Here is a 57,671-nt window from a genome sequence, read left to right as displayed (position 1 = left end):
TTGCTGACCTTCGGCATTCCCGAATTCAAGCTGGAGAAGCTGGTGATGTCCCGTCGTCGGGAGATCTTTGAAGGCATGGGCATCGAGTTTCGTCTGAATACGGAGATCGGCAAGGACGTCAGCATTGACGAGCTGATGGCCGATTACGATGCGGTGTTCATGGGCATGGGTACCTACACCTACATGAAGGGCGGTTTCCCCGGCGAAGATTTGCCGGGCGTTTACGACGCGCTGGATTTCCTTGTGGCCAACGTCAATCGCAACCTGGGCTTCGAGAAGTCGGCTGACGATTTTATCGATCTGAAGGGTAAGCGGGTGGTGGTGCTGGGTGGTGGTGATACCGCCATGGACTGCAACCGTACATCGATTCGCCAGGGCGCCAAGTCGGTACATTGTGCTTACCGCCGTGATGAAGAAAACATGCCGGGCTCGCGCAAGGAAGTGAAAAACGCCAAGGATGAGGGCGTGAAGTTTCTGTTCAATCGTCAGCCGATTGCGATCGTCGGTGAGGACCGGGTTGAAGGCGTCAAGGTGGTTGAAACACGTCTGGGTGAGCCGGATGCCCGTGGGCGCCGCAGCCCAGAGCCGATCCCCGGTTCCGAGGAAGTGGTTCCGGCTGATGCGGTGATCATTGCCTTTGGTTTCCGCCCCAGCCCGGCTGATTGGTTTGAGGGCAGCAAGGTGGATATCGATAGCCAGGGCCGCGTAGTGGCCGCAGAGCAGGCGCGCTATCGCTTCCAGACCAGCAACCCGAAGATCTTTGCCGGCGGTGACATGGTACGTGGCTCGGATCTGGTGGTGACGGCGATCTGGGAAGGTCGTCAAGCTGCGGAAGGTATTATCGAGTATCTGGAGCTGTAGATCGACTTTGTGTATTAGCAGAGGGCGCCTTAGGGCGCCCTTTTGCGTTTCTGATATCTGGTGCGTGGATTGGCGGCGTGGTCGGGCCTGGTCGGGACACGCTACCAGCCATCCCTGGGGCTCGTCGGCGCACGTCCCTGTGCGCCGACGGTCCCGACCAGGCCCGACCCCGCCGCCAATCTGATGGTACTGAGCTGTCAGTGTGAAACCTGTGTTGCTAGCCTGATCTTCCTTCCTTTTCCCGGTACAATGCCCGCTGATCCCGCAACTGGATACCTACTCCATGTCCGAATTGAAGAACGATCGCTTTCTCCGTGCCCTGATGCGCCAGCCCGTGGATGTTACCCCGGTGTGGATGATGCGCCAGGCCGGGCGCTACCTGCCTGAGTACCGCGAAGCACGTAGCCGGGCCGGTGATTTCATGGGGCTGTGTACCAATCCTGAGATGGCCTGCGAAGTGACGCTGCAGCCGCTGGAGCGTTACCCGCTGGACGCGGCGATTCTGTTTTCCGACATTCTGACCATCCCGGATGCGATGGGCCTGGGTCTGTATTTTGAAACCGGTGAAGGCCCGCGCTTTCGCAAGCGTATCGATACCGCCGCTGATATCGAGGCGCTCAAGGTGCCGGATCCGGAGCAGGATCTGGGTTATGTCATGAACGCCGTGCGCACTATCCGCAGCGAGCTGAATGGTCGGGTGCCACTGATCGGTTTTTCCGGCAGCCCCTGGACGCTGGCGACCTATATGGTCGAAGGCAGTTCTTCTAAGGACTTCCGCAAGACCAAGGCGATGCTTTATGACCAGCCTGAAGCCATGCATATGCTGCTCGACAAACTGGCCGACTCGGTCACTTCCTACCTGAATGGTCAGATTCTGGCAGGTGCCCAGGCGGTACAGATTTTTGATACCTGGGGCGGCAATCTGTCTTCCGATGCTTACCAGAAGTTTTCCCTCGCTTATATGCGCAAGATCGTGTCGGGGCTGATCCGCGAACATCAGGGTCGTCGCGTACCGGTCATTCTGTTCACCAAGAACGGTGGGCTATGGCTTGAAAGTATTGCCGACGCCGGTGCAGATGCATTGGGTCTGGATTGGACCATGGATATGGGTGTGGCGCGTTCGCGTGTTGGCTCCAAGGTCGCCTTGCAGGGCAATATGGACCCCACTGTGCTCTACGCCAAACCTGCGGCGATTCGTGAAGAAGTCGCGCGTATTCTCAAGAGTTACGGCAAGGGTAACGGCCACGTTTTCAATCTGGGCCATGGCATTACCCCGGAAGTCGATCCGGCGCATGCTGGCGCCTTTATCGAAGCGGTACATGAAATGTCCGCGATCTATCATGATCCCTCTGCTATCGTAGTCTGAGTTGCTTTCAGACAGATTCGGGGGAGGGTGTCATGCGTCGGGTGATCTTCAATCAGAAGGGTGGTGTGGGTAAATCCAGCATCGCCTGCAATCTGGCAGCGGTAAGCGCCGCTGCCGGTTACAAGACGCTGGTGGTGGATCTGGATCCGCAGGCCAACTCCAGCCACTACTTGCTGGGTGAAGGCTTGCAGGATGTCGACCTGACCATTGCCGACTTTTTCGCCCAGACGCTTTCCACCAGCCTGTTCAACAAGAAGGCCGAGCAGTTCGTCACCGAGACGCCCTTTGAGAATCTCTGGGTCATGCCCGCAGCTCCTGAACTCGCGGAGCTGCAGCACAAGCTTGAGTCGCGCTACAAGATTCAAAAGCTGCGCAAGCTGCTCAAGGATCTGGATGGCAATTACGAGCGGATCTATATCGATACCGCTCCCAGTTTCAATTTCTACACCATCTCTGCGTTGATCGCTGCGGACCGCTGCCTGATCCCCTTCGACTGTGACAGCTTCTCGCGGCAGGCCTTGTACGGCCTGCTCAAGGAGCTGGAAGATATTCGCGAGGAGCATAACGAGGATCTGGAGGTGGAGGGCATCGTCGTCAACCAGTTCCAGTCCCGCGCCAGCTTGCCGCAGCAGATGCTGGACGAACTGGTGGCAGAGGGTTTGCCGGTGCTGCCTGCGTATCTGTCCAGCTCGGTGCGCATGCGCGAATCACACCAGGTGAATACCCCGCTGATATTCCTCGATGGCCGGCACAAGCTGACTCAACAGTTCATTGCCCTGCACGACCATATTGAAGGTCGCGCCTGAGCCCTGCCTTCAGGCCGGGAACAGCGGCCATATCCACGGAATAACCAGTGTTGCTGTTGCCCACATGATCAGGTTCATGGGCACACCTATGCGCATGAAGTCAGTGAATTTATAGCCCCCGGCGCTGTAGACGAAGGTGTTGGTCTGATAGCCAATGGGGGTGGCAAAGCTGGCGCTTGCGGCGAACATCACCGCGATCACGAACGGCCGCGGGTCGGCTCCGAGCTGCTGCGCCACGCCAATCGCGATGGGTGTCAGCAATACTGCGACCGCATTGTTACTGACTACCTCGGTCAGAATCGACGTCAGCAGGTAGATAAACGAGAGCATGAACAGTGGCCCTAATAGCGGCGACAGGCTCATGACCTGGGCTACCACGGTATCCACCAGCCCGACCTTGTTCATGGCGATGCTGATCGCCAGCATGCCGAAAATAATAGTCAGAATTCGCCAGTCAATCGCCTTGTAGGCATCTTCGGTGTCCAGGCAGCCGGTTGCTAACACCACGGCAGTGGCGATCATGGCCAAGCCTTCAATGGGCATGATGCTGAACGCGGCCAGTAGCATCACTGCCAGTACGGCTGCTATCGCGATAGGCGCTTTGTCCCGCCGGTAGGCGCGCTCATGTACGGTATTCAAACTGATCAGATCGCCATTGTCGGCAAACTTGCGAATCTGTGTTGGCGAGCCTTCCACCAACATGACGTCACCAAATTGCAGCTGAAAGTCGTCCAGGTTGTCCTGAATATTTTCGTTATGCCGATGGATCGCCAGCACGTGCATGCCGTAACGTGCGGTCAGGTTCAGGTCGCGCATGGGGCGGTGGCTGTAGCGCGAGTTGCGTCCGACTATCGCTTCGGCCAGCACTACGTCGCGGGTCGAGATAGTTTCGAAGTTGGCGGCCTGGTCGCGATTGAAGGTCAGCAGTCCGTTCTGCCGCAGCTCCATGAAGTTCTGCATATTGGCGTGCAGCACCAGTCGGTCACCGGCACTCAGCAGTGTGGTGTTGACCGGAGTAGACAACTCTTCGTCGCCACGAAATATTTTCAGCACCTGAATGCCGCTGTCGCCATTGAGCTTCGCGTCAGCAATCGTTTGATTGATGATTGGCGAGTCATGCGGAACCAGCAGTTCGGTCATAAACGGCCGGCTCTGGTCCGGGCGCAGTTGTTTGGACAGGCTTTCCCGGTCCGGTAAGAGTCGGTGGCCAACCAGCATGATAAAGCCGATACCGATAACCGCCATGATCAACCCCGGCAGGAAGATATCGAACATGCCAAACGGCTCCATTCCGGCTTCCCTGGCCACACCGTCGACCAGGATATTGGTCGAAGTGCCGATCATGGTCATGGTACCGCCCAGAATAGTGGCGTAGGACAGCGGAATGAGTAGCTTCGAGGCTTTGCTGCCAACCTGGGCAGCCAGAGTAACGGCTACCGGCGTGAGGATAGCGACCACCGGGGTATTATTGATAAAGGTCGAGAGCACCAGAGCCGTGATCATCAGGCTGAACAGCGTGCGTAATGGGCTGCCGCCGCCGAGCTTTGCCAGCCATTTGCCCAGCGCATCCACACAGCCGGTGCGCTCGAGCGCGGCGGACAGAATGAACATGCAGGCAATGGTGATCGGAGCACTGTTGGACAGAACGCTGAGCACATCGCCGGGAGTCAGCAGGCTGCTAACCAGTAGCACCGCTACAGCTATGCCGACCACTATGTCCGGGCTGAACTTTTCGCGGGCAAAAGCATAAAACACCCAGCACAGCAGGGCGGCTACGCCAATCATTGGCAGGGAATCCCAGTTCATTGGTACCTGAATCTCGTATGAGGTATCGGCTCCGTGAACCGGAGGCCATCAGGTCGCCACAATAGAAGGGATTGTTAAGGCTGTCCAAGCACGAAAACTGATTTTGATATTCGCTTATGGAATAAGACGTCCGGGCCTGACAGCCCACTCTGCCATAGATTTGGGCTGTATCCGGCGGTCAAATGCGGACTCGCTACGAGCTGTCTCGGAAGCGATACACCCCAGGCAGCGACTGGCTGCCGGATACCTTATGACTTTGTATCAATCAGTGTAATGCGCCAGGCAATTGCTTGACCGTGCCGGTCGGCTGGCCGTATGTTCAAACAACTGTATGAATTCGCATTGGCCGGTATGGTCCGGCCGATCTCTGGAGACAAATAGCATGCCGACTTACAAAGCCCCCCTCCGTGACATGCGCTTCGTCATGGACGAAGTGTTCGATTTCGCCACGGGTTATGAAACTCATGGTCTCACCGATGCCACCCCGGATATGGTCAGCGCAATTCTGGAAGAAAGTGCCAAGTTCGCAGGTGAAGTACTGGCGCCGTTGAACCGTAGCGGTGATGAGGAAGGCTGTCATATCGATGATGGCGTCGTTACCACGCCCAAGGGTTTCAAAGAAGCCTATCAGCAATATGTAGACAATGGCTGGGGCTCGATGACCGGTCCGGTTGAATACGGTGGGCAGGGTCTGCCCGCGTCACTGGGTCTGGTAGTGGCGGAAATGACCGCCTCGGCAAACTATGCCTGGAGTATGTACCCAGGCTTGAGCCAAGGGTGTTCCGCGGCTATTCGTGCGCACGGCAGTCCAGAACAGAAAGAACTGTATCTGAACAAGCTGGTACCCGGAACCTGGACTGGTTCGATGTGCCTGACCGAACCGCATTGCGGTACCGACTTGGGTCTGACCAAAACGCGCGCGGTACCGCGCGAGGACGGCAGCTACGAAATCACCGGCACCAAGATCTTTATCTCCTGTGGGGAGCATGATTTTGCCGAAAACATCGTGCACCTGGTGTTAGCCAAGCTGCCTGACGCCCCGGCCGGAACCAAGGGCATCTCGCTGTTTATCGTGCCGAAGTTCCTGCCTGACGCCAATGGTGAAGTCGGCGAGCGCAATGGTGTGAAGTGTGGATCTCTGGAACACAAGATGGGCATCAAGGCGTCCGCCACTTGCGTGCTGAACTTTGACGGTGCAACGGGCTTTCTGATCGGTGAGATCAACAAGGGCCTGAATTGCATGTTCACCATGATGAACCACGCACGTTTGGGTACCGGTATGCAGGGTCTATGTCATGGCGAAGCGTCTTATCAGAGCGCTATCGACTACGCGAAGGACCGCCTGCAGATGCGCGCCCTTTCAGGTCCTGCTGCGCCGGATAAGCCTGCCGATCCAATCATCGTGCATCCTGATGTACGTCGAATGCTGCTGACCATGAAGGCGTTCAACGAGGGTAATCGTGCGCTGTCCTATTACACTGCGCAGTTGCTGGACAAGGCTCACTACTCCAAGGATGAGGCCGTGCGTGCGAATGCCGATGATCAGTTGGCGTTCCTGACGCCAATCTGCAAAGCGTTCATGACCGAGACGGGTCTGGAAGTAACCAACCACGGTATGCAGATCTTTGGTGGCCACGGCTACATTCGTGAGTGGGGCCAGGAGCAACAGATGCGTGATTGCCGTATCGGTCTGATTTACGAAGGCACCAATGGTATTCAAGCGCTGGATTTGTTGGGCCGTAAAGTGTTGATGAGCCAGGGCAAGATGCAGCGCGCCTTTACCAAGGAAGTGCATCAGTTCTGCCAGGCCAACGAGGGCCATGCCACCTTGGGTGAGTACGTTGCCAAGCTGAACAAGCTGAATGCCGAGTGGGGTGAGCTGACGCAGAAAATCGCCATGCGCTCGATGCAGAACCGTGAGGAAGTCGGCGCGGCGGCCATGGACTTCCTGATGTACTCAGGCTATGTGACGCTGGCGTTCTTCTGGCTGAAGATGGCGGTCGCTGCTCAGGCAACATTGGATGCAGGTACCTCCGAAGAAGACTTCTACAAGGCCAAGTTGGCGACTCAGGAGTTCTACTTCAAGCGCCTGTTGCCACGTGCCCGCGCACACGTCGAGGCCCTGGAGGCTGGTGCTAATTCGTTGATGCAGATGACGGCTGAGCAGTTCTAAGCGTTAGCTACAAGCTACAAGCTACAAGCTACAAGCAAAGCCCCGACTGGTTCGGGGCTTTGTTGTTTTTGTTGTTTTTGTTGTTTTTGTTGTTTGGTGTTTGTTGTGGGAGGGGTGTGTGCCGCAACACCGACTGGCCTGCAGATGACACGCTCCGGGGCCGTCCCTGGGGCTCGTCATCGCACATCCCTGTGCTCTGACGGTCATCTGCAGGCCAGTCGGCGTTGCGGCAGCGGAGCTTCGTGCTGCCAGCTAAAAGCCTATCTCTCCGGGGCGGCGAATTGACGGGAGGATCCGGTTGAGGATGCTACGGTCTGTGACCGGATTTTACAAAGTAGTCATTTAAAGACGCTGTAACCAAAATCGTTGCGGCGTTACAATCGTCTCATGTTCCGGACTGTCCCGGGCGCAATGACTGCAAGAGGAGTTTCCATGGCTGACTACAAAGCACCCCTGCGTGATATTCGTTTCGTATTGAATGAAGTATTTGAAGCCGACAAGTTGTGGCAGAGTCTGCCAGGGCTGGACGGCGCGATCGATGCGGAAACCGCAGACGCGATGCTGGAAGAAGCTGGCAAGATCACCTCGCAGACCATTGCGCCGCTGAATCGTAGCGGTGATGAAGAGGGTGCCAAGTGGGATAACGGCGTGGTTACCACGCCCGCTGGCTTCAAGCAGGCTTACAGTACCTATGCCGAGGGTGGCTGGGTCGGTCTGGGTGGCAACCCTGAGTTTGGTGGTTTGGGCATGCCCAAGACCCTGGGCGTGCAGGTCGAGGAAATGGTCTACGGCGCGAACAACAGCTTTGCGCTTTATCCTGCCTTGACGGCTGGCTGCTGTCTGGCGCTTGACGCCCATGGTAGTGAAGAGCTCAAGCAGGCTTATTTGCCCAATCTGTACGCGGGTACCTGGGCGGGCACCATGTGTCTGACTGAGCCGCATTGCGGCACCGATCTGGGCATTATACGTACCAAGGCAGTGCCGCAGGCAGATGGTAGCTACGCGGTGACCGGTACCAAGATCTTCATTACCGGCGGCGAGCATGATCTCACCGAGAACATCATTCACCTGGTACTGGCCAAGTTGCCCGACGCACCGGCTGGTCCCAAGGGTATTTCGCTGTTTTTGGTACCCAAGTTTCTGGTTAATGCAGACGGCAGTCTTGGCGAGCGCAATCCGGTCAGCTGCGGGTCGATCGAGCACAAGATGGGCATCAAGGCCTCTGCTACCTGCGTGATGAACTTCGATGGCGCCGAGGGTTATCTGATCGGTGAAGTGAACAAGGGCCTGAATGCCATGTTCACCATGATGAACTATGAGCGTTTGTCGATCGGCATTCAGGGCATTGGTTGCTCCGAGGCTTCCTACCAGAGCGCCGTGGCCTATGCCCGTGATCGTATTCAGAGCCGCGCGCCGACCGGTGCTCAGCAGCCAGAGAAAGCGGCCGACCCGATCATCGTGCACCCGGATGTACGCCGCATGCTGCTGACCATCAAGGCGATGACCGAAGGCAGTCGCGCGTTTTCTACTTATGTGGGCTCGCAGCTGGATATCAGCAAGTATGCTGATGATGCCGAGATCAAGAAGAAGGGTGAAGACCTGGTTGCGCTGCTGACGCCGGTAGCCAAGGCGTTCTTTACCGATGTAGGCCTGGAAAACTGCGTGCACGGCCAGCAGGTATTTGGTGGCCATGGCTATGTGCGCGAGTGGGGTCAGGAGCAACTGGTACGCGACGTGCGCATTGCGCAGATCTATGAGGGTACCAACGGCATTCAGGCGCTGGATCTGATGGGTCGCAAGACCGTGGCTAACAACGGCGCCTTTGTGAATGTGTTTATCCAGGAGGTGCGCGACTTTATCAGCGAGAATTCAGATCAAGCGCTTGCCGAGTTCGTGGAGCCATTGGCCAAGGCTATTGATAATCTGGAAGAGCTGACGGGCGTGGTGATTGACCGCAGCAAGACTAACGCTAATGAAATTGGCGCCGCCTCGGTCGAGTATCTGCATGTGTTCGGTTATACCGCCTACGCCTACATGTGGGCCAGGATGGCCAAAGCCGCCAATGCACGTCTGAACGACGACAGCGACGGTTTCTACCAGGCCAAGATCGGCACAGGGCGGTTCTTCGTTAAGCGTCTGCTGCCACGGATTCATTCGCTGAGCGAATCGGTGCGGGCTGGCAGTGAATCACTGTATGAGTTGGATGCGGCGCAGTTCTGATCCCGCAAATTGGCATACTTGCGCAGCAGATGGCGCAAGTATGTCAAATTGTAAGTATTGGCTTACAGGCTGTGGTGGTAATCGACTATGGGCGCATCCGGCCTTTCTGCGTAACATTGTATTCGCTAGGAGCAACGCAGGAAGCGCCAAAAAAATAACACGGAGCAGGGACAGTGCCTGGAGGCACCACGATTTAAGGATGATCAGGAACAAAGTTCTGCAAAGCCCCGCCTAGGCGGGGTTTTCTTTTATCTGGCGGTCCTGTTTTAATCCCTTCGCTTATATCCAGTTTCGTCATACGTCCATTTGGCTCGCTTTAGCTGAAACGACACTCGAGATTGCCCAACTCGCCTATTTCCAGCCGTATTTTGTCACCCGCCTTGGTTTCTACCATCGGCCCCAGTGAGCCGGACAGAATCAATTCGCCAGCACGAATCGGCGTCCCTCTGCGTGCGAGCTCGCGCACCAGCCACAAACAGGCGGTTAGTGGATTGCCCATGCACTGGCGAGAATGGCCGGTCACCACCGGATCATTGTTGCGGTATAGCTTCATTTCCAGATTGGCCAGATCCAGCTCCCGCGGGTCCTTCAACTCGCTACCCAAAACGTAAAGGCCGGAGGAAAGGTTGTCGGCCGCAGCGTCAAACAGGCTTTTCGGCCAGCCAGCAAAGGCCGAATCGCAAATTTCCAGCGCCGGTAATACGCCTTTCAGTCCATCGAGTAGTGCTTCTTCGGTTAGCTCCGGGTCGTCCAGCGTGGCTCTGAACAGGAATGCCACTTCCCCTTCCAGCTTGGGTGTAATCAGGCGTGAGGCGGGGATGGTATCGCCGTCCAGATAATCCCAGCCCGACAGCAGGTAGCCAAACAGCGGATGATCCAGCGCCATGGCCTCCTGCACGCGGGTATCGGTCACGCCGAGTTTATAGCCGGCCTGGGTCTGGTCGTTATAGCCCCATTGGCTGACCAGCTCCGCTTGTACTGCATAAGCCTGCTCCAGTGTCTCAATGCCGAAAGGACCGGCCACCGGATCGCACGGCGCACTGTCCTGCCGCGCCGTGAATAATACCTCTGCCGCTCCCTTGGCGTTGAACAGATCTGCCTTCATTCCTCACTCCCGCGTTGTGGTTTGTCGCCCACTACGGTAGTACGGAACATCTCCCGGCGGTTACCAAAATAATCGGATACCGGCTGATGCCATACACAGCGGTTATCCCAGATCGCCAGCGTGCCGGGGGTCCAGCGCATGCGCACAGTGAAGGCCGGGGCGGTGGCGATGCTGAACAGGTAGTCGAGTATCGGCCGTGCTTCCTCGGCCTTCATGCCTTCGATACCCAGGGTGTAGGCCGGGTTGGCGAAGAGTACGTTGCGACCAGTCTCAGGATGCCGGGTGATCAGTGGGTGACTGCGCACATCATGGTCGACATTTTCCCCGTAGAGGATCTGCATACTCTCCAGGCCGGCGTTGTGCTTGGCATTCGGGCCATAGCCGAATTCCGGACTGTTGACGCCGTTCAGCCCAAGCAGCATTTTGCGCAGCGCCGGTGACAGCCATTCGCAGGCCAGGTACATGTTGTTGAACAGGGTGTCGCCGCCAACCTCAGGCACATCATGGCCATAGAGCAAGGTGAATGCGGGTGGACGTTCCTGGAAGGTCCAGTCCGAATGCCAGGCACCGCCAAAGACGAAGGGTGTGCCTTCGCCGGCTTCCTTGACTACATGCACCACATGCGGATGGTCGGCCATGGGTTTGACGTAGGGCTCGACGCCAAATTCGCCGAAGCGCAGGGAAACAGCCTCTAGCTGCTCCACGCTCAGCGATTGATCGCGGATAAACAGCACCTGATGATCCATCAGCGCCTGACGCAGATCGGCCTGGCCCGCGTCGGACAGGTCGTTCAGGTCAATATCATGAACATCCGCGCCCAGCGAGCCGGCGACCGGCGTGACACGGAAGTGCTGACTTGGCCGGGCTTGGTTGTTACGCGCGGTAGTATAGAAAAACTCGGGCATGGTGGTTACCTCTTGTTATAGGTTTTTTGCCAGATCAGCATGCGCCAACACCTATACTGCGGCCATGATTACTACTGCCATGCTATGACATTTACTGCCATATTCTTTCTTGACGACGAAACGGAATACTCGGATGGACTGGCGACAGCGTCGTGACAATACCAACGTGAGGTTGCTGCTGGAGCTGGCAGCGGAATTAGGCGTACCTGCCCGGCATTGCCTGGCCAATACCGGCTTGCAGGATCGCCCGTTTGAGGAACTCAGCTCTCTTCAGCTGTGGCAGGAGCTGGCGGTGATTCGCAATCTGGTCGCGCAGCATAGTCAGCCGGGTACGGGTCTGCGGCTCGGCCAACGCTATCATTTGACCAGTCTGGGCTTGCTCGGTTACACCATGTTGGCCAGCCGCAGCTTGATGGATGCTATCGAAATCACCAGCCAGTTTCGGCCGCTGGCGATGTCGATCTGCCCAGTCAATCTGCATCCGGATAAGTCCGGGCTATGGATGGTGCTGGACGCCAGTGTGTTACCCGAAGATGCCCGATGCCTGGTGGTCGAGCGTGGTATGGCGGCATGGAAGTGCGTGTACAGTGAGCTGTTACAGCGGCCGTTTGTGCCCCTGGCCATAGAAATCTGTGTTCCTTCTGCCGGGCCGGCCGAGCTGTATAACGCGCACTTCGAATGTGCGGCAGATATGAACGCCGCACGCAATGCGATGCTGATAGCTTGGGAGGATCTGCATAGCGCCCTGCCGCTGGCCAATGCCATGACCCAGCGCACTTGCGCCAATCTGTGCCAGCATTTATGTGACAGCCTGGATGATATACAGGCGCCGCTGGCGCGACAGGTACTGCAGAGTCTGATGAGTCACTCCGGGCGAATTCATCCGGCACGAGACGTGGCCGGTTGGCTGGGGTTGTCCGAACGCACGTTGCACCGGCGTCTGGCGCTCGAAGGCCATCCATTCCGTCAATTGGACGAGCGGGTAAGGCGCAATCTGGCGGAACGGCTACTGGGCGATACCACCCTGGGGCTGGACAGCATCGCTCAGCAATTAGGCTATGCCGAGGCCGCCAGTTTCTCTCGAGCGTTCAAACGCTGGGCTGGATGCTCCCCTGATCAATGGCGGCGCCAACGCAGCACCCGGCCTTTAAGTGCATTGGCCGGCGCGCTGGCAGACATGTCTTACGAGAACCGCTTATGAATCCCACCGGTATGCTTGAGATTACAGGATTGCGTAAAAGCTACAGCGGTCCCCAGGGCCGGTTGCAGATTCTTGATGGAGTTGATCTGCAGCTGCCGCACGGACAGACCCTGGCGCTGATGGGCGAATCCGGCAGCGGCAAAAGTACGCTACTGCACCTGGTGGCCGCGCTGGATCAGGCTGATAGTGGCGAGGTTCGGGTCGGAGAGCAGCGCCTCGACGCACTGAACGAGGCGGCCCGTGCGGCTTATCGGCGTGACAGCGTGGCGGTGATTTTTCAGCAGTTCAATCTGATTCCCTCGCTAACGGTTGCCGACAATCTGGCCTTTCAGGCGCGCCTGGCCGGCCGGCTGGATGCCGAATGGCAGGCCTCGCTGACGGCAGAGCTCGGCCTGGAGGTGTTGCTGCAGCGCTACCCGGAACAACTCTCCGGAGGCCAGCAGCAACGGGTCGCGGTGGGCCGCGCACTGGCCCTGCGCCCAGCTTTGATCCTGGCAGATGAACCCACCGGCAACCTGGATGAGCGCACCGCCGATGAGGTAATGGCCCTGCTGCTGGCGCTGGTCGACAAGGTCGGCTCCAGCCTGTTGATGGTCACCCACAGCTCGCGGTTGGCGAGCCGACTCGATCAACAGATCTTGCTCAGCAACGGCCGTGTGCAGGGAGCTGGTCGTTGAGCGGCGGTGTGCTCGGACGTCTGGGCTGGACGCTGCACGGTCTGCTCAGTCACTGGCGTCGGCATCCGCTGCAGGCGGCGTGCCTGTTGGTCGGGTTGTGGTTAGCGACCGCGCTCTGGACCGGTGTGCAGGCGCTCAACAGCCAGGCGCGTGACAGCTATGATCGTGCTGCGCAGCTATTCGGCGGCAGCGGCCAGTCCGTGCTGGTCAGCCCGGGTGGGCAGTTGATCCCGCAGCAGCGTTTTGCCGAACTGCGACGCGCTGGGTGGCCGGTGTCGCCAGTGTTGCAGGGCAGTGTCAGCGTGGCTACGCCAGGGGGCGAACGGCGGCTGCAACTTACCGGTATCGACCCTCTGAGTTTGCCGAGCGGTGGGGCGCTGGCGACTGGTATGCAGAGTACCGACGCCCTGGCGGAATTTATTCGCGCTCCCGGCCGATCCTGGGTCGCAGCCGATACCTTGGCTGATCTGGGCGTGAACGCCGCCACGCCGCTGACGCTCGCTGATGGCCAGGTATTGCCACCTTTGCAGGTGGTTGCCGATATGCCGCCCGGCATGCTGGTCGTGGACATAGGCCGCGCGCAACAGTTGCTGAACCAGCCGGGTTTGCTCAGCGAGCTAATGGTCGACAATCAGTTCGCTGCCGGGCAGCCGGCCATTGCCAATAACCTGCCGCTGATCTGGGAGTCCCGGGACGAGGCGGATCTGCAGCGGCTGACCGAGAGTTTTCATCTCAATCTGACAGCATTGGGGCTGTTGGCGTTTGTTGTCGGGCTGTTTATCGTACATGCGGCCGCCGGGCTGGCGATGGAACAGCGCCGTGGCGTGATGCAGACCTTGCGTGCCTGCGGCACCAGTCTGCGCATGCTGGTGGCGGCGCTCTTGGTTGAGCTGGTGCTGCTGGCGCTAATCGGCGGCAGTCTGGGAGTGCTTAGCGGTTTTGCGCTGGCGGGGTTGCTGATGGGGGATGTGGCGGCCAGTCTGCGTGGCCTTTACGGTGCACAGGTGGCCGGGCAGTTGTCACTGGGTGCGGGTTGGTGGTTGGCCGGCTTGGGTATGAGTCTGCTCGGCACCTTGCTGGCCGGCGGCAGTAGTGTGCTGACCGCCTTGCGCATGCCGGTACTGGCCTGGGCGCGGCCGCAGGCCTGGCGCGAAGCCCAAGGTCGCGTGGTGGCGCGCTTGAGCGCTTTGGGTGTGCTGCTGCTGAGTGCTGCGCTGCTGCTGATAGAGTTTGGTAGCGGCTTGCTGGCCGGGTTTGCGCTGCTGGCCTGCCTGCTGCTGGGAGCGGCCTGGCTCCTGCCGGTGTTTCTCCAAGGGATGTTGCGCCTTGGCGCGCGTTCGGCGCGGGGACCGATTGGGCAATGGTTCTGGGCCGACAGTCAGCAGCAGTTGTCCGGTCTGAGCATGGCGTTAATGGCTCTGCTGTTGGCGTTGGCCGCCAACGTCGGCGTCGGCAGCATGACCGAAGGCTTTCGCCAGACCTTTACCGGCTGGCTGGATCAGCGTCTGGCTGCGGATATCTATATTCGCCCGGAAAGCGCAAAGCAGGCGGCCGAGATCTCGACCTGGTTACAGGCACGCCCGGAGGTGCGCGCGCAGCTGCCCAGTTGGCAGCTGGATACGCGCATCGCGGGCTGGCCGGCCGAACTCAGCGGCGTGATTGACCACCCGCTGTATGCCCAGACCTGGCCGCTGCTTGAGTCCGTGCCTGGCGCCTGGACGGCCCTTGCTGCCGGGCAGGGCGCTATGGTCAGCGAACAGCTGGGCTATCGCCTGGGGCTGGCGCTGGGGGATCAGTTGGTGGTGACTACGCCCGCCGGTGAATGGCGCTTGAAGGTGCTGGGTCGCTACGCCGATTATGGCAATCCGCGCGGGCAACTGTTGGTCTCGGCTACGGCGCTGACCCAGCGCTGGATTGATCAGCCGATTACCAGTCTTGGCGTGCTAAGCGCACCGGGCCGGGCTGCCGAGCTGGCGAGCGAGCTGCAAACCCATTTTGCCCTGGCGGGTAATCGGGTCATCGATCAGGCCTCGCTGAAACGCTACTCGCGTGACGTTTTCGAGCAGACCTTCGCCGCGACCGCCGCACTCAATACGCTGACGCTGGGCGTCGCCGCCATCGCCCTGTTGACCAGTCTGCTCAGTTTGGCCGATAGCCGCTTGAGCCAATTGGCGCCGCTATGGGCCATGGGCTTGCGGCCGTCGCAATTGGCCGGCCTGAGTCTGTTGCAAATGCTGGTGCTGGCGGCGTTCACCTGCTTGATGGCGATTCCGTTAGGGCTGCTACTGGCCTGGTGTCTGATTGATGTGGTCAATGTGCAGGCGTTTGGCTGGCGGTTGCCTTGGCACTGGTTCCCGGCGCAGTGGGCAATCCTGGTCGGGCTCGCGCTGGCGGCCGTGCTGTTGGCCAGTCTGGGGCCGGTATGGCGTATCGCACGTGCGCAGCCAGGCAGCCTGCTCAGGAGTTTTGCCAATGAAAGCTGAGCTGAGAGGCGTGACGCTGGTGGGATTCGCTGTGCTGCTGCTTGTCTTGGCCGGCTGCGAAGAAACGCCACCGCCGCCAAGCTCCGGCTTTGCCGGTCTGGGGCAGGCATCCCACGGCTTTACTCCGGTCGTGCCAGGCGCGCCGATCGTGCTGCCGCGCGATCACGCCGCGCACCCGGATTACCGCATCGAGTGGTGGTACGTCACTGCCAACCTTACCGATGAGCAAGGCAAGCCTTGGGGCGCACAATGGACGTTGTTTCGCCAGGCATTGAGCGCACAGACTGCGGAGCAGGCAGAGGCCGGTTGGCAGAGCGAACAGATCTGGCTCGGGCATGCAGCCCTGACCCATGCCGATGGCCATTTGCATGCTGATCGCCTGGCCCGGGGCGGCGTCGGTCAGGCGGGGGTCAAGCTGAAGCCCTTTGAAGCCTGGATCGACGATTGGTCTCTACAAGGCCAGGCCAATCAGCGTTTAAGCCCCCTGCGGGTTAGGGCCAGCGGCGAGGGTTTCAGTTATCAGCTGCAGCTGACCTCCGACCTGCCCTTGGTACTGCAGGGCGAGGAGGGCTATAGCCGCAAGTCTGAAAGTGACCAGGCCTCCTGGTATATGAGTCAGCCGTTTTATCAGGTCCAAGGCGAGATTCTATGGCAGGGGCAGACCCATAAAGTCAGCGGCCAGGCGTGGCTGGACCGGGAATGGAGCAGCCAACCGCTGGCCGCAGATCAGCAGGGCTGGGACTGGTTTTCACTGCACATGGACGCTGGCAACAAGTTGATGTTGTTCCGTCTGCGCAGTGATGCAGGCGACCACTACTACTCTGGCACCTGGATCACCGCCGCAGGTGAGACCACGCCGCTGCGCCGTGAGCAGATCAGCATGCAGCCGCTCAATAGCGTCACCGTGGCCGAGCGCGAGGTGCCTACGCGCTGGCGCCTTCAGGTACCTTCGCGGGGAGTGGATGTCACCACCGAAGCGCTGAACGATCAGGCCTGGATGGGCACCGGCATTCCCTACTGGGAGGGGCCAGTGCGGTTTGCCGGCTCCCATCAGGGCGAGGGTTATCTGGAGATGACCGGGTACTGATCAAAAGCTAGCAGAGTTGATCGGCATCTTGACTCTCTTCCCAGAGCGCTATAGATTCACCCCATGACTTACACAAATGCATTTTTCAGCCGAATGATTATGACCGCCATTCCAGTACTGGCGGGCTGACTTTCGGCCACTGAAAAACCCGCCTTCGAGGCGGGTTTTTTGTTTCTGTCTCCTGGGCTAAAGATCGATTAGGGAGACAGCATGTCACTTTCCTCTTTCCAACTGAGTTCCGCTCGAGCCTGGCCTGCGGGCGCGAGTTCGCTTTCCGATCCGGATACGGTCGGCGACGACCCGGGGCTACGCCAGCAACTGCTGCGCGATACGGTCACGCAAATCCTGTCCGCGCCGGTGTACGACGTTGCGATCGAAACGCCGTTGCAGCCGGCGGCACGGCTCACGGCGGCGCTCGGTAATCAGGTATTGCTCAAGCGTGAAGACCTGCAGCCGGTGTTCTCGTTCAAGATCCGTGGAGCCTATACCAAGGTCTCGCGATTGAGTGCAGAGGCGCGCGCCAGGGGCGTTGTCACTGCTTCTGCCGGTAATCATGCTCAGGGTCTGGCATTGGCAGCGCAGAAACTGGGGATCGTCGCCGTCATCGTCATGCCTGTCAGCACCCCAGCGATCAAGGTTCACGGCGTACGCTCCCGGGGCGCTCAGGTACTGCTGCACGGTGATGCTTTTCCCGAGGCGCTGGCCTTTGCGCTGGCTTTGGCCGAAGAGCGCGGGCTGACCTTCGTCCCGCCCTATGACGACCCGGCAGTGATTGCCGGTCAGGGCACCGTTGGTGTTGAAGTCTTGCGGCAGCATAGCGGCCAGTTGGACGCGATATTTGTCCCGGTGGGCGGCGGTGGCCTGATCGCCGGTATTGCGGCCTATGTGAAGTACTTGCGCCCGGATATCCGGGTGATTGGTGTGGAGCCCGAGGATTCAAACTGCCTGCAGCAAGCGTTGGCGGCGGGTAAACGGGTGGTATTGCCCAAGGTGGGCACTTTTGCCGATGGTGTGGCCGTGGCCCAGATCGGCGCGCACAATTTCGCCCTGTGCCGGCACTGGGTTGATGAAGTGATTACCGTCAGCACCGATGAAACCTGCGCGGCGCTGCGGGATATTTTCAATGATACGCGCTCTATCACGGAGCCTTCTGGCGCACTGGCAGTGGCCGGATTGAAAAAATATGTGGCTCGCGAGCAATGCCGTGATCAGGTGCTGGTTGCTATCAATTCCGGCGCCAATATCAACTTCGATAGCCTCGGCTATGTGATCGAGCGGGCCGGGTTACAGGGACTGAGCGAGTGATCAGCTGTGCCGCTAGAGAGCGAAGTGGGTGAGGACACCCGGAGCCGGAAAAATAGCCGGGCGTGCGTTTGGAGAAAGACGGCAATTTGCACTTGTCGGCGAAACTCGATCCCCAATTGGAGCTCAGAGGTTAATTGTGACCACAGCAGCTGTCCACCAGTCACAGTTTGAGCACCCCAATGAATAGGTGATGTATGAGTGAAGAGCTTGAAGTAACCGATATCCTGGTTGGTGAGGGTAAGGAAGTAGTCAAGGGCGCATTGATCACGACCCAATACACAGGCATGTTGGAAGACGGGACGGTGTTCGACTCCTCCTATGATCGTGGCAAGGCCTTCCAGTGTGTGATAGGTACCGGGCGGGTAATCAAAGGCTGGGATCTAGGCATGATGGGCATGAAGGTTGGCGGTAAGCGCAAACTTTTTGTCCCGGCGCATCTGGGCTACGGTGCCAGCCAGTTCGGCCCCCATATCAAACCGAACTCAAACCTGGTATTTGAAGTCGAGCTTCTGGAAGTGTTGACCCGCGAGGATTGACTGTCGCTAGCGGCCGATTGACGCAGAGAGGGACTTGGCCAGCTAAACTGCTTATCATGCGCGGCTCGCCAGCCGCATGCTGGCTTACTGGCTGTCATCAAGGACGTGAAGTGATTTTCCATCGCATATTATCGGCCGCCAGCTCCTGGCTAGCGCTGTTATCTGTAGCAGCATTCGCCCACGCTGCCTCAGCCGGTACAGACTTGAGTGGTTCCGCAGCGCCGCTGCGCTCGGCCGACGCGTCAGCCAAGGAGGTGGTGCTTCATCTTGGCGGCACGCCGGCAGCCTTTGCCTATATTTCCAGCTTACTGACCCGCACACTTGAACAGCAAGGCCACAGCGTGCGCGTTCACAATGTGGGCAATTTTCCAACCACGCGTCTGGAGGTCATGCTCGAACACGGCGAGATCAGCGCATTTATTCTGGGGCGAACGCCGCAGCGTGATGGAAGGTTCCTGCCGGTCAATGTGGGCATGACTGACGATCTGGTCAATCAGCGTATTTTGTTCATTCCCAAGGGCGCTCAGGTCATCTATGACAAGGTTCAGACGCTTGAGGATTTCAGACAGTTGGGCTTAGTCGCCGCCTTGGGTGTCGCCTGGGCTGATAACGATATCTGGGTAGCGAATGATTTGCCGTTACGGACCCTGGGCGGAGATTGGAAACGACTGTATGAAATGGTCGCCTCGCAGGATCGGGGGATGGATTATCTGCCACGCGGGGCCCACGAAATGGCGGAGGAATGGCGCCTTCATCCGGACCTGGACGTAGAGCGCAATCTGGTGCTGGTTTACGACCAGGACCACATCATGTACGTGTCACCGACTGATCTCGAGCTGCATACCCTGTTTCAGGGCTTGCTGGTTCAGGCGCGCGATTCGGGGTTGATAGCCGAGTTGGCGGCCGAATTTTTTGCCGATGTAAAGAAACCGCCGGTAAGCCTGGAGGAACGACGGGTAATTGATCTGCGCCTGCCGCGATCACCTCAGTATCCGCAAAGTTGGGCTATCGAACCGGGCAGGTGATGAGTTGTCCAACCCATGACGGGATCGTGACCGTTCAACGGACGAGTCTGTAACAGCCTTCCCATTGGCTGAACCAGATTCATGAAAACGGCATTGGGAAGGAGAATCACCCATGGTTACTCATTACAAAACGGCTGGGCACCTCGCCTGTGGAAGTGAAGGTTCGCATCTGGAGTCCACCAATAAGGTCAGTCGCGTCAAATGTCGCAACTGCCGCCGGACTGAAGCATTCCAGGAAGCGCAGCGCCGCTCGCGCAACGCTAAACGCCGCGCTGCCAGCAAGACCAAGGCAGTCAAGAAAACCGAGACCCAGCAGCCAACATTTGATTGGCGTGGCTTCTGGACCGACAAACTGACAGCCATGCCGGGTACTCAGCGCTTGCCTCGAGGCTTTGGTGATCAGGCTTACGTCTGAGCTCAGTCGGCCTGCGGCACCTGCCGCAGGTTTCATATTTGCCCCTGGCAAAGCGCCGAATCGGCGCGGCTTGAAGCAGCAACGAAGCTGAAGCAGTGATAGCGCGGGCGAAATGCTCGGTGCTATATTTCGAGCATGACAATTACCCGATCCCAACGCGCCCATGTTGCCCTGATGCTGTATTTTTGCATCATGCTCAGCGCATTCCATTGCAGTATGGGGCACGGACAGATGTCTGCGTTACAGCTCAATGGTTCTGGAATCCTGTTTTGTAATACCGATAACCCCGGCTTGTCGGGCGTAGACCTTTTACTCGATCCCTCCGCGGTTGGCGCCACTGCCAGCGTCGACTGCTCCCTGGTGTCCTCCTTCGTAGCGCTGGCGCTCGCCGCTTTTTTTGGTCTGCTGGGCTGGTTGGCACTACGCCATAGTCCACCTGCGTTGTATCTGTTTCTGGCGAACAAGCCCCACCGTGTCGCCTGGCCTCCAGCCAATCCTCGAGCTCCTCCGCTGTTCGCCTGAATCCTATACCGCTGTCTGGCGCTTTGCCCGGCAGCTGCTGATAACGGTTTAAGCGAATCAACGCCTGGCTAGATTGCGCGACTGAGCGCGGGTACAGGCGTATGGAGGATTTACCATGGATTGTCTTTCAAGGTCAGGCCTGATGGCCTGCAGCATTTGCGTTGCCATTCACCCTGTTGCTTACGCCGAGGCGCAAAGTGACATCTTGCGTTTACCCGATCAGACGGTCTCGGTCAGCCGCCAGAGCGATCCGACCGCACCCACGCTCAGAGACAAGCGGGCCACCTTCGCGGCTATTCCGGGCGGTGCCTCGATCGTCGATGCCGAGACCTACAAAACCGGGCGCAGCAGCACTCTGCAGGATGCGCTGGGATTGACTACTGGTGTTTTCGTGCAGCCGCGCTTCGGTGCTGAGGAGGCGCGGCTTTCGATCCGTGGTTCAGGCCTGCAGCGCACCTTCCACGGCCGCGGCCTGTTGTTGATGCAGGACGGTGTGCCAGTAAATCTGGCCGATGGCAGTTTCGACTTCCAGAGTATCGAGCCGTTGGCCAGTGACCACATTGAGGTGATGCGCGGCGCCAACGCCTGGCGCTATGGCGCGACCAACCTCGGCGGGGCGATCAATTTCGTCAGCCCGACGGGCAAGACCGCTGCGCCCGTAGACTTGCGCTACGAAGGTGGCAGCTTTGGCTACCGTCGATTGTATGGCGCCTTCGCCCAGGACTTTGGCAACTGGGACGGGTTCGTCAGCCTGTCGCATTCTGAGCAGGACGGCTATCGCGAGCACGCGCAGCAGGAAAACCAGCGGTTATTTGCCAATCTGGGCGGGCGCATTAACCGGCGCATTTCCACGCGCTTCTATCTCACCCATGTGGATACCGATTCGGCCTTGCCCGGTAGCCTGACCCGAGCGCAACTGCGTGACGACCCGCGCCAGGCAAACCCAGGCAGTGTGGCGGGCGACAATCGCCGCGATTTCATCCTTAACCGCTTGGGCAATATGACGGTCCTGGCCCTCGACGGCGGGCACAGCCTTGAGCTAAGCAGTTTTTACAGCGAAAAATCCCTGTTTCATCCGATCTTTCAGGTTCTGGACGTGGACACGGAAGATATGGGCGTTCGGCTGACGCATCGTTGGGCTAATGATGCGGGCTGGCGTTGGAGCATGGGCGCCGAGGTGGTGGAAGGGCGCAATACCGATCAGCGTTATATCAACCTGGGTGGGCAGAAAGGCCCGCGTGTTAACGCGTTACGCCAGACCGCCAGCAACCTGAATGCCTTTGCCGAGTTGGAAGTGTCGGTAGCCGAGCGCTGGGCGGTAATCGGCGGGCTGGCCTGGATGCGTCAGGAGCGTGATGTCGATGATCGGCTGCAGTGTAACGCCTTCGTCACCGCGGTGTGTGTGCCGCAGGATGAGTCCTTCAACAACACCTACCGCGGCGAGCTGGGTCGGCTGGGGGTACGGCATGATCTGGCCGAAGGCGTGCAGCTGTTCGCCAATATCAGCCAGAGTGTCGAACCACCGACCTTCAGCGAGTTGACCGGCGGGCAGTTGATCAGCGCCAACGACGAGCAGCGGGCTAATACGCTGGAAGTCGGCCTGCGCTGGAGCCGTGCCAACCTGGAGCTTGATCTGGCCGCTTACCGTAGCGAGATCCGTGATGAGTTATTGGCGCTGAACGATGCCGCCGGCGACCCTGAGGGTACCGTGAACGCCGATCGCACGCTGCATCAGGGGCTCGAGCTGGGCGGCGCGCTGACGCTTGGCAAGGTGGTCGTACGTGGGCAGTACTTGTTCAACGACTTCCGTTTTGACGATGATCCGGTGTATGGCAGCAACCGCCTGGCTGGCGTTCCGCGTCAGTTCATCAAAGGCGAGGCGCTGTGGCAGCAACGCGGCTGGTATGCCGGTCCGACCTTCGAGTGGGTGCCAAGTCACTACGCAGTGGATCATGCCGAGACGTTATACGCCGAAGGGTATGCGACCTGGGGTCTGAAAGCGGGTTATCGGCAGAGGCAGGGGTTGGGCTTCTTTGTTGAGGGGCGCAACCTGTCAGATCGCAACTACGTCGCTACGACTGGCGTGGTGGCCGATGCTGACGGCGCTGACAGCGCGCAGTTCATGCCCGGCGACGGTCGCGGTCTGTTCGCCGGCCTGGAGTGGCGGCTATGAACAACGCTGCCGTCAGCGGGGCGCGCGCTCCGCGCTGGCGGCAATGGTTACTTCGGTTGATGCCCTGGCATCGGCGGCTGGCGATACTCGCCTGCGTCGGCATATTCAGTTGGGCGGGTAGCGGCATGCTCCATCCATTGATGAGCTTTATGCAGGCGCGTCCCGCGACTATGTCGCCACCGCAACAGGCCCTGCCGCTGGATAAGCTGCTCGCGCCAGCGGCGGTGCTGGGAGCGGCGGGTATAGACAAGGTGCAGGGCCTGCGATTGGTGCAGATCGAGGGCGAGCCTTACTATCAGGCGCGTCTGCCCAGCGCCGACGAGCCACGCTACTGGCATGCCCGCAACGGCAACAACGCTGACGTGTTGGCCCGGCACGCCGAAGCCCTGGCCAGGCATTATCTGGCATCAGACGAACCCTTGGCCTATGCCGGCACGCTAACCGGTTACGACGGGGAATATGCCTTTATCAATCGGCTGCTGCCGGTGGCGCGGGTGGATACCGGCCGGGAAAACCGGCTGCGACTGTACCTTGATCTCTACCATGATCGGCTTGGCACACTGGTGGATCAGCGCAAGGCCTGGTTCAGTGGTTTTTTTCAGACGCTGCACAGTTTCGGTTGGTTGGAAGCGGCTGGTCCGTTGCGGCCGCTGTTGATGTTTGTGTTGTTGGCCTGCGTTATGTCAGCAACCCTGCTGGGGCTGGGTATATTCGTCGCGCGCAAGCGTGCGGCAAGCGGAATACGCCGTTGGCATGGTTGGGCCGGGCTCGGTCTGGCGCTGGCAACGCTGAGCTTTGCCAGCAGCGGCGCCTATCACCTGCTGCATAAGCAGCGTGCCGAACCTATGCCCAGGCCTTTTCACGCCAGCTTTGCTGTTGCTGACCTGGCTGCGGCGCCCGAGCAGGCATGGCTGCTGCCCGGCGAAAGCCTCTACCAACTCAGCCTGATCGCGCTTGACGGCCAGCCGGTGTGGCGCGCGCAGGGTAATCAGTACGGCGTCATGGACAGCCTGCATTACCTGAACGCAACTGGCGATGAAATGACCGACGACACCCCGCGCCGCTACGCTAGCGAGCGACTGGACCATTACGCCCAGGTGCTGGGATTGGGCGAGGGCGGCGAGCCGGCGATGCAGCACGGCTTCGATCATGAGTACGGCTTTGTGTTCAAGCGTCTGCCAGTGTTCAAGCGGGAATACACCGACGCTGCCCATACCACGCTGTTTATCGACCCGTTGGACGGCGCTCTGGCAGCCCGCGTGCAGGATGCTGATCGGCTTGAAGGCTGGGTCTTCGGTTATCTGCATAAATGGGAACTGCTTGGATTGTTCGGCAACGATGTCAAGCACGCTGTGGTGGCGCTGCTGGGACTGTTGCACGTGATCTTGGCGTTAATTGGTTTGAGTCTTTTACGCAGGTCGTTGAGAAGGGCGCCACGATAGACTTCGTCAGCGCAAGCAGACACGCCTTGTAGCAACTCAGTCGGGTCTGGAGATAAAACTAGAGTTGATTGTCTAGTTCTGCTTGGCGTGCCAATGGCATAATTGCAGCGGCTGCATTTGCTGACCAAGTTGGGCTTTGTAGGGCCAGCACGCTGTAGAGCTCTGCCACCTTATTATCAAAAGGATTACTCAATGCGCGATCGAACCGCCTCCAGGGCCTTGCTCCTTCTCTCGGCTTTGTTACTGGGCGCTTGTGATAGCGAAGAGGCTGGACCGGCAGCTGCTCAGGCGCCACCGGCGCCGGAGGTCCAGGTTCAGGTGATGCGTACTGAGGCGGTGGACAACATCATTGAAGTGCCAGGCCGCGTACAGGCGGTGCGCACAGCGGAAATTCGCGCGCGGGTCGACGGGATTATTCAGCAACGGCTGTATCGTGAAGGCAGTGATGTGGAGGCTGGCGCAGAGTTGTTCGCCGTCGACCCGCGTGAGATGCAGGCCAGCCTCAGCGCAGTCAAGGCAACACTGGATCGTGCCCAGGCTACCGCAGCCAACGCGGCTCAGGACGTGGAGCGCTACAAAGGCTTGGTAGAAGAGCAGGCGATCAGCCAACAGGAATACGACACCGCGGTCGCTCGTCTGCGCACCGCGCAGGCGGATGTCTCGCAGGCCAAGGCGCAACTGGATGCCGCGCAGCTGGACCTGGACTACACCACAATCAGTTCTCCCATCGCCGGCCGCGCCGGGCGCGCGGAGGTAACCGAAGGTGCTCTGGTGAGTGCCGCCAACGGCACATTGCTGACCACCGTGGAACAATTCGATCCGGTTTACGTGAATTTTTCCCAATCCAGCTCAGAACTGCTGTCCATTCGCTCACAGCTGGCGTCCGGGGAACTGACGCGTCCGGAGAATGGGGATGTCGCAGTCACGCTGACATTGGAAAATGGCAGTGAGTTCGACCAGGTCGGCAAGTTGAATTTCTACGCGATGACGATTGATCAGGCGACCGGCACCGTAGCCTTGCGCGCTGAATTTCCCAACCCTGACCGCCTGTTATTGCCCGGCCAGTTTGTCAACGCACGCATTCAGGCAGGTACCCGCGAAGAGGGCATGATCCTGCCCCAGCGCGCAGTGCAGATGACTGAGCAGGGTCCGACGGTGCGGCTGGTCAATGCGGAAGATATTGTGACGGTGCGACCCGTCGAGGTGGGCGCGCAGCGCGACGGCAAATGGATTATCACCTCAGGACTGGAGCCTGGAGATCGCGTGATTATTTCCGGGCTGCAGAAGGCGCGTCCCGGCCAGAAAGTGCGGGTTGCTGAAGCTGAGAAGTCCAATGCGGGTGCGCCCGGCGCGCCTTCACAGGCCAGCGCTGACGAAGCTCGCGGAGCAGAAAGTGAGGGGACTGACGCCCCATGACTCCGCACTTCTTTATCAAACGCCCGGTCTTCGCCTGGGTTATTGCGCTGATTATCGGTCTGGGCGGGTTGCTGGCGCTGAACGATCTGGCCGTGGAGCAATATCCAAGCATTGCGCCACCCTCACTGAGCATCAGCGTGACCTACCCGGGGGCGGATGCCTCGGTGCTGGAAACCAACGTCACGCAGATCATCGAGCAGGAGTTGAACGGCGTTGAAGGCTTTCTGTACATGCAGGCCACAAGCCGTTCGAACGGTAGCGCCTCTATTGAACTGACCTTCGAGTCCGGTACTGATATAGACAACGCGCAGATGGAGGTGCAGAACCGCCTCAGTCGCGTGGAGCAGCGGTTGCCCGAGGAGGTCAGGCGCCAGGGAGTGCAGGTTAACCAGGCATCCTCCAGCTTTCTGATGATTGTCGCGCTGACGTCCAAGAACGGTGAAAACTCGGCTCTGGAATTGGGCAATTTTGCCTCGGCCCGGGTCGTAGATGAGCTCCGGCGAGTGCCCGGTGTGGGCGATATCAGAGACTTTTCCACGCAATATGCGATGCGTATCTGGCTGGATCCTGACAAGCTCGCCAGCTTCGGTTTATCTCCAGCCGATGCCCTTGCAGCGGTGCGCGAACAGAATAGCCAGTCCGCGGGTGGTGCCTTGGGTGATTTGCCTAACGCCGAGAATATCGAAATCACCGCGACCATTCAGACCCAAGGCCGGATGAGTAAGCCCGAGGAGTTTTCGCAGATCATTCTGCGGGCCAATTCCGACGGCTCGGCTGTTCGTCTCGATGATGTCGCTCGCATTGAGCTTGGTGCGGAGAGCTATCTGACCCGCTTGGAAATCAATGGTCAGCAAGCCGCGGGTATGGCGGTGCAATTGACCCCAGGTGCCAATGCGCTGTCAGTCGCGGAGGGCGTGAAGGACCGCATGGCTGAACTGGAGAGTGGATTCCCCGAAGACATCGGTTGGATCGTTCCTTACGACAGCACGCCTTTTATCAGCGCATCAATCAAGGAAGTGCTGATCACTTTGTCTATCGCCATGCTGCTGGTATTTCTGGTGATGTTCGTGTTTCTGCAGAGTTGGCGCGCCACCGTTATCCCGACCATTGTCGTCCCCATCGCGTTGGCTGGCGCTTGCATGGGGCTGTGGCTGTTCGGCTTTTCGATCAATCTGCTGAGCCTGTTCGCGATGATCCTCGCTATCGGTACCCTGGTGGACGATGCCATCGTGGTGGTCGAGAACGTCGAGCGCTTGATGGAAGAAGAGGGCTTGAGTCCTTACAAGGCTACCGTCAAGGCGATGGACCAAGTGACTTCGGCGGTGATCGGTACCACCCTGGTATTGATCGCGGTGTTTCTGCCAATGGCCTTCTTCCCCGGTTCTACCGGCGGCATCTATCGGCAGTTTTCGGTGACGCTGGCGATATCGGTTGGCGTGTCGACGATTCTGGCGCTGTCACTGACTCCCGCTCTCTGCGCAGCGCTCTTGCGTCCGCCGGTTCCCGAGGGTGGGCGTCCGCCGCTAGGCAAACGGATATTCGCGCCTTTCAACCGCTTTATCGAGCGCACAACGTCGCGTTACCAGGGCGGTGTGGGCGCCATCCTGGTTCGACCTCTGCGCTTTCTTCTGCTGTTCGTCGCCTTGGTGGTGATCGCCGGCCTACTGTTCTTGCGCTTGCCGGGCAGTTTCATCCCCGCCGAGGATCAGGGCTCGATGATTACTGCGGTGCAGGGCCCTTCCGGTTCTACCGCCGACCGTACTGACTTGGTCGTGGAAGAGGTTAAAGCCTATTACGACCAGTTACCCCAGGTCGATAACGTGGTGTTTATCAAGGGTTTCAGCTTCTTTGGCCAAGGCCAGGCACACGCCATGGCATTTGTCAGCCTGCTGCCCTGGGATGAACGGCCAGGCGTGGAAAACAGCGCCCAGACTCTGGTGCAGAAAGCCATGGGAGCGTTGAGCACTATCAAGAATGCCACTGTCTTTGTGTTGAATCCGCCGTCGATTCCCTCTCTGGGTGTGGCTGGAGGTTTTACCTTCAAGTTGCAGGACCGCTCCGGTGCTGGCACCGACGCATTACTGGAGGCACGCAATCAACTGCTCGCGGCGGCCAGTCAGAGCGAGGTGCTCACCGGGGTCCGGCCTGAGGGTGAAGAAACAGCTCCGCGCCTGCGCGTCAATGTGGATCGGATCAAGGCACGAGCACTGGGCCTGTCGATCAGTGATATCAATTCCACGCTGAGCATTACCTTCGGCAGTGCCTACGCTAACGATTTCAGTCGGGAAGGCCGCATCCACCGGGTGATGCTTCAGGCTGATGCGCCTTTCCGCATGACCCCGGAAGATGTGCTGGATCTCACCGTGCGTACCGATGAGGGCGATATAGTGCCCTTTGGTGCCTTTACTTCAGTTTCCTGGACGGCGGGCTCGCCTCAGTTGCAGCGCTATAACGGCTACCCGGCCACGACCATTTCCGGCAGCGCGGCGCCTGGGCGTTCTTCCGGCGAGGCGATGGACGAAATGGAGCGTCTGGCGGCGGACCTGCCGGAAGGCTTTGGTTTTGAATGGACTGGATTGTCCTACGAGGAGCAGCAGGCATCTGGTCAGGTAGGCGCGTTGATGGGGCTGTCAATTCTGATCGTTCTGCTGGTATTGGCGGCGCTGTACGAGAGCTGGACTATTCCACTGGCGGTGTTGCTGGTTGTGCCCTTGGGCGTGCTCGGCGCAGTGCTGTTTTCGATGACACGCGGGCTGCCATCGGACGTCTACTTCAATGTCGGCTTGATCACGGTGATCGGCTTGTCAGCCAAGAACGCCATTCTGATCATCGAGTTTGCCATTGAGGAAGAAGGCAAGGGCAAGTCGCTGATGGACGCCACCATGGCCGCCGTCAAACTGCGTTTGCGGCCGATCCTGATGACCTCGCTGACCTTTATTCTTGGCATGCTGCCATTGATTGTTGCCACCGGCCCTGGGGCGGCAAGTCGCATTGCGGTAGGTACCGGGGTAATGGGCGGCATGATTATGGCCACGGTGTTGGGCGTGTTCTTTACGCCGTTGTTCTACCTGGCGGTCAGACGTTGGCTGACCCGCAAGAAGCCTCCAGGCGCCGAGATGGATGAAGACGAGCCGGGCCCGGCTGATGAGAAGGAGCCACGGCATGCATAAGTTCATTCCCTGTGTCCTGACGCTGGCGCTGGCTGGCTGTCAATTGGCTCCGGAATATCAGCGTCCTGATTCGCCGGTTCTGGAGTCCTATCCGGACGCTGAGTCTTTAACGGACGAGCGCGGATTCGTCGCCGCAGAGCTACCCTGGCAAGATTTTTTTGCTGATCCACAATTGCAGGTGCTGATTGGCCAGGCGCTGGAAAACAATCGCGATCTTCAGGCCGCGGTGTACCGTATCGAGGAGACGCGCGGGCTTTATCGGGTACAGAACGCCGAACGCTTTCCCTCGCTTGGTATTGGCGCCGATGCCACCCGTGGGCGTTTCAACCAGGGCACCGCGGCCGGCGTAGCAGGCAGGGGCGGTTCGATCAGCGAAACCTATTCGGTCAGCGCCACGGTCTCGGCATTCGAGCTGGATTTTTGGGGTCGAGTGGCCAATCTGTCCACCGCCGCCCGCGCGGAATACTTTGCCAGCATCGAAGCGCAACGCGCTTTCCGTCTTTCGCTGATCCGTGATGTGGCCACCACCTACCTGGGGCTGCGAGAGGCAGTGGAGCGTATCGCGCTGGCTGAGGCCACCGTGATCAGCCGGCGCGAAGGGTTGCGCATCGCCAAGGTACGCCTGGATGCGGGTATCACGTCGGCCCTGGACTTTAACCAGGCAGAAGCTCTGCTGACACAGGCCGAAACGCAGCTGGCGAGTATCATGCTGGCCCGCGCAGAAAATCAGAATTTGCTGGCGGTATTGACCGGGGGTGTGGTTGCAGAGCCTATGCCAGAGCCGTTATCGCTGGAGCAGCAGTCCAGCCCGCCGGCCTTGGATGCGGGTTTATCATCCAGTTTGCTAGTCAACCGTCCGGATATTCTCGCCGCCGAACAGCGCCTGATCGCGGCCAAGGCCAATATCGGCATTGCGCGCGCAGCCTTCTTTCCCCAGGTCTCGCTGATCGGCAGTTTTGGCTATGCCTCAAGCGAGTTGGACAACCTGATCAGCAGCAGTAATGAAACCTGGAGTATCGGGCCGAGTATTACGCTGCCGATCTTCGATTTTGGTCGTAACCGCGGCAACCTGACGGTCGCCCAGGCGCGCGACAATATTGCCATTGCCGAATATGAACGCACCATTCAGACCGCCTTCAATGAGGTCGCCGATGCGCTCGCAGGTCGGCGTTATCTGGCCGAGCAGGTCGACGCCCAGCGCCGCAATACCGAGACCTTGCAGCGCGTGGTCAATCTTGCGCGCAAGCGTTATCAGGAAGGCGTGGTCAACTATATCGAGGTGCTGGATGCCGAGCGGAGTCTGTTCGACGCAGAGCAGGCGTTTATCCAGACCCGGCGGGCTGAAGTGCAGAATCTGGTGGATCTCTACGTGGCACTGGGCGGCGGGACTTTGGAGCAATGATGCTTTACCGGCAGTTAATTATCGGGGTTGTGGGCGCAGGAAAAGTGCGTTTTGATACCGGCCGATGAGCTTGACGCCGCCATGCCTGTTGGATGGGGTTGTATGCCCCTGGATGCCGCCGCTCAATCTGGTTTGACTTTTTTGTAAGGAATTTTCCGTGAGTGCTGCTCTCAAGAACACGTTTTCCCGCCGGATTTCACCTGTTTGGCTCGCCGTTCTGATGGCGCTGGTGCTGGGTCTGTGGTTGCTGCTGGGCGAGAAGCGCAGCGCGCAGGACGAGGCTCCATTGGTTGGAGCCCCTGCCGAGGAGACCTTGCATCAGGTTGAAACCCGCTGGTCAGTGGCTCAGCCCTTGGCCAGAGAGCAAGTGCTGCAAGGGCAGTTGCAGCCATGGCAGCAGGTTGAGGTGATGGCCCAAGTGTCCGGCCGGGTGGAACAACTGTCCAGGCAACAGGGCGATCAGGTGTCGGCAGGTGAGGTGTTGCTGGAGCTGTCCGATGAAGGGCGCAGTATGCAATTGACCCAGGCCAGAGCCAATTACCGGCTGCGTCAGACCGAGCTGGAAAGCACTCGCAAACTGCGCGCCTCCAACTATGCCACCGAAACGGAAATAGTGCGGCTTGAGGGCGAGCTGGCCAGAGCCGGAGCCGAGCTTGAGGCGGCGGAATTGGCCGTGCAGTACAACCGGCCGGTTGCTCCGTTTGATGGGGTGGTTGATCGGCGCCACGTCGATGTGGGTGAGCTGGTGCAGTCTGGTGCCGAGCTTATGTCCGTGGTGAATGTGAAGCGCTTGAAGGCCACCGCGCACATACCGCAACAGGACGCCAGCAGGGTCGCCGTGGGGCAAAAGGTCACTCTGGAGGTGACTGGCGGGCGGCAACTCCAGGGGGTGGTCCGCTTTATCAGCTTGGCTGCCGATCCGCAAACCCGCAGTTTCTACGTTGAGATCGAGGCGCAGAACCCCGAGCTTTGGCGCGTGGCCGGTGGCAGCGCTACCTTGCGCATTCAGTTGCCGCCGGTACTGGCGCACCAGTTTTCACCGGCGCTGCTGCGGCTCGGCCCGGACGGCCAGCTGGGCGTGCATGCGGTGGACGAGAGTGGGCAGGTCATCAATTACCCGGTCCGGGTAGTAGCTATCACCAATGACGGCGCCACGGTGGAAGGTTTGCCTGAAAAGCTGCAGGTGATTACCCAGGGCGCGGGGTTTGTAGAGCCTGGGCAGCAAGTGGAAACCAAGCTAGTGTCCGCCTCGGACGCGGAATCGGAGGCGGTGTCGCCCCTTGCTCGGCCCGGTATGGGTGCCGCTGAATGAGTAGAGTGATCCACGCCGCGATTGATCGCAGCCGCGCTGTGATTACCTTGTTGGTATTTCTGTTCATCGGCGGGCTGGTTGCCTATAACGCCATCCCCAAGGAAGCCAATCCCGACGTCGCCATCCCGATGATGTACGTGTCACTGACACTGGACGGTATCAGTCCGGAAGATGCCGAGCGCCTGCTGGTAAGGCCGATGGAGCATGAGTTGCGCTCATTGGAAGGGGTCAAGAAGATGACCTCGGTCTCCAGCGAAGGCCACGCGTCAGTGATGCTGGAATTCGACGCCGGTTTCGACGCTGACAAGGCACTGACCGATGTGCGGGAGAAGGTCGATGCAGCGCGCAGCAAGCTGCCCAGCGAAGCCGACGAGCCCACCGTAAACGAAATCAACGTTGCGCTGTTTCCGGTGATGTCTGTGGGTTTGGCGGGACCGGTTTCGCAGAGTGAGTTGGTATTTATTGCGCGCCAGCTGCAGGAAGAAATCGAAGGTATTCCGGAAGTGCTGGAAGTGGAAATCGGCGGCGACCGGGAAGATCTGCTCGAGATCGTGGTTGACCCCCAGGCCCTCGAAACCTATGGCCTGGACTATATGGAGCTGTTCAACCTGGTGTCCAACAACAACCGCCTGGTGGCGGCTGGCAGCTTGGATACCGGTGAGGGCCGCATGTCAATCAAGGTGCCGGGCGTGGTCGAGGACCTGGACGACATGTTGAATATGCCGGTCAAGGTTGATGGCGATACGGTGGTGACCTTTGCTGACGTGGCTACTCTCAACCGTAGCTTCAAGGACCCGTTGGGCTTTGCCCGGATTAACGGACAACCGGCCATGGTGCTGGAAGTCAAAAAGCGCGCTGGCGCGAACATTATCTCGACTACCGAACAGACCCGCGCATTGATCGATGAAGCCAAGGAGTACTTTCCAGAAGGCCTGGAAGTGCACTACATCATGGACGAGTCCACGCAAGTCGAAAGCATGTTGTCTGATCTGCTGAACAACGTACTGACCGCCGTAGTGCTGGTGCTGATTCTGATTGTCGCCACCATGGGCGTGCGTTCCGCGCTGCTCGTGGGTATTACCATTCCCGGCGCCTTTCTCGCGGCGATTCTGGTGATTTATTTGATCGGTTTCACCATGAATGTGATCGTGCTGTTTGCGTTGATTCTGGTGGCCGGCATGCTGGTGGATGGGGCCATCGTAGTCAGCGAGCTGGCTGACCGGAATATCGCCGAAGGTCAATCTCCCCGGCAGGCCTGGGGCCACGCAGCAGAGCGTATGGCCTGGCCGATTATCGCCTCCACCGCCACCACCATCGTGGTGTTCGGGCCTTTGCTGTTCTGGCCCGGGATGGTCGGCCAATTCATGCGCTATCTGCCTGCGACCGTGATTATCGCGCTGCTCGCATCGCTGGTCATGGCGCTGATATTTCTGCCGGTACTGGGCTCACTCAAACGGCACAAGCCAGCGGTGACGGACGCAGGTGTCAGTCGCGCGGGCAGAGCCTATGGCAACCTGCTGGCAAAGTTCCTGCGGCGTCCGGGCAAGACCTTTGTCGGCATGTTGCTGGCGATGGTGGTTATTTTTATCGCCTATGGCAGCTTCAACCACGGTGTAGAGTTCTTTCCGTCAGTGGAACCTGAATCTGCGCAGGTACTGGTGCGGGCCAGGGGAGATCTGTCTATCCATGAGCGCGATGAGATATTGCAGCGGGTAGAGCAACGCTTGCTGGGCTTGTCTGAGGTAAAGGCGCTTTATGCGAGGTCGCTGGCGACTGCCAACAGTGAGCTTCCCCCGGATGTCGTAGGGACCGTACAGTTCCAGTTCACCGAGTGGCATGAGCGGCGTCGCGCGGCTGAGATTCTAAATGATATGCGCGTTCTGACCGAAGATATTCCCGGGATCATTCTCGAGTTTCGCGAGCAGGAAGGCGGACCGGCGGCGGGTAAGCCGATCGAGTTGCAGGTAACGGGAGTGGATCAGGATTCCATCGACGAAGCGGTCGAGCTCCTGGTTACGAAAATGAACAGCCTTGGCGGTTTTGTCGATATCGAAGATGACCGCAGTCTTCCCGGTATTGAATGGCGGGTGAACGTGGATCGTGCAGCCGCAGCCCGATTCGGTGCCGATGTGCTCACAGTGGGTAACGCCGTGCAAATGGTCACCAACGGCCTGTTGCTGGCGAAGTACCGCCCGGAGTACGCCAGTGATGAAGTGGATATCCGCGTGCGCTTTCCGGAAAACTGGCGCTCCATCGAGGAGTTGACTCGGTTGACCGTGCAGACCCCCAGGGGCCAGGTGCCCATCAGTAACTTTGTCACCGTGGAGCCTGCGCCTAAAACCAGTGTGATCAATCGGATCGATGGCAACCGCGCAGTCACCATCAAGTCTGATCTGGCTGACGGAGCTCAGGTGGGCGAACGTCTCAATGCGCTGCTCAATAGTGGTCTGGAGTTTCCGGCCGGGGTGCGTGTAAACACAGCGGGTGAGGGCGCAGATCAGCAGGAGGCTGCCAGCTTCCTCGCTACCGCCTTCGTTACCGCGATCTTCCTTATGCTGCTGATTCTGCTGATTCAGTTCAATAGCTGGTATCAGGCCATGCTGGTGATGTCGGCTATCGTGTTTTCTACCGCCGGCGTACTGCTGGGGCTACTGGTCAACAGCCAGCCTTTCGGTATCGTCATGGTCGGCATGGGTATCATTGGTCTTTCGGGCATAGTGGTGAACAACAACATTGTATTGATCGATACCTACAACCAGATCAGGGCCGCAGGCGCCTCGGCAATCGAAGCCGCACATGAAACCGGTTGCCTGAGGCTGCGCCCGGTGTTGCTCACCTCCATCACCACAGTGCTGGGCCTGATGCCGATGGTACTAGCCGTCAACGTCAATCTGCTGGAGCCGAGCCTGGGCTTCGGCGCACCGTCAACCCAATGGTGGACCCAGCTCTCCAGTGCCATTGCCGGTGGGCTGACCATAGCCACCGTACTGACGCTGTTTATTACGCCGTGCATGTTGGTGCTGGGCGACAATACCCGGGCATGGCTTGAGGATAGGCGCTCGAAGAAGACGGCCGTGGCTGAGGTTTAAGCGGAAATAGAACCGGGTTTTGTGGTGCTGGATGAATTGTGTTCTTACACCCATAGTTTGGCCGGAAGTTCTTACCATAGTTTGGCCACTGCGACTTGAAACTCGGGCGCAGTGTTAACTTCTTTCCATTTCCAGTTTCTGTTCAGTGGTCTTCCAGCACGACTCCGCAGCTTGAAAGGTGTCGGGCACGAGCGGAAATGCGCTTCCCTTCGTTCTCAAAAATATCCGTCAAATCACGATCGTCGGCAAGAGAAAGTGAGCTGGCAAATGCGCGTAAGCGGGCCCGATTGATATAGTTCGTCGTGCAGGGGCGCGACACAGTTTCCGCCACTCCTTTCTGCACGTACCGAGCCAGTAGATCGTTTGGCTCAACTGGCGCGCTATCGCTGTCGACTTGATAGATTTGCTTGGCCAGCCACCAAGCCAAGCGAGCTCGTTCTTTCCAGCGTCCGCTTATCGTCCCAGATTCCTTCGCGATCTCCAGGGTTTCTTTGAGCCGGATCGCTTCCGCCTGTCGATCAAAATCGGCTCTCATTGGAGACGGAACTTCCTGAAGCACTTGGAAGAATCTATCCCACAACACTTGGAGGAACTCATCTCGCACGGTTTCTAACGGAGTGCTTACGCTCAGCAAGGATGCCACATGAAGTGCAGCCCACGATGCCTCAACGTACTGGGCCAAGTTTGCGGTTGACTCCGCATGTCTGATCAGCGCCACAAGCGCCTCGAAAGCGCCTAAATCACCCTGTTTCCAAAGCGAATCAATAGTGCTGGGCGAAGATAACCATGGGTCCAGCGATTTGAAGTGTTTTGCGAGGTGAGGCCTAACTTTGCAGATCACCACAGCGAGATTTTCTTTTTCAACGTGATCGTCGCTGATCAGCGCCCATAGCGGCGCTTGTATCCACACAGACGACCCCGGGCACGCTCGCTCCACCCGACTAACGGTGCGTGGCGCGGGACAGATTAATCCACGCTTATATTTGTACCACCGGCAGGAGCTCGTCCTAGTGCCGTCTTTTCGCACTTTGATGCTTGCCGGTGATAGCAGCCTCTCTAAGCCATACGCGGTGGTTGCTCCTGACATTGCCTGAAGTGCTGCGTACCAAGTCCTGGTTCTGAGTGACCTTATGTGAGCGTTAGTCATCTATTTCCGGATCCAAAAAAGAAGCGGTTCCGCTTGCGCGGTCTCGCTGGGCCTTGCGCGGAAATGCTATGTGCTAGATTTCAAAGCAAAAACCCCAGATTGCCCTTTCGATTTTAGCAGCCGAACTGAATATCTGGTTCCTAGTTAAGCCTGTCTTTAGAATGTGACTACGAAACTGTGAATTTGGGGGGCCTATGTCACTGGCTGCAGAACTAGAAGCTTCTTTGATGAAAGAAGCGGGCCCACTTCTCACAGGCGATCTATTGGCAAGGAGTCTTGGATATCCATCACGCCAGGCATTTCGAAAAGCAGTCGAACGAAAAGCGGTCCCTGTGCCGATCTTTGAGATACCGCGTCGTAGAGGAAAATATGCTCTAGCTAGAGACGTTGCGCGCTGGATAGCCTCGCTGCGCGAGCAGCCAAACGAAGAAGAGGGGGGAGGTATGACGTAAAAACAAAAAACCGAAGCAAGCTATCGCTTGGCCTCGGCTCTTTGAAGGAGACATGCTCCGGTGTGGTAACCACAGTATCTCTCCCTCTTTAAAGCCGCGTCAAGCCCATCTATCCGAATAAATGGGTTCGGAGGCTCGCACGTGCGCTTTTAGCGCGGCCTCCGTCCAAGGGGGAGTTTTATGCTTACAGAAATAGAGATGCTTCACTACCAGAGCATTAGCTTTAACCTGTCGAGAAACGCAAAACAGTACATCCGAAATACGCGCGAATCCGAAGCTTCACGAATGGTGGGCACTCACGCTATATCCAACCTCGTAAGTTGGAGGGTTTCGTCCAAGATTAATCGATCGGTTTCGATAGAGAGTCGATCGGCGGAAACGGCCTTTTTCATTCTGAGCGAGTATGACAGCCGCGTATTGGAGCTTTGGGACCAGCCGGAGCCGAGAAAAGTTGAACGGCATGATAAAAACGGCCGGAAAATCCGATGCCAGTACAATCCGGACTTCCTGCTTCTGACTACGGATGGCCCGTTAGTCGTGGAGGTTAAGACTTCTGAAAGCATCGATGAGCTTGTAAGTCGCTACCCTTCGGACTGGGTTCGCCGGTCCAATGGTGTAGTTGGTTATCTTCCAGCGGAAACAGCATTCAGTGAGATAGGCATCCGATTCGAGGTGTTCGTATATTCGACGGATATGGCCTATCAGGTAGCAAATACCGAACTCATGCTGCAAGCGCGATCGAGTCCTCCGGTGCCTGCTCATGTTAGAGCGAAAGTGGTGTCGGCCTTGGAAGAGCAGTTCGCTTGGAGTCTCGACGAGTTGCGTCGTGCAGTCGGTTTAGACACCTTCGCACCACTCGTAAAGCTGATTGACGAGGGTGAAATAGTAGCGGATCTGCGCGGTGCGCTTCTCTCGGAGGCAGAGGGCTGCGTGGTGGCGCGCGATTCAAGGTTGTTAAGAGACGGACGTGAACTACTCAAAGCGGGTCAAGTGACGGGGCCGGTTAGCCAGCGAAGTGTCAGCATAACAAGGGTGCCGACTCTGAGGGATGCAGAACATGCCCTGAAAAGGCTGAGCGATTTGGAAGACGGACCGCAAAATCGGTCTACAAGACGATCGAAGAAGACCGTTTCGGATGGCGCCGTTTGCGGTCTCTCCCCGTTTCAGTCACTACTGCCAAAATATTATCAAAGCGGTAACCGTAGGCGGCGGCTGGGGCGCGAAGTTGAAGAGTTTTTAGCGCAATACCTGTCTGGAGAACATGCGAATAGTGCCGGGCTGTCGAAGTACCGATCATACGTCAGGTACAGGGTCATGGCGGCGGAGGTGCATCCAGGGCTGGATCCGGTAAGCCAGAAAACGTTCGATACCAGGTTGGGGCAAATGCCTGCTCGCTACGCCGCCCTGAAGCGGGGGGGCAAACGCGCGGCCAACGCGGTGGCAGATCCCACCGACCCGGAAAAGCGTGTTTTGCGTTCCCGCTTGCCCTGGGAGCGTGCCGCCATAGACCACTACCTTGCAGACATTTATGTCGTCGTCTACTCGTCCGACGGCACAGTGTATGTGGAGCGGCCTTGGGTTACTGCCATGATCGATCTCTACAGTTCTTACGTACTCGCGATAACCATCTCGTTTCTTTCTCCTTCCTCTCGTGCCGTTAGCAAGATTTTCCGGGAGTGCGTTCGGCTACACCGGCGCCTACCGGCCGAGGTTATAGTTGACCGAGGTGCTGAATTCCGCTCGACGTACATGGCATCTCTCACGGCTCACTACGGAATTACTTACACGCTGAGGCCGGCTTCGCATCCGCGTTTTGGCTCTCAGGTTGAGCGGTTCTTCGGGGAATTCAAACAACAATGGTTGTCGCAGCGTCCCGGGAATCTAGCTGACTACAAGGAGGCCAGGAGCGTTGACGGTAAATGTGCGCCAAAGAAGCGAGCCATTATGTTTCCAGCTCGGGCATTTGAAGAGCTAAAGGCTTTCTGCAATTGGAGGAACGGTAAGCTCAGAGGCGGTGAGCTTGTCGCAGCGGACACAGAATTCAAGCGCCGCCAAGCCTTGTACCCGTTCGTTGCGCGCGAGATCAACTATGACCTTGAGTTCATGATGATGACGGCGGTGGATTACAAAGCTTTCAAGGTCGATCAGACACGTGGGATTCATGTAGGGACCGATTGGTATTACGCACCTGAGCTAGCATCTGTCCGCGGAAGAAAGTCCTCTCTCCAGGTTAGGCTGGACCCCGAAAACCCACACGTAGTGTATGCGTGCATTAACCAACAGTGGGTTACCTGTGAAAGCACCGGAATGCGAGTATACAACGTCAAATCCGGGTCCCAGCAGCTAGGCGAGGGACTAGTCAAACTCGAGACCTATGGGCTTAAGAACAAAATACGAATGATGGACGACGAAGACCTCTGTCGAATTATTCGCTCATATTCCGTAGATGTCGGCGCTCCGGTTGAGCCAGCAGTTAGCGTCGATTTTGAGCAACACGAGGACGCACCCCTAGACCTGGACAGCCTGCTTTCCGAGTCGATTGACGATCTTGAGGTTGATAGCTGGAGTGCTTCCTATGACTAGGCCTCCCGCTGGTAATGTTCTGGAAATGAAAATTAGCCACAGGCAATGGACCAACGCTTTTAAAGAAGCGTTCGCCGTTCTTACCATGGCCAGTGCAGGTGACGTCGTCTGTATTGTCGGGCCTTCTAGAGCAGGAAAGTCTAGGCTGATTCACGAGCTGAGACGGCAGCTTGAGAATGGAAACGCTTTCACCGAGACTGGCCTGCTGCCGGTGATATGCGTGGAAGCAGTAAACGCCGGACCCAATGGCGCCTTTTCTACAAAAGCGTTCACTCTGCGATTGTTAGAAGCGGTGCGGCATCCGATGCTGAGCATGGACGGAGACGACGCCCTAACCTTAACCGCCGCCAACAAGATTGAGCGTTCGACTGAAAGCATACTCAGGCAAGCGCTAGAACGGGCTTTAAAACATCGTGGCGTACGATACTTATTCATTGATGAAGCACAGCATGTCCGATACGCCAGCAAGCAAAGCCAGGCTCCCTGCGCCGTCATGGATTCGTGGAAATGCCTGGCACAGACTGCTGGTCTCGTTCTGGTGGTTGTCGGGGCATATCCCATCTTGGAAGTGTTGCGAAACTCGCCGCACATGCTTGGGAGAAAAAAACAAATCCACCTCTCACGCTACGGGGCAGCAGAAGAAGAGATATTAGAATTTGCGAAAATCTGCCGGGCTTTCGAACAAGCGATGGGCGACAGTGTGCTATCAAATTTGCTCGTATCGCACACCCAATATTTGCACGAGCGAACGTGCGGGTGCATTGGTTTACTAAAAAGCTGGTTGAAGCATGCGTTGACGCTGGCGCATCTCAACGACTGCCAGTTAGATCTGCGGTTGCTCGAACAAACCATGATGTCTGATTCGGATTTGCTTGAAATCTCAAAGGAAATAGCCGAGGGCGAAAGACTTCTCTACAGCTCGCCTCGCAATCCTTCAAAAATTGTCACCAGCAGTCCCGCGGCGCCAAAAAAACCTGTAGGGAAGCCATTCAATCGCAACCCTAAACGCTACGAAAAGGGAAACCGATCTGGCGGCGGGGGTGCGGTATGAGCTTGTTTCGAATGGCTTTGGAGGGCGTCGGCTCCCCGGATGTCGAATCGTTCGCTTCTTATGTGCATCGTACAGCTCTAGAGCATGGCGTTTATGTAGGAGAAATTATTCGCTACGTGACTCGCACAGACGGGGAGCGTAAACCGATGTTCTTTTACAGGAAACCTCAAGAACTCGTCAGGCCAAGTTTGGCGACGACAGCTTTGGTGGCAGCGTTTGAGTCGGCTGCGTCTGTAACTCTAACGGAGGGTACTTTGTGGTTTATGAACGGGCCATTGAGCCTTTCTGGGGACGAAGTCATCGCTGGGTTCCGTTGGTGCCCCCATTGCTTTTCTGAAATGGCTACGTTTGGTATCCCTCCCTATTTCAAGCTCCTATGGCATATGGCTTCCGTTGTAGCTTGCCCGACTCACAAAACCCCTTTTGAACAAACATGCCCTTCCTGTGCTGAACCGCAGGAAACCTATCGAAAGCAATGGCCTCTGGATCATTGCCAGCTCTGTGGCGTCTCGCTCTGGGCGCATGCCGTGTCTCGACCCGCCTTAAGCTGCGGTACCAATTTTGATCGAGAGGATCACGACGTCATCCAGCTTTTCATCGACCTGGCGACTTGTCGCCCGAATAGTTTGCCGGATTCAGGGCCACGAATCTCCTTGGAAAAGATCTTCGATCACTACTGGAGATATGACATGGAGCAGGAGCTATATGACCTTCTATCACGAGACGTGCTGCTCAGTGCTTTGCATTCAGAAACAAAGATGAGTTTCCAGAGCGCTAGGCGCTTCGCATATATGCTCGGGATCCCTCTCTTCCCTTTGCTGGCTGGGGAAGCGCATCTCTGTTCAGGGATTTTGAGTGCTGCCTGGGTATGCGAGCTAAAGCCAAGCTTCATGCTCACGCGCCGAAGGAGCCAAACCGACCACCCTAGGATTCTTCGTGCATTGAAGCGGGCGCTAGCGAGCGAAGCGTTGCCTCCAACCATTCCAGAATTAGCAAGTCGGTTATGGGTCTCGGTCGGCTATCTCGAGTATCGGTATGCTCCGATTGTAGCGAGGCTGCGAGCCGTCAGGAGGGACTTGTTAAGGAAAGAAAGAGAAAGGATGCTGTTGACCGCCCGAAACGCAGCAGTTGCGCATTTCGCCGACGAATTGACAGGAGGTTGCTCGCTTTCTCGTAAGCAGGCATATCGACAGCTACGAAGCGTAACTGGCCTCCCCAAATGGGTGCTGAAGAACGCGATCCAGGACGCATATTCGGCGCTACACGGCTGAGCCCCAATTATTGAAAATTATTACCGGAACAATAATCGCTCTGGCATAAGGGTCCGAGCTAAAAAAGGAGTCCGTATGACCTTGCCAAGTGAACGTAGTCGCAGCGTCAAGCAAACCGGAGAATTCCTACAGGAATTAGTTCGGAATCCATGCATGCCGGAGGAAATTAAGAGGGAAGCAAAGCGTCTGCTGCGCCACTATCCCTCTGCCGAAGATGTGCTGAGAGTCGGGCAGCTGGAAGATTATTTGTTTAGTGAACAGCATGATGACAAGGCGAGGGATCTCTTTATGGCGATCTACCATCCGAGGTTTGGAAGCGGTGGCGACAGTGGGAGCTAGACAGGTCGCATTGGGCTTCGGAACTCGCGATCGTTTCCGCCAGAGGCGGGCCATCCCCGCGCATTGATTGAGGAGGCAGTTTCCGCCCAGATAAGAGTTTTGCTATGACAATCGGGCAAAGAATTTCCCGCCGCGTCAAGCATATGCAGAAGGGGAAACCTTTCGTTGGTTCGCTTTTCGCTAAAGAGGGGGAACCTAGCTCAGTGAATCGGGTACTTTCGCGGATGGTTCGCGCAGGAGCCTTGGAAAGAGTGGCGAGAAGAGTCTATATGCGGCCGAAATTCAGCGAATTGGTTGGAGCGGTACGCCCAAGCCCCTTGGCTATAGCAATAGTCACCGCAAAGTCGCGAGGAGAAACTATTCAGATTCACGGCGCCGAGGTGGTTAGAAGACTTGGGCTGAGCACGCAGATACAGGTAAAAGAAATCTACTACACGAACGGGCCTACGCGAGAGATAAAAATTGGTAACGCCGTGCTCCGCCTGCAGCATGTTCATCCAAAGCAGCTGCAGCATGCAGGCACTAGATTGGGAGTAGCTGTCTCAGCATTGTTTTACCAAAAAAGGGCGGAGCTGACGGTGCGAGTCGCGAAAAAGACGCTCAGGCACCTGAGTGCTGAGGAGATACGGTTGTAGATGCGACATGCCTGATTGGATGCGGCGGAGAATAGTTGAAGCCGCTAAGGACGTCTAGAAGGATGGCCCGAACACGTTAAGGACACTAGAGTGATGTAGAAACTGCTTTAGCTTTTCGGAGAGAGGAATTCGATCTCAAGCTCGGCAGTAAAATAAGCGAAAATGGGCGCGCTAGCACGGAGCCCCAGTTTGTTCTAGCGCTATGATTCCTCTTCCAACAGACGCGTGATCAATCTTGCAATCTCTACGAATTTAATGGACCGCTAGTCTGGCCGTTTAGCGTCTCTCGAGCTTCTGCAACCGGCCCAGAGTGTGTAAAAACACTTTTCGCATGTTGGATGACTAAGCCCAGTGCTCTTGGGCGAGGCGATTTTCCGGACATTTGCCAAGATCAGTGTCGATAGCGCGTCAGAACGTGTATGGAGCTCTTCGGCATCTCCTGGAGCAGTAAAAGCTGAGGCTTTTACGCCGCCATCGCCTTCAGCAAGCCTTCTGTACCGATGATTTTCATAACCCGCTTCATGTTATAGGCGAGCACATTCAAGCTCATCTCCGCACTCACCCCGTTCAGTTTTCGAGTCAGGAAGTGTGTCGCCCCCATCCATTGCTTGAGCGTCCCGAAGGGATGCTCAACAGTCCGCTTTCGAACCTTCATCATCTCTGGTGCTCTGGTCAGCCGTCGCTGCATTTCCTCAAGCACAGCTTCATGCTCCCAACGCTTTACTCGACGATTTGTGCTTGGTGTGCACTGGCTTTTCAGCGTGCAACTCTGACACTTTGAACTCCAGTAGCAATGCATATTCATGCCTTTCTCAACGCTGGAAAATCGCCAGATCAGGGCCTCTCCCGCCGGGCACGTGTATTCGTTTCTAGTCGCGTCATACACGAAGGCATCTTTGTTGAATCGGCCATCAGCTTTGGCGCTTGAAGTCATCGGCTTCGGCACGTAGGCGGTGACGTTTGCGTCGTAACAAGCCAGGATTTCTTCGCCTTTGAAATAGCCTCGGTCGGCAACTACCGACAGCGTTTCTACGCCGATGGCTTCACGAGCCTGCTTCGCCATTGAACTGAGTTGGTCACGGTCAGAACCTCGGTTGGTGACCTCGTGAGCAACGATCAAATGGTGCTGCGTGTCAACAGCCGTCTGTACGTTGTAGCCAACGATCCCGCTGCCGCGCGTCATCATCGAACGGGCATCCGGGTCGGTCAGCGAAACCTGTTTATCTGGCGATTCGTTGAGCTGTGACTCAATCCCCTGAAGCTCTTTCATCTGTGCTTTGAGCTTGGCGATTTTATCTTCCAAGCTCACCGTATCTGGTTTAGAGGCGCTAGGTATCTGGCGATCAGCCGCATCGAGTGAGGCCAAATAACGGCTGATGCTCGCCTCGATTTCTTCCATGCGCCGCTTCAGCTTCGCACTAGTGAAGTTCCGGTCGCGGTTGTTAACCGCCTTGAATTTACTGCCGTCAATGGCAACCAGGTTTTCGCTAAACAGCCCCAACTGCTGGCAGAGCAAAACGAACTGACGGCAGACGCCGCGAATAGCTTTGCTGTTGTCTTTTCGGAAGTTGGCGATGGTCTTGAAGTCGGGCATCAAGCGACCTGTTAACCACATCAGCTCTACGTTGCGCTGGGCTTCACGCTCCAGACGACGGCTGGATTGAATGCGGTTCAGGTAGCCGTAGATATAGATCTTCAGCAGGATCGCAGGGTGATAAGCAGGCCTGCCGGTTTCGGCTGGAATCACACCATCGAAACCCAGTTTGGCTAGGTCGAGTTCATCGACGAAGACATCGACCACGCGCACTGGATTGATATCGCTGACGTAGTCGTCGAGGCTTTCGGGAAGCAAGGTGCTTTGACCTCGGTGTTCACCCTGGATAAACCGTTTCATTGATTTCCCTTGCAATGAGATTCTCAGAAATTATAGCAAGGGTCTGAGATAGCGTTTTTACACACTCTGGTTCAGAAGCAGTCGCTTGCCACCGGCGGCTTCCGGCCAGGAGCGGCCATTCGCGACCCTACCAGCAGTCCGCCCTAAGAGGGGCGTTCACGGCTCGATCATTGTGCGTCAGGGAAATACCTTCCTCCGCCTTCTCAATTGCCAGCTCATCTCCCAAAGTCCACCCAAACTTCTCAAGTAGCTCGGATGGAAGCTCAACGATAACGTCCCCGGTGCCGTCTCCTGGATCTTGGCAAAAAGCTCGCCATCTATCAGGTGTGTAAGCGTCCGGCGAAGTCACCTTGCGCGCCTGTATCACCCTCTTAACGGGTCGCTGTATCACATGCTGAACGCTTTTCTTGTATCACCCTCTGCACGCTTATAAATCAGTGCGAGACTATTACGGGGTAGCCGTTTTGGGTGATACACCGCGGCGATTACTGACCCGCTTTTGATGGTTCCCACTGATGCGGCAGTAACTGACTAATCTGGCTCGCTCGCTGTGTTGGTAGCCTGGTCAGCACATCCTTCAGATACGCATACGGGTCATGACCATTCAGCTTGGCTGATTGGATCAGGCTCATCACCGCGGCGGCGCGCCGACCACTGCGCAGCGAGCCGGCGAACAACCAGTTCGAACGTCCCAGCGCCCAGGGTCGGATCTGGTTTTCCACTCGGTTGTTGTCGATAGGCACACGGCCATCGTCCAGGTAGCGCGTCAGCGCAGCCCAGCGTTTCAGGCTGTAATCCAGTGCTCGTGCCGTACCCGAACCGTCCGGCACTTTGGTCCGTTGTGCAATCATCCAGTGATGCAAGGCATCCGCCAGTGGCCGGGCTCTGGCGGCCCTGATCGCCTGTCGTCTATCGGGTGGCTCGTCCTTGGTGTTTCGCTCAATTTCGTAGAGCTTACCGATATACTCAAGTGCCTGTGCAGCCAAGGTGCTCTGGTTAGCCTGGTGTAAGTCATAGAACTTGCGGCGTGCATGCGCCATGCAGCCGATTTCCACGATGCCCTTACCGAACCCGGCTTTATAGCCCGCGTAGTCATCGCACACCAATTTTCCTTGCCAGTCATCGAGGAAGTTGCGGGCATGTTCACCCGCGCGACTTGGAGCGAAGTCATAGACAGTGGCTTTCAGTTCGGCGAAGGGTGTCGTGCAGTAAGCCCAGACGTAGGCCTTATGGGTTTTCTTCTTGCCTGGGGCCAACATGCTGACCGGTGTTTCATCAGCATGCAGCACCGGATGCTGGAGTAGTTCATGCCGTAGCGCATCCACCAGCGGCTGCAACTGAACGCCGCAGGTACCGACCCATTCGGCCAAGGTAGAGCGTGCGATTTCCAGGCCTGCTCGACCGAAGATACGTTCCTGACGGTACAGCGGTAGATGATCGGCATACTTGGCGACCAGTACCTGAGCCAGCAGGCCAGCGGTCGGGATGCCCTTATCGATAACCTGCGCAGGAACGGGCGCCTGGATCAGGGTTTCGCACTTGGTGCAGGCCCACTTGCCACGGATATGCCGCTCGACACTGAACACGCCCGGTACATAGTCCAGTTTCTCACTGATGTCTTCGCCGATACGCGTGAGCTGGCAGCCACAGCGACATTGGGTATTGTCGGGCTCGTGGCGGATCAAGGTGCGTGGCAGCTCCGTCGGTAAGGCTCCGCGCTTGGGTTGCTGCTTGGCTTTGGGCGCTGGTTCGGTAGTTGCCTTTGCCTGTTCCAGCTCGACCTCGATAGCAGCCAGGTCGCTGTCGACCAGCTCGTCCAGCAATAAGCCTTGCATCACAGAGAACTGTTCACTGCGCCGGGCATACTTGTGGCGCTTGAGGATCGCGAGTTCGTGAGTCAGTTTGTCATTCAGCGCAGTACTGTGCGTCAGCGCCCGATCCTTAGCCGCCAGAGAGGCCATCAACTCGGCCGCCAGAGTGCGGAGTTGTTCGGCAGATAGCTGATTGAGGTCGGGCTGCTGGGTCATGGAGGTAGTATGCCCAACCCGCAGCTGGCTGTGCATACACCCTTCGGGTTATGGCGCTTGGCAGCAGGCTATGCTTAAAGTACCGAGATGATGCCGGCGTCACCGATACGCTGCCAAGGCAGTCCTTGAGCCAGTGCCATGAGCTGTTCATTGGTCAGGTTTACCCGGTCACCGCGCCAGGTGTCGGCCCAGTGAAACTTGCCCCGGTTCAGACGTCGGGCACACAACCAGATACCCAGACCATCATGCACCAGGACCTTCATCCGATTACCGCGGTTGTTGGCAAACAGATAAGCACAGTGCGGTCTGGCCGCCCCGAAGACAGCAATAACGCGTGCTAGGGCTTTATCCGGGCCGGCACGCATATCCAGCGGCTCGGTTGCCAACCAGATTTCGTCGATACGGATCATCGCAGCAGATCACGCAGTAAGGCTGCGCATTGGTGTGCCTGCTCAGTAGGCCACTCAACGACAACGGCGCCGCCAGTGTGGGGTATTTCGATACGGATAGCACTATGCGGGCGGGTCTCGGATGACAAGGCAGGTGCTGGTAGCTTTACCGGCACAAATGAAGGTGTTGAATAACGAGTATCGCTGCGCTGTGACTCTCTGATCCAACGGCGGACCATGTTGGCGTTCAGACGGTTATCCAGTGCAATGCGCGATACGGAGACCCCGGGTTCCAGGCAAGCAGCAACGATAGAGGCTTTGAAGTCTGACGTGAAGCGGCGACGCTTCGGTGCGGGCTTGACTACGCTTGATGTGTTCATGACAAGTGTCCACTAAAGAATAAGTGGACACTATCCTGACCGTACCGTTGTCAGCCTCAAGATGTGATTACCGGACGGTTACTCAGGTGTGTCCATAACTTCACCCTCGCTGTAAAAATTTAAGTCTGGCAATTTTTATCTAGGGGGAGACTCCTCGTCGTAGCGCACGCCTGAATCGCCTCTACTTCCAAAGCACCTGGCCTCAAAGAAGGTCTTTTAAGCCACTGTGTAACAGTCAGTTTTGGCCGTTTTATGCCCGTCAGCATAGGCGGCTTTCGGCCTACTGGAATGCCCCGGAGTTTTAGTTCTCACTCGAACTTGCGAATTGCGAAAATCAGCTTGACCTTCCAAGCGTGGCAAGTCGAATAGTTGCCATGAGAGCTGCTTCGGCTCAGCAAAATTAAGTCGACTCTGGACGCGAAAGGCAAAATGATGAATATCAAACGCGTAATCTTGATCACTGCGGCGATAGGCGCCGCGCTCGTTATCGCCGGATGTGAGGAGGCGGTTCCCTCTGCCGATTCCTCACAGCCACCTGGCGTTCCGGTGGCCGAGGTGATTGTTCGCCCGGTGACGCCCTTTGCTGAGTTCACCGGTTCGCTGGCCGCAATTGAGCGGGTTGAGTTACGTCCGCGTGTCGCTGGTTATCTACAAGACGTTAGCGTGCCCGAGGGACGCTTCGTTAAGAAGGGCACCACGCTTTTTCGCATTGATCCCCGGGTGTTTCAAGCCGCAGTGAACGCCGCCGCAGCGCGGTTGCGGGAAGCTGAAGCAGCATTGAAGCTTGCGTTGACGGACCATGCACGAGCCGAGCAGCTATTCACCCAGAAGGTTGTCGCTCGTGATCGCCTGGATACCGCAACAGCCGCGTTAGAGGTAAGCAAAGCCCAGGTCGACGCCGCAAAGGCAGCGTTAGCCGCCGCCCAACTTGATCTGAGTTTCTCGCATGTCACGGCGCCTATTAGTGGGCGTGTCGGTCAAGCGCTCGTCACCGCGGGCAACTACGTCACGAGCGGCGTGACACCACTGACGACAATCGTCTCGATCGACCCGCTCCATGTCAACTTTGATATCGACGAACGCACGTATTTGCGATCTGTCGCCGCCAACCGGGAAATTGGCGACTCGCAAAGAACAGCATCGGAAAAAGTCATGGTGGCACTACTCACCGACGAGACGTATTCGCGCCCAGGCCGGATCGACTTCGTTTCCAACTCCACTGATCGTGGGACAGGCACGATACGTATCCGCGCTGTTGTCGACAACCCGGACGGACAATTGACACCCGGTCTTTTTGCCAAGATCAAACTCGAGACCGGTACACAGCAAGCCGCGGTTCTGGTTTCCGATCAATCGATACGAACCGATCAGGGCAGTCGCTATGTTCTTGTCGTTGGCAGTGATAATAAGACGGAGTACCGACCCGTAGTACTTGGCGCGATGGTCGACGGCTTGCGCGTAATCGAGCACGGTCTGCAGCCGGGCGAACGCATCGTCGTCAAGGGGATGGTGGGGCCGGGGATGCAGGTGACGCCGCAATCAACAGCGATTGAGGGTAGCCCAATTGCGGCGCTGCAAACTTCGGGGGCCGGGCAATGACGTTTCCACGTTTCTGCATCGATCGTCCGATCGTTGCCATCGTCCTCTCTGTTCTGATGATGATCGCCGGAATAGCTGCCTTCTTTCAATTGCCACTCAGTGAGTATCCGGCGGTGACGCCGCCAACCGTGCAGGTGACAGCCTCCTACCCCGGCGCCAATCCGAAGGTGATTGCTGAAACGGTAGCAGCGCCACTTGAGCAGGCGATCACCGGGGTCGAGGGTATGCAGTACATGTCGTCGCAATCGGCAACCGATGGCCGAATGATTCTAACCGTCACATTCGTGCAGGGGACGGATGCGGACATGGCTCAGGTCCAGGTGCAAAACCGGGTCTCTAGCGCCTTGCCGCGTTTGCCTGAAGAGGTGCGGCGTCAAGGCGTTATAACGCAGAAAACCTCACCGGACATCTTGATGGTCGTTCATCTGCTGTCGCCCGATAAACGATACGATCCTCTCTATATTTCCAACTACGCCTACCTACAGGTGCGCGACGATCTTTCCCGCATTCCGGGCGTTAGCGACGTCCTGGTTTGGGGCGCTGGCGAATACAGCATGCGGCTTTGGCTTGATCCAGACCTTATCGCCGCACGAGGGCTGACCGCTGGCGAGGTTATTGCCGCTGTGCGCGAGCAGAACGTGCAGGTAGCGGCGGGTTCCGTTGGTCAGACACCCGATTCCAACGCCGCATTCCAGGTGGCGGTGAACACGCTCGGGCGGTTGACTGACGAGGTACAATTCGGCGACATCATCATTCACACAGGCGACGGCGGCCAAGTAACGCGCTTGCGTGATGTCGCCCGCGTCGAAATGGGGGCCGATGCCTACGCATTGCGAAGCCTGCTTGACGGCGAGCCGGCCGTCGCATTGCAGATTATTCAGAGTCCGGGCGCCAACGCACTCGACGTTTCGGAGGCGGTGCGGGCAACCATGCAACGGCTTGAAGGCAAATTCCCAGAAGGACTCAGCTCGCGCATCGCCTATGACCCAACGGTTTTCGTACGCGCCTCGCTAGAGTCGGTGGCAACCACTTTGTTGGAAGCGATCCTTCTCGTCGTTATCGTGGTAATGCTTTTCCTGCGCAACTGGCGGGCTTCGCTGATTCCACTCATGGCCGTGCCGGTGTCTCTGATCGGTACTTTTGCCGTGATGCATCTGATGGGCTTCTCACTCAATACCTTGTCGTTGTTTGGACTGGTACTTTCGATCGGGATCGTCGTCGATGACGCGATCGTGGTAGTCGAGAATGTCGAGCGTCACATCGAAAACGGCGAGGAACCCATGCAGGCCGCGCGGCTTGCCATGGACGAAGTCACCGGTCCGATCATCGCGATGACCTCGGTACTCGCCGCCGTCTTCATTCCGACCGCCTTTCTAAGCGGTCTGCAGGGTCAGTTCTATCAACAGTTTGCACTCACGATCGCGATTTCGACCATCTTGTCGGCAGTCAACTCGCTCACGCTCAGCCCAGCGCTCGCTGGGCTATTGTTGCGTCCGCGCCAGGCGGCAATCTTGCACGATCCGCGCAGTTTGCGTGGCCGCGCTGATCGGTTGTTTCGGACGCTTGGCCAACCATTCCAGCGTGCACCGGATGCATATGGCAGCACGGTGCGCAAAATAGTGGGAGTAAGCGGAGTCGCACTTTTGATTTACGGCGGGCTGCTCGCGCTGACCTTCTTCGGATTCAAGGTCGTCCCACCGGGCTTCGTGCCGATGCAAGACAAATATTATCTTGTCGCAATCGCCCAGCTACCAAACGCCTCGTCACTGGATCGCACCGATGCCGTCGTCAAACAGATGTCGAATATCGCGTTGACCGAACCAGGCGTCGAAAGCGTCGTTGCGTTCCCTGGCCTTTCTATCAATGGGTTCGTCAACGTGCCAAATGCTGCGGTCATGTTCATCATGCTCGACCCATTCAAAGATCGCACGACACCCGATCTAACCGCCACCGCAATTGCAGGGCGGCTGCAAGCCCAATTCGCCAGCATCCCCGACGGCTTCCTCGGCGTGTTCCCGCCACCACCAGTTCCTGGCCTAGGCGCGACGGGCGGATTCAAGATGCAAGTTGAGGATCGCAGTGGTGCCGGGCTCGCCGCCCTGATGCAGCAGACCCAGGTCCTGATGACAAAGGCTACCGAGTCGGGCGAGGTGGCCGGGCTTATGACCAGCCTGGACATCAATGCACCGCAGCTCGACGTGACCATCGATCGCACCCAGGTTAAAAGCCAGGGGGTTCATTTGGCGGATGTATTCGAAGCGCTGCAAGTCTATCTCGGCTCTCTTTATATCAACGACTTTAACCGCTTCGGTCGCACCTATAAGGTGACGGCCCAAGCCGATGCAGACCACCGCATGCAAGCTGAATCCATTGGCCGTTTACAAGTGCGCAACGCGGCCGGAAATATGGTGCCGTTGTCCTCGTTTGTCTCCGTGACGCCAAGTGCCGGCCCAGACCGGGTAATGCATTACAACGGCTACCCTACAGCCGACATCTCGGGCGGCCCGATGGCAGGCGTCAGCTCCGGCCAGGCGGTTGCGGTCATGGAACGACTGGCCAAGGAGGTTTTACCCGAAGGCATGAGCTTCGAATGGACTGACCTCACCTATCAGCAAAAGCTGGCCGGCGATTTGGCGCTATACATTTTCCCGTTGTGCGTACTACTTGCCTATCTCATCCTCGCCGCGCAATACAACAGCTGGCTGCTGCCCTTGGCGGTCCTGCTGATCGTGCCAATGTGTCTGCTGAGCGCAATTACTGGCGTCTGGCTGGCAGGTGGTGACAACAACGTCTTTGTCCAGATCGGGCTTCTCGTACTCGTCGGTTTGGCGGCCAAGAACGCGATTTTGATCGTCGAGTTCGCACGCAGCCTCGAAGTTGCAGGATCAAGTGCGCTTGATGCGGTCGTCGAGGCCTGTCGATTGCGGTTGCGGCCTATCGTGATGACCTCATTGGCGTTTATTGCTGGCGTTGTACCGTTGATATTGGCCAGCGGCGCTGGGGCGGAAATGCGTCACGCTATGGGGGTCGCGGTTTTTGCAGGCATGCTCGGGGTGACGCTCTTCGGACTGTTCCTGACGCCGGTATTTTATGTAGTTATGCAAGGCTTGTCGGCCCGCATTGAGCGGCGCCGTTCACGTTCAACGCTGCACGTGCGGGAGAGCAAATCATGAGGCGTCCAAGTGCAAAATTGTTGTTCCTGGTGAGTGGGTTTCTCTTTTTGGCCGGATGTGCGGCGGGTCCAAACTACTCGTCGCCCGCGCTACCTTCGCTACCTTCATCGCAGTTTCCTACAAGCTTTGGCGAAACGCCGGCAGGGCTTGCTGCTGGGGCCGTCGATGTAGCCTGGTGGCGAGCCTTCGACGATCCAGCGCTAGTCACGTTGATTAGGCGCGCGCTGGCAGTAAATCATGATATCGGAATCGCCGCCGCGCGGCTCGACGAAGCGAAAGCCCTTCTAAGTGAGAACCGTCAAGGGTTTCTGCCCGGCGGCGGTGCCACGCTTAGCTACGAAGACCGCCGCAGGAGTAAAGTCGAGACGCCGCCTGACCAGTCGCGCGGTAGTGAAAACTATCGCGGCACAATAGACGCCTCCTGGGAAATTGACCTTTTTGGCCGCGTGAGGCGATCTGTTGAAGCGGCTCAAGCTCAAGTGGGCTCGCGCGAAGCGTTGATGCGCAGTGTGCAGGCGGCCGTCGCTTCTGAGGTGGCCGCGACCTGGTTTGAGCTGCGCGGAATTGAAGCCGAAATCGCCGTCGTCGCTGGAATCACCCAAAGCCAGCGCGAAAGCCTTGCCCTGGTGGAACGCCTGGTTAGCGCCGGTTCAGCGAGCGAATTTGACCGGCTCCTTGCAGAGGCATTGTTGCGTAATGTGGAGGCGGCTGCGCCCGAACTGCAACGCCGGCGAGCGGTCGCCGCCAATGCTCTGGCTATCCTAGTTGGTGAAACGCCCCAGACGCTCAGATTGCCCCCAAACACGCCTGTGCGTGAAGCGCTTGAAGTCCGGACGATCGTCGTGGGCGATCCATTGTCACTCATTTCTCGGCGTGCCGATATTGTAGCGGCCGAACGGTCTCTTGCTGCGGCGACCGCTCGTATCGGTGTTGAGACGGCCGGGCTTTACCCTGACGTCCAGGTACAAGGATCAATCGGATTCGTAGCGGGTAGTCTCAGTGCGTTGAGTTGGGCAGGTGGCCAGTCGGGCTTCATCGCTCCGGTCATTCGTTGGTCTTTTCTCGATACCGGTCGCGTGCGTGCACGGATCGCCGCTAGCGAGGCACGTACCAAAGAGGCGTTGATCCTCTACGACCGAACCGTGTTGCGCGCATTGCAGGAAGCTGACGACGCCTTCAAGGCCTATGGCGCTGCGGGTAGCACGCTTGCGCTGCGTATGCAGGAGTCAGAGGCAAACCGCGAGACGGCTCGTCTTGCTCGCCTGCAGTTCTCAGCCGGTGAAGGTATCTACCTGGATGTGCTCGAAGCCGAACGGTCCGACTTAGCAAGCCGGCGTGCGCTGACAGCCGCTCGGACTTCCCAGTGGCTTGCCGTTGTTAGCATCTACAAGGCGTTGGGCGGCGGTTGGGAGGTCTGCGAGCAGTCGAATCAGGACTGCCGTGGCGCCGACGGCCTGAAATGACGCCTCGCGAAATAAATCACACATAGGCCTTGACCTTCCAATGTTGGGAACCTTTAGGCTTCTTTCACCACCAATATTTAAGGAGTAATGAAATGGCCTCCGTTTCCCGGCAACATCACGCCAATCCAGCAGTGTCAGCAGACGCTCGTTTCAGCCTGCCGGTCGAAGGCATGACCTGTGCATCTTGTGTCGGCCGTGTCGAGCGCGCGCTGAAAGCGGTCCCCGGCGTGCAGACGGCCTCGGTCAATCTCGCTACCGAGCGCGCTGACATCACTTTCACCGGCTTGGCCGATCCGCAGGCGGCTGTCCGCGCCATCGAGAGCGCCGGCTACACCGTTCGCGAAGAGACCACCGAGCTGGCAATCGAGGACATGACCTGCGCGTCGTGTGTGGGCCGGGTAGAGAAGGCGCTCGCAAAAATCCCGGGCGTACTCGAAGCCACTGTCAACTTAGCGACCGAGCGCGCGCGTGTGCGCTATTTTGTAGGGGTCGTCTCCACGGTCGACCTTGAAGCTGCAGTCCAACAAGCGGGGTACAAGTCCCGTCGCTTGTCCGCCGAAACGGCCAATGCTGGCGATCAGGACACCGAGCGCCGTGAGAGCGAGGCACGGGCACTGCGACGCTCTTTCCTCACTGCAGCCATTCTCACCTTGCCCGTCTTCATCCTCGAGATGGGCTCGCACCTTATTCCCGCCATGCATCATTGGGTGATGGGGGTCCTGGGGCAGCAGATCAACTGGTATGTGCAGTTCGCGCTCGCCACACTGGTCATGTTCGGTCCGGGTCTGCGTTTCTTCCGCAAGGGAGTGCCGGCGTTGCTGCGCGGTGCCCCCGACATGAACTCGCTTGTCGCGGTCGGCACTGCGGCGGCTTATGGCTATTCGATCGTCGCAACCTTCGTCCCTGAGGTACTGCCACAGGGCACCGCAAACGTCTATTTCGAAGCTGCCGCGGTCATCGTTACCTTGATCCTGCTAGGACGCATGCTGGAGGCGCGCGCCAAGGGGCGAACCTCGCAGGCGATCAAGCGACTCGTCGGACTTCAGGCCAAGACCGCGCGCGTCCAGCACAACGGCGAAACGGTCGAGATTGCTCTCGATCAGGTGACGACCGGTGACATCGTGCTCGTTCGTCCGGGAGAGAAGATTCCGGTCGACGGCGAAGTCGTCGAAGGTGCCTCTTATGTTGACGAGAGCATGATCACCGGCGAGCCGGTGCCCGTGTCGAAGGGGATGGGCGCCGGGGTCGTCGGCGGCACGATCAACAAGACGGGTGCTTTCAGTTTTCGTGTAACCAAGGTCGGGGCGAATACAGTGCTCGCGCAGATCATTCGCCTTGTTGAGCAAGCGCAGGGTTCGAAGCTGCCGATCCAGGCGCTGGTCGATAAAGTAACCATGTGGTTCGTCCCAGCGGTGATGGCAGCAGCCACGTTGACCTTTCTGGTCTGGCTAATTTTCGGCCCGTCCCCGGCGCTGACTTTTGCGCTCGTTAATGCAGTTGCGGTTCTTATTATCGCCTGCCCATGCGCCATGGGGCTGGCCACCCCGACCTCGATTATGGTCGGCACAGGCCGTGCGGCCGAGCTCGGCGTACTCTTTCGCAAGGGCGAAGCTTTGCAGGCGCTGCGTGATGTGAGCGTTATCGCGCTCGACAAGACCGGCACGTTGACCAAAGGACGCCCCGAGCTGACCGATCTCGTGCCCGCCGAGGGCTTCGAATACAACGAAGTGCTCGCTCTTGTTGCGGCCGTCGAGACCCGCTCCGAGCACCCGATTGCCGAATCCATCGTCACAGCCGCAAAGCAGTTAAACCTCACCCTGGCACCCATCGACAGCTTCGATGCCACACCGGGCTTCGGCGTGTCGGCCAAGGTCGCAGGTCGTACCGTCGCCGTCGGCGCGGATCGATTCATGACGCAGCTCGGTCTTGATGTGTCGAGCTTCCTGTCTACCGCCCAGCGTCTCGGCGAGCAAGGCAAGAGCCCACTCTATGCCGCGATCGACGGCCGCTTGGCAGGGGTGATTGCAGTCGCAGATCCGATCAAAGAGACGACGCCCGAAGCAATCAAGGCACTGCACGCGCTCGGACTCAAAGTCGCGATGATCACCGGCGACAATGCGGCGACCGCTGCGGCGATTGCCAAGCAGCTCGGCATCGATGAAGTCGCGGCCGAGGTCTTGCCCGACGGTAAGGTCGCGGCGCTGAAGCGGTTCCGCATCAATGGCGCGCAGGTGGCCTTTGTGGGAGACGGTATCAACGACGCGCCGGCACTCGCCGAAGCGGATGTTGGACTCGCTATCGGCACGGGAACCGATGTAGCGATCGAGGCGGCTGACGTGGTGCTAATGTCGGGCGACTTGCGTGGCGTGACGAATGCGATCGCGCTTAGTCAGGCCACGATTCGCAACATCAAGCAGAACCTGTTCTGGGCCTTCGCCTATAACGCTGTGCTTATCCCGGTGGCGGCGGGCGCGCTCTACCCGTTGAACGGCACCTTGCTTTCGCCGATCTTTGCAGCGGCCGCAATGGCGCTCTCCAGTGTCTTTGTGCTCGGCAACGCACTCCGGCTCAAGCGCTTCCGCGCCCCCATGTCGGTCGAGGCCCGCAGCGAGACGTCGGAGGGCGTGATCGCATCGCCCACGTCAGGTCTGGTGGATGGTCACTGATCCACGTCCGATTGACTGTCTGACTGGGCACCCAAACAAGATGAAGGAGGCCATCATGGCTAGCGCATCTCACCCCGAAGTCATCATCTACACGACACCGACTTGCCCTGACTGTTGGGCGCTGAAGGCCTGGCTCGAGAGAGAGAGAGGGAATCGCGTTCGAAGAGCGCGATCTCTTGGACCCCGAGATCATGGAGGAAGCCAAGGCGCGCACTGGTGTGCGTGTCGCACCGATCACCTTGGTGGCCGAAAAGGTCTTCTACGGTACGTTTCCTTCGCAAAAACCGGGCCTGGATGTCGCCGGGCCGCCACCAATGGGTGAAGCGGCTATGCTGATCTCTAGGGCACGCGGGCTGCAGTCTGAGGACCTGCATGCCGATGTGTTCTTTACGCCTGCAGAAGCATCGGCGCGCAGGTTAGACCCTCGGTTTTTCGGGTGACATTTGATTAATTCCCTAGGAGGATAAAAGATGAATATCGGTCAAGCGTCCAAGCTCTCCGGCGTCTCTGCGAAGATGATTCGCTACTACGAGCAGATTGGATTGATCCCGCAAGCCGTTCGTTCTGATGCTGGCTACCGACATTACAGTTTGCCGGAAGTGCATAGCCTTCGCTTCATCCGTCGCGCACGTGACCTTGGCTTTTCTGTCGAACAGATCTCGGCACTACTAGTCCTGTGGCGCGACCGTGACCGCGCGAGTGCTGACGTCAAGGCGATGGCGCTCTCCCATGCTGCCGGGCTGAAGGCGAAAATTGCTGAACTGCAAGCAATGGCGCAAACGCTCGAGCACCTGGCGGATCACTGCCACGGTAATCACCGCCCGGATTGCCCGATTCTTACGGATTTAGCTGCACCGGCTGCCGCAGCGGAACAGTGGTCACAGGCTCCAAATAGGGCGCCTCGGTTTGGGGTCGGCACACCCGCCTCGTCACGCCACCGCGCCGCCAAGGAAGCTCTTTCGTGAGCTCAGGTGAGCGCGCATCTCAGTTCTCAGCATCGCTCGTACCCAGCAGAGACCATCCTTCTTTGATGGTCATCCTTCTCAAACCCTGGGGCACGGATTTCAACATTGAATGCGGAGTGGAAAAATTCGTTAAAAAGTGTTTGACCTTACCATGCTGTCAAACCTCATATTGGTTCGACACCGTACCCAACCAGGAGATCAAGATGTTTCGTTTACACATTCCAAACATGACCTGCGGCGGATGCGCCAAGTCCGTTACCAGGGCGCTGCTGAACGTCGACCCGCAAGCCCGCATTGAAACCGACCCACCCGCGCGTGAGGTTCGGGTTAATAGCGACCTAGCGGAGAGCGCTTTTCTCGCGGCGCTAAGCGAGGCGGGGTATCCGGCCAAGCCGTGACTCTAAGCGATCACCAAGTGATCAGGAAATACGACTCGTGCACATCAAGCATCCTTTAGAGATAGGTGTGGCGGTGACAGACACTGCGCCACACTAGTCTTCATTGGCGACGAAGATCATCCTCAGGGGCGTCTTTGCCTTTGATCGATGGATGAGTCGGTTCTTGCGATGAGTAAATGATCTTCATGAGCTTTGACAAAGGGATGCGATGGGCTTTCGGTCCGAAGCGATCAGTGGGCTATGGACGCAACAGAGTGGTTTGCTTAAAAACGCTTCTTCCTATGGACATCCGCACGCGGACTGGATTGAAGGGCTGGCTGCGTTCGTGGTAATGACCATACTTGTGACTCCAATCTGTCATTAGGTTTTTCGGTGGAAAACGATCGCAATTTTTAAGCCACCCAAGGAACTGTGTGAAAAATGTGTCTGCCCACTATAGCGTTCGACTATATCGCAAACGATTGCCAGTCCCAGGCCATGTCCGGGCGTCTGCTCGTCCAGTCTCAATCCACGTTTACCTAACGCACTTACCGCGTCTTGTGCAACGCCAGTGCCATCGTCAGCCACGACGATAAGCATCTGCTTGTTGTCTTCTCTAAGGGATAGGTCGACGAAGGTTGATGACCACTTGCCGGCGTTATCCAGAAGATTGCCAAGAATTTCGCTCAGGTCGTGTTCTTCAACAGGCCAGCGATGTTCTTCCGTCATATCTGTAGTTAACTCGAACGATTTTTCGGGATAC

The 57,671-nt window shown here is 57.9% G+C and carries 41 protein-coding genes and 1 pseudogene (2 of these 42 cut by a window edge); 33 read left to right on the top strand and 9 right to left on the bottom strand.

Annotated features, from left to right (window positions below; all coding sequences use genetic code 11):
* The 3 genes from EAO82_RS20000 to EAO82_RS19990 all read left to right on the top strand — a co-directional run.
* Positions 1-861 carry the 3' portion of an FAD-dependent oxidoreductase gene (locus tag EAO82_RS20000; protein ID WP_096346857.1) on the top strand. 558 nt of this gene lie to the left of the window's left edge, so the window shows 861 of its 1,419 coding nt (coding positions 559-1,419); the start codon falls outside the window, past its left edge; its stop codon occupies positions 859-861.
* Positions 862-1,144: 283 nt separating this feature from the next.
* Positions 1,145-2,227: a uroporphyrinogen decarboxylase gene (hemE, locus tag EAO82_RS19995; protein ID WP_096346856.1), complete on the top strand. Its 1,083-nt coding sequence runs from the start codon at positions 1,145-1,147 to the stop codon at positions 2,225-2,227.
* Between the two features lie 32 nt (positions 2,228-2,259).
* Positions 2,260-3,033 (top strand): ParA family protein, encoded by a 774-nt coding sequence (locus EAO82_RS19990; RefSeq protein ID WP_096346855.1) that lies wholly within the window; start codon positions 2,260-2,262, stop codon positions 3,031-3,033.
* A 9-nt stretch (positions 3,034-3,042) separates the two neighbouring features.
* On the opposite strand, the gene EAO82_RS19985 is transcribed toward EAO82_RS19990, so the two are convergent.
* On the bottom strand, positions 3,043-4,839 hold the full coding sequence (locus EAO82_RS19985) for an SLC13 family permease (RefSeq protein ID WP_096346854.1): 1,797 nt from the start codon (positions 4,837-4,839) through the stop codon (positions 3,043-3,045).
* 382 nt (positions 4,840-5,221) lie between these two features.
* Here EAO82_RS19985 and EAO82_RS19980 point away from each other — a divergent pair, with 382 nt between their 5' ends.
* Together EAO82_RS19980 and EAO82_RS19975 are read left to right on the top strand one after the other, a co-directional pair.
* Complete coding sequence (locus EAO82_RS19980; protein WP_096346853.1) at positions 5,222-7,012, top strand: acyl-CoA dehydrogenase C-terminal domain-containing protein; 1,791 nt, start codon at positions 5,222-5,224, stop codon at positions 7,010-7,012.
* Positions 7,013-7,444: 432 nt separating this feature from the next.
* Positions 7,445-9,232, top strand: a complete 1,788-nt coding sequence (locus EAO82_RS19975) for an acyl-CoA dehydrogenase C-terminal domain-containing protein (protein ID WP_096346852.1) — start codon at positions 7,445-7,447, stop codon at positions 9,230-9,232.
* 316 nt (positions 9,233-9,548) lie between these two features.
* Here EAO82_RS19975 and EAO82_RS19970 read toward each other — a convergent pair whose 3' ends face one another.
* Both EAO82_RS19970 and EAO82_RS19965 read right to left on the bottom strand, forming a co-directional pair.
* The gene (locus EAO82_RS19970; protein WP_096346851.1) at positions 9,549-10,337 is read right to left on the bottom strand and encodes a 2-keto-4-pentenoate hydratase; all 789 of its coding nucleotides are present in this window, start codon (positions 10,335-10,337) and stop codon (positions 9,549-9,551) included.
* Positions 10,334-11,242 (bottom strand): TauD/TfdA dioxygenase family protein, encoded by a 909-nt coding sequence (locus EAO82_RS19965; RefSeq protein WP_096346850.1) that lies wholly within the window; start codon positions 11,240-11,242, stop codon positions 10,334-10,336. The genes EAO82_RS19970 and EAO82_RS19965 overlap by 4 nt, the downstream gene beginning before the upstream one ends.
* 133 nt (positions 11,243-11,375) lie before the next feature.
* On the opposite strand from EAO82_RS19965, the gene EAO82_RS19960 reads away from it, so the two are divergent.
* The 16 genes and pseudogenes from EAO82_RS19960 to EAO82_RS19885 all read left to right on the top strand — a co-directional run bounded on the left by EAO82_RS19960 (position 11,376) and on the right by EAO82_RS19885 (position 34,497).
* The gene (locus EAO82_RS19960; protein ID WP_096346849.1) at positions 11,376-12,443 is read left to right on the top strand and encodes an AraC family transcriptional regulator; all 1,068 of its coding nucleotides are present in this window, start codon (positions 11,376-11,378) and stop codon (positions 12,441-12,443) included.
* A gap of 11 nt (positions 12,444-12,454) precedes the next feature.
* The gene (locus EAO82_RS19955; RefSeq protein WP_096346906.1) at positions 12,455-13,120 is read left to right on the top strand and encodes an ABC transporter ATP-binding protein; all 666 of its coding nucleotides are present in this window, start codon (positions 12,455-12,457) and stop codon (positions 13,118-13,120) included.
* Positions 13,117-15,603 carry an ABC transporter permease gene (locus tag EAO82_RS19950; protein WP_231703251.1) on the top strand — a complete coding sequence of 829 codons (2,487 nt, stop codon included), beginning with the start codon at positions 13,117-13,119 and terminating at the stop codon, positions 15,601-15,603. Before EAO82_RS19955 ends, EAO82_RS19950 begins: the two co-directional genes overlap by 4 nt.
* The gene (locus EAO82_RS19945; RefSeq protein ID WP_096346848.1) at positions 15,593-16,690 is read left to right on the top strand and encodes a lipocalin-like domain-containing protein; all 1,098 of its coding nucleotides are present in this window, start codon (positions 15,593-15,595) and stop codon (positions 16,688-16,690) included. The genes EAO82_RS19950 and EAO82_RS19945 overlap by 11 nt, the downstream gene beginning before the upstream one ends.
* Positions 16,691-17,008: 318 nt before the next feature.
* Positions 17,009-17,977 (top strand): annotated as a pseudogene (gene ilvA / locus EAO82_RS19940) (threonine ammonia-lyase, biosynthetic); the annotation flags it as partial.
* 212 nt (positions 17,978-18,189) lie between these two features.
* Positions 18,190-18,531 (top strand): FKBP-type peptidyl-prolyl cis-trans isomerase, encoded by a 342-nt coding sequence (locus EAO82_RS19935; protein ID WP_096346846.1) that lies wholly within the window; start codon positions 18,190-18,192, stop codon positions 18,529-18,531.
* Positions 18,532-18,734: 203 nt separating this feature from the next.
* Complete coding sequence (locus EAO82_RS19930; RefSeq protein WP_143520326.1) at positions 18,735-19,556, top strand: hypothetical protein; 822 nt, start codon at positions 18,735-18,737, stop codon at positions 19,554-19,556.
* A gap of 112 nt (positions 19,557-19,668) precedes the next feature.
* The gene (locus EAO82_RS19925; RefSeq protein ID WP_096346844.1) at positions 19,669-19,971 is read left to right on the top strand and encodes a hypothetical protein; all 303 of its coding nucleotides are present in this window, start codon (positions 19,669-19,671) and stop codon (positions 19,969-19,971) included.
* 135 nt (positions 19,972-20,106) lie between these two features.
* Positions 20,107-20,493, top strand: a complete 387-nt coding sequence (locus EAO82_RS19920; protein WP_096346843.1) for a DUF2946 family protein — start codon at positions 20,107-20,109, stop codon at positions 20,491-20,493.
* Between the two features lie 142 nt (positions 20,494-20,635).
* On the top strand, positions 20,636-22,666 hold the full coding sequence (locus EAO82_RS19915) for a TonB-dependent receptor family protein (RefSeq protein WP_096346842.1): 2,031 nt from the start codon (positions 20,636-20,638) through the stop codon (positions 22,664-22,666).
* Positions 22,663-24,108, top strand: a complete 1,446-nt coding sequence (locus EAO82_RS19910; protein ID WP_096346841.1) for a hypothetical protein — start codon at positions 22,663-22,665, stop codon at positions 24,106-24,108. The genes EAO82_RS19915 and EAO82_RS19910 overlap by 4 nt, the downstream gene beginning before the upstream one ends.
* A 192-nt stretch (positions 24,109-24,300) precedes the next feature.
* Positions 24,301-25,524, top strand: a complete 1,224-nt coding sequence (locus EAO82_RS19905; protein WP_096346840.1) for an efflux RND transporter periplasmic adaptor subunit — start codon at positions 24,301-24,303, stop codon at positions 25,522-25,524.
* Positions 25,521-28,694 carry a multidrug efflux RND transporter permease subunit gene (locus EAO82_RS19900; protein WP_096346839.1) on the top strand — a complete coding sequence of 1,058 codons (3,174 nt, stop codon included), beginning with the start codon at positions 25,521-25,523 and terminating at the stop codon, positions 28,692-28,694. Before EAO82_RS19905 ends, EAO82_RS19900 begins: the two co-directional genes overlap by 4 nt.
* Positions 28,687-30,096: an efflux transporter outer membrane subunit gene (locus EAO82_RS19895; protein ID WP_096346838.1), complete on the top strand. Its 1,410-nt coding sequence runs from the start codon at positions 28,687-28,689 to the stop codon at positions 30,094-30,096. The genes EAO82_RS19900 and EAO82_RS19895 overlap by 8 nt, the downstream gene beginning before the upstream one ends.
* A gap of 157 nt (positions 30,097-30,253) precedes the next feature.
* On the top strand, positions 30,254-31,408 hold the full coding sequence (locus EAO82_RS19890; protein ID WP_218838616.1) for an efflux RND transporter periplasmic adaptor subunit: 1,155 nt from the start codon (positions 30,254-30,256) through the stop codon (positions 31,406-31,408).
* The gene (locus EAO82_RS19885; RefSeq protein ID WP_096346837.1) at positions 31,405-34,497 is read left to right on the top strand and encodes an efflux RND transporter permease subunit; all 3,093 of its coding nucleotides are present in this window, start codon (positions 31,405-31,407) and stop codon (positions 34,495-34,497) included. The genes EAO82_RS19890 and EAO82_RS19885 overlap by 4 nt, the downstream gene beginning before the upstream one ends.
* Before the next feature lie 142 nt (positions 34,498-34,639).
* On the opposite strand, the gene EAO82_RS19880 is transcribed toward EAO82_RS19885, so the two are convergent.
* Complete coding sequence (locus EAO82_RS19880; RefSeq protein WP_096346836.1) at positions 34,640-35,407, bottom strand: hypothetical protein; 768 nt, start codon at positions 35,405-35,407, stop codon at positions 34,640-34,642.
* Positions 35,408-36,276: 869 nt separating this feature from the next.
* Between EAO82_RS19880 and EAO82_RS19875 the strand changes: the two genes are divergently transcribed.
* From EAO82_RS19875 to EAO82_RS20900, 5 genes are all read left to right on the top strand, one after another.
* Positions 36,277-38,679 (top strand): DDE-type integrase/transposase/recombinase, encoded by a 2,403-nt coding sequence (locus EAO82_RS19875; RefSeq protein WP_096346834.1) that lies wholly within the window; start codon positions 36,277-36,279, stop codon positions 38,677-38,679.
* Positions 38,672-39,730, top strand: coding sequence for an ATP-binding protein (locus EAO82_RS19870; RefSeq protein WP_096346833.1), 1,059 nt, complete (start codon positions 38,672-38,674; stop codon positions 39,728-39,730). The genes EAO82_RS19875 and EAO82_RS19870 overlap by 8 nt, the downstream gene beginning before the upstream one ends.
* Entirely contained in the window at positions 39,727-41,001 is a 1,275-nt protein-coding gene (locus tag EAO82_RS19865; protein ID WP_096346832.1) for a TniQ family protein, read from the top strand. The genes EAO82_RS19870 and EAO82_RS19865 overlap by 4 nt, the downstream gene beginning before the upstream one ends.
* Before the next feature lie 75 nt (positions 41,002-41,076).
* Positions 41,077-41,340, top strand: coding sequence for a BPSL0761 family protein (locus EAO82_RS19860; RefSeq protein WP_096346831.1), 264 nt, complete (start codon positions 41,077-41,079; stop codon positions 41,338-41,340).
* A 104-nt stretch (positions 41,341-41,444) separates the two neighbouring features.
* Entirely contained in the window at positions 41,445-41,975 is a 531-nt protein-coding gene (locus EAO82_RS20900; RefSeq protein ID WP_321540957.1) for a DUF6088 family protein, read from the top strand.
* A gap of 463 nt (positions 41,976-42,438) precedes the next feature.
* On the opposite strand, the gene EAO82_RS19855 is transcribed toward EAO82_RS20900, so the two are convergent.
* The 4 genes from EAO82_RS19855 to tnpA form a co-directional block, all read right to left on the bottom strand.
* Positions 42,439-43,869, bottom strand: a complete 1,431-nt coding sequence (locus EAO82_RS19855; RefSeq protein WP_096344619.1) for an IS1182 family transposase — start codon at positions 43,867-43,869, stop codon at positions 42,439-42,441.
* Positions 43,870-44,354: 485 nt separating this feature from the next.
* Positions 44,355-45,896 (bottom strand): IS66 family transposase, encoded by a 1,542-nt coding sequence (gene tnpC, locus EAO82_RS19850; protein ID WP_096347533.1) that lies wholly within the window; start codon positions 45,894-45,896, stop codon positions 44,355-44,357.
* A 74-nt stretch (positions 45,897-45,970) separates the two neighbouring features.
* Positions 45,971-46,306, bottom strand: a complete 336-nt coding sequence (gene tnpB / locus EAO82_RS19845; RefSeq protein WP_096347532.1) for an IS66 family insertion sequence element accessory protein TnpB — start codon at positions 46,304-46,306, stop codon at positions 45,971-45,973.
* Positions 46,303-46,665 carry an IS66-like element accessory protein TnpA gene (gene tnpA, locus EAO82_RS19840; protein WP_096347531.1) on the bottom strand — a complete coding sequence of 121 codons (363 nt, stop codon included), beginning with the start codon at positions 46,663-46,665 and terminating at the stop codon, positions 46,303-46,305. The genes tnpB and tnpA overlap by 4 nt, the downstream gene beginning before the upstream one ends.
* A gap of 432 nt (positions 46,666-47,097) precedes the next feature.
* Here tnpA and EAO82_RS19835 point away from each other — a divergent pair, with 432 nt between their 5' ends.
* The 7 genes from EAO82_RS19835 (at position 47,098) to EAO82_RS19805 (ending at position 56,929) form a co-directional block, all read left to right on the top strand.
* Positions 47,098-48,264, top strand: a complete 1,167-nt coding sequence (locus EAO82_RS19835; protein WP_096348547.1) for an efflux RND transporter periplasmic adaptor subunit — start codon at positions 47,098-47,100, stop codon at positions 48,262-48,264.
* A complete protein-coding gene (locus EAO82_RS19830; protein WP_096348546.1) occupies positions 48,261-51,437 on the top strand; it encodes an efflux RND transporter permease subunit in 3,177 nt (1,058 codons plus the stop codon). The genes EAO82_RS19835 and EAO82_RS19830 overlap by 4 nt, the downstream gene beginning before the upstream one ends.
* On the top strand, positions 51,434-52,900 hold the full coding sequence (locus EAO82_RS19825) for an efflux transporter outer membrane subunit (protein ID WP_096348545.1): 1,467 nt from the start codon (positions 51,434-51,436) through the stop codon (positions 52,898-52,900). The genes EAO82_RS19830 and EAO82_RS19825 overlap by 4 nt, the downstream gene beginning before the upstream one ends.
* 92 nt (positions 52,901-52,992) lie before the next feature.
* Positions 52,993-55,566: a heavy metal translocating P-type ATPase gene (locus EAO82_RS19820; RefSeq protein ID WP_096348544.1), complete on the top strand. Its 2,574-nt coding sequence runs from the start codon at positions 52,993-52,995 to the stop codon at positions 55,564-55,566.
* Positions 55,567-55,742: 176 nt separating this feature from the next.
* Positions 55,743-56,006 carry a hypothetical protein gene (locus EAO82_RS21050; protein ID WP_231703250.1) on the top strand — a complete coding sequence of 88 codons (264 nt, stop codon included), beginning with the start codon at positions 55,743-55,745 and terminating at the stop codon, positions 56,004-56,006.
* Positions 56,007-56,036: 30 nt separating this feature from the next.
* Complete coding sequence (gene cueR, locus EAO82_RS19810) at positions 56,037-56,531, top strand: Cu(I)-responsive transcriptional regulator (RefSeq protein ID WP_096348543.1); 495 nt, start codon at positions 56,037-56,039, stop codon at positions 56,529-56,531.
* A gap of 203 nt (positions 56,532-56,734) precedes the next feature.
* The gene (locus tag EAO82_RS19805; RefSeq protein ID WP_096348548.1) at positions 56,735-56,929 is read left to right on the top strand and encodes a heavy-metal-associated domain-containing protein; all 195 of its coding nucleotides are present in this window, start codon (positions 56,735-56,737) and stop codon (positions 56,927-56,929) included.
* 360 nt (positions 56,930-57,289) lie between these two features.
* Here EAO82_RS19805 and EAO82_RS19800 read toward each other — a convergent pair whose 3' ends face one another.
* Positions 57,290-57,671: the 3' end of an ATP-binding protein gene (locus tag EAO82_RS19800; RefSeq protein WP_096348542.1), read on the bottom strand. The gene runs 959 nt beyond the window's last position; only the last 382 of its 1,341 coding nucleotides appear in the window; the start codon falls outside the window, past its right edge — the gene reads right to left on this strand; the stop codon is at positions 57,290-57,292.

The sequence above is a fragment of the Halopseudomonas pelagia genome, assembly GCF_009497895.1.
GTDB classification, from domain to species: domain Bacteria; phylum Pseudomonadota; class Gammaproteobacteria; order Pseudomonadales; family Pseudomonadaceae; genus Halopseudomonas; species Halopseudomonas pelagia_A.
This window is presented reverse-complemented; position numbering and strand designations above follow the sequence as displayed.

What these genes read in the sequence shown, in the direction of transcription:
- EAO82_RS19945 (WP_096346848.1), top strand. Translation starts at nt 15,593, where the DNA reads ATGAAAGCTGAGCTGAGAGGCGTGACGCTGGTGGGATTCGCTGTGCTG.
- EAO82_RS19825 (WP_096348545.1), top strand. Translation starts at nt 51,434, where the DNA reads ATGAGGCGTCCAAGTGCAAAATTGTTGTTCCTGGTGAGTGGGTTTCTC.
- EAO82_RS19805 (WP_096348548.1), top strand. Translation starts at nt 56,735, where the DNA reads ATGTTTCGTTTACACATTCCAAACATGACCTGCGGCGGATGCGCCAAG.
- EAO82_RS19920 (WP_096346843.1), top strand. Translation starts at nt 20,107, where the DNA reads ATGACAATTACCCGATCCCAACGCGCCCATGTTGCCCTGATGCTGTAT.
- EAO82_RS19830 (WP_096348546.1), top strand. Translation starts at nt 48,261, where the DNA reads ATGACGTTTCCACGTTTCTGCATCGATCGTCCGATCGTTGCCATCGTC.
- tnpB (WP_096347532.1), bottom strand. Translation starts at nt 46,306, where the DNA reads ATGATCCGTATCGACGAAATCTGGTTGGCAACCGAGCCGCTGGATATG.
- EAO82_RS19955 (WP_096346906.1), top strand. Translation starts at nt 12,455, where the DNA reads ATGCTTGAGATTACAGGATTGCGTAAAAGCTACAGCGGTCCCCAGGGC.
- EAO82_RS19855 (WP_096344619.1), bottom strand. Translation starts at nt 43,869, where the DNA reads ATGAAACGGTTTATCCAGGGTGAACACCGAGGTCAAAGCACCTTGCTT.
- EAO82_RS19820 (WP_096348544.1), top strand. Translation starts at nt 52,993, where the DNA reads ATGGCCTCCGTTTCCCGGCAACATCACGCCAATCCAGCAGTGTCAGCA.
- EAO82_RS19915 (WP_096346842.1), top strand. Translation starts at nt 20,636, where the DNA reads ATGGCCTGCAGCATTTGCGTTGCCATTCACCCTGTTGCTTACGCCGAG.
- EAO82_RS20900 (WP_321540957.1), top strand. Translation starts at nt 41,445, where the DNA reads ATGACAATCGGGCAAAGAATTTCCCGCCGCGTCAAGCATATGCAGAAG.
- cueR (WP_096348543.1), top strand. Translation starts at nt 56,037, where the DNA reads ATGAATATCGGTCAAGCGTCCAAGCTCTCCGGCGTCTCTGCGAAGATG.
- EAO82_RS19975 (WP_096346852.1), top strand. Translation starts at nt 7,445, where the DNA reads ATGGCTGACTACAAAGCACCCCTGCGTGATATTCGTTTCGTATTGAAT.
- EAO82_RS19965 (WP_096346850.1), bottom strand. Translation starts at nt 11,242, where the DNA reads ATGCCCGAGTTTTTCTATACTACCGCGCGTAACAACCAAGCCCGGCCA.
- EAO82_RS19865 (WP_096346832.1), top strand. Translation starts at nt 39,727, where the DNA reads ATGAGCTTGTTTCGAATGGCTTTGGAGGGCGTCGGCTCCCCGGATGTC.
- EAO82_RS19885 (WP_096346837.1), top strand. Translation starts at nt 31,405, where the DNA reads ATGAGTAGAGTGATCCACGCCGCGATTGATCGCAGCCGCGCTGTGATT.
- EAO82_RS19990 (WP_096346855.1), top strand. Translation starts at nt 2,260, where the DNA reads ATGCGTCGGGTGATCTTCAATCAGAAGGGTGGTGTGGGTAAATCCAGC.
- EAO82_RS19905 (WP_096346840.1), top strand. Translation starts at nt 24,301, where the DNA reads ATGCGCGATCGAACCGCCTCCAGGGCCTTGCTCCTTCTCTCGGCTTTG.
- EAO82_RS19985 (WP_096346854.1), bottom strand. Translation starts at nt 4,839, where the DNA reads ATGAACTGGGATTCCCTGCCAATGATTGGCGTAGCCGCCCTGCTGTGC.
- EAO82_RS19935 (WP_096346846.1), top strand. Translation starts at nt 18,190, where the DNA reads ATGAGTGAAGAGCTTGAAGTAACCGATATCCTGGTTGGTGAGGGTAAG.
- EAO82_RS19910 (WP_096346841.1), top strand. Translation starts at nt 22,663, where the DNA reads ATGAACAACGCTGCCGTCAGCGGGGCGCGCGCTCCGCGCTGGCGGCAA.
- EAO82_RS19925 (WP_096346844.1), top strand. Translation starts at nt 19,669, where the DNA reads ATGGTTACTCATTACAAAACGGCTGGGCACCTCGCCTGTGGAAGTGAA.
- EAO82_RS19860 (WP_096346831.1), top strand. Translation starts at nt 41,077, where the DNA reads ATGACCTTGCCAAGTGAACGTAGTCGCAGCGTCAAGCAAACCGGAGAA.
- EAO82_RS19895 (WP_096346838.1), top strand. Translation starts at nt 28,687, where the DNA reads ATGCATAAGTTCATTCCCTGTGTCCTGACGCTGGCGCTGGCTGGCTGT.
- EAO82_RS19900 (WP_096346839.1), top strand. Translation starts at nt 25,521, where the DNA reads ATGACTCCGCACTTCTTTATCAAACGCCCGGTCTTCGCCTGGGTTATT.
- EAO82_RS19875 (WP_096346834.1), top strand. Translation starts at nt 36,277, where the DNA reads ATGCTTACAGAAATAGAGATGCTTCACTACCAGAGCATTAGCTTTAAC.
- EAO82_RS19970 (WP_096346851.1), bottom strand. Translation starts at nt 10,337, where the DNA reads ATGAAGGCAGATCTGTTCAACGCCAAGGGAGCGGCAGAGGTATTATTC.
- EAO82_RS19980 (WP_096346853.1), top strand. Translation starts at nt 5,222, where the DNA reads ATGCCGACTTACAAAGCCCCCCTCCGTGACATGCGCTTCGTCATGGAC.
- EAO82_RS19960 (WP_096346849.1), top strand. Translation starts at nt 11,376, where the DNA reads ATGGACTGGCGACAGCGTCGTGACAATACCAACGTGAGGTTGCTGCTG.
- hemE (WP_096346856.1), top strand. Translation starts at nt 1,145, where the DNA reads ATGTCCGAATTGAAGAACGATCGCTTTCTCCGTGCCCTGATGCGCCAG.
- tnpA (WP_096347531.1), bottom strand. Translation starts at nt 46,665, where the DNA reads ATGAACACATCAAGCGTAGTCAAGCCCGCACCGAAGCGTCGCCGCTTC.
- EAO82_RS19835 (WP_096348547.1), top strand. Translation starts at nt 47,098, where the DNA reads ATGAATATCAAACGCGTAATCTTGATCACTGCGGCGATAGGCGCCGCG.
- tnpC (WP_096347533.1), bottom strand. Translation starts at nt 45,896, where the DNA reads ATGACCCAGCAGCCCGACCTCAATCAGCTATCTGCCGAACAACTCCGC.
- EAO82_RS19870 (WP_096346833.1), top strand. Translation starts at nt 38,672, where the DNA reads ATGACTAGGCCTCCCGCTGGTAATGTTCTGGAAATGAAAATTAGCCAC.